We start from the raw sequence: 57,671 nt of genomic DNA on the forward strand, positions 1-57,671 counted from the left end.
ACACCTTGAGGTGCTGGACCGGTATCTGCACCACCTGCCAGCAGCCGCTGCCCAGAAACCGCAGATCAGCACCAACTTAACGGAGTCCTACTAGGGCCTGTCTGACAAATGATTACCCCGTGGACTCGCGGAGCCAGAGGATCAAGGAAGCCAGGACAACTCCGGCACGGTAGCGGTCGCCGAGCTTGTCGAACCGGGTCGCGATCGCGCGGAACTGCTTGAGGCGGGCGAAGCATCGTTCGACGACGTTGCGGTCGCGGTAGGTGACCTTGTCGAAGGTCGGCGGCCGGCCGCCGAGGGCTCCGCGTCGGTGGCGGTTCGCCGCCTGGTCGCGGCGCTCGGGGATCGTGGCAGCGATGCCCCGGCGCCTCAGCAGATGGCGGATGGCCTTGCTGGAATACGCCTTGTCACCCAGCACACGGTCCGGTGTCGTGCGCGGGCGGCCCGTGCCGAGGCGCGGGGTGCGGATGCCGTCGAGGACCTGGCCGAACGCCGTCGCGTCGTTGACGTTGCCGGGCGTGAGCACAATCGACAGGGGCAGGCCCCGGCCATCGACGGCGAGATGACTTTGGTGGTCAGTCCGCCTCGGGAGCGGCCGAGGGCCTGGCGCGCCGGCGAGCGGCCCGGATCTTCCAGTTCGTCCCCGTTCACATCCCCCTTTTGCGGGCGCCGACTGCGTGCTGGTGGGCTCGGTTGATGGTGGAGTCGACGGAGACGGTCCATTCCACCCGGCCCACCGCGTCATCGCGGACCTGAACGTGCTCCAGCAACCGTGCCCAGGTGCCGTCCGCCTCCCAGCGGGCGAACCGCTCGTAGACGGTCTGCCACGGCCCGAACCGGTCGGGAAGATCCCGCCACGGAGCCCCGGTCCGCAGCCGCCACAGCACCCCGTTGACCACCTGCCGGTGATCACGCCACGGACGGACCCGTCCGTCCACCTGAGGCAAAAGGGGCTCTATCCGCCTCCATGCCGCATCCGTCAACTCACCTCGACCTGCCACAAGATCAATTATCAGACCGGCTATAGAGTCCTGCCCGTGGCGAATCATCAGGACGAGACGAGGACGGCCTACGACGGTGTCGTCGAGCTGTACGCATCGCTGTTCGCAAACCGGCTGGAAACACAGCCTTTCTCCCGGGCCATGATCGGCACCTTCGCCGAACTGGTGCGCGCGACGGGCAACCTGCGGACAGCGGACGTCGGGTGCGGGCCCGGACATCTGACAGCCATGCTGCACGAACTCGGCCTGGACGCCTTCGGACTAGACCTTGCCCCCGGCATGGTCGACCACGCCCGGCAGGCCCATCCGGCGCTGCGCTTCCAAGAGGCGCGGATGGAATCCCTGCCGATCGAGGACGCCGCGCTCGGCGGCGTGCTGGCCCACTACTCAATGATTCACACCCCTCCGGGGGAACTACCAAAGCTGCTCGCCGAACAGGTACGCGTCCTGGCACCGAACGGTCTGCTCCTGGTCTCCTTCTTCGGGACCGACGGACAAGTACCGGTCCGGTTCGACCACAAGGTGGCGCCCGCCTACAGCTGGCCGGTGGATCGCCTCGCCGAACTGCTGGGCGATGCTGGGCTCGATCCCTTCGCCCGGCTGCTCCACGATCCATCCTCTGATCGGGGCTTCCTCGACACCCATCTACTGGCCCGCCGTTCGTAGCCACTGCCCAGTCCCTTCAGCCGATCGACGCACCTCCGGATGCTCAGCCGAATCTCGCTGATCAGACCGGAATTGTCAGACACCCCCTAGCCCAGGTGGGGGATTAATGGAGAAGAAACCCCAGGTCAGGCGCCGAATGCGGTCAGCCCGTCCACGCGGACCATACGTCGGTGACTCGATCTCAGCGGCGTTCCCCCGCCACGGATACTGGCCCGAGAACTGCGCCAGCCGCTGTACCAGCCCCAACCGACGGCTCATGGTGTCGCTCTTCAGAACCGAACCCGCTGCTGTCGAGCCCAGCCCTCCAGCATCGCCCCGAACACCCGCGGCTCAGGATCGCGCGGCAATACGTTCTCGACCAGCACCAGATGTGCGGCGCCCGGTGGCGATTCGCTGTGATCTGTACCGGGTGATTACGTTGCTGTCATGTCACGAACGCTGACCCCGGATCAGGTCATGCGCGCGGTCGCCGCGCTGGAAGCAGCGTGGGCCAATGACGACGACGCGCTGAGCGCCCTGGTCCGCGGCGGGCATGACGAGCAGCCGCTGGCCATGCTGATTGCTGAGTTCGGCGCCAGCAGACTGCAGACCATGGTGCTGATCGTCACCGACATCCCCAACCCGGACGGGGCCGGCCGGCAAGGGGCGTTCGCGGAGCTACGGGAGGGCCTCATCTCGCACTTGACCACGGTGGCACTGAGCATGATGTCCGGCTGGGCCCGCTGCGCTGGTGACGACGTCCAGGCGACCGGCGGCCTCGCCCGCCGCGTCCTGCAAGCGCTGCTGGCCTTCACCACGGTCGGTGACGACCCTCAGGAGGTGCGGGCACTCCTCGCCGACCTGCGGGCATACGCCCGGTCTTCGGCGGAACCGTGAAGAAGGACAGCACCAGTCATACTAATTGGCGCTGTGCGGGCGGCTCGTATGATGGCTACCCCGTCTTCTACTAGTCGGCATCGCCGTCGCAGCCTCTGAACGACGTGGCGTGCAGGTCTTGAGCCTGAACCCAGTTGCGTTGGCCTTGCATCGCGCGCAGCGAGCGGCCCCATCCACAGGTTCTGAGACAGTCCACGGGCGCCTCTTGGCACTTTGAGAGCCTGAGCGTCATCCCGATCAGCCCGGCTGACGTCCTCAGCCACACCCCGACCAGCTCAGCCAGAGCTGGTCACGCGTTCGAGTGCCATGTGCAGGGCTGGGTGGTGGTTGTTGTTCGGTCCGGGAAGGCGTCTGGACAACAGGGGCTGGGTGGGTACACCCGCCTGGCCAGATGCCACACGGAGAGGATCGTTATGGGAGACGACGGCGTTCAGCTGGGGGTTCAGAATGTGGTTTCGGCGGCGAAGGACGCGCCGGATGCGGTGCAAGGTCTGAAGTCGAGTGATGACCCCAAGGCGGCGAAGCTTGGTAACGCGCTCGATGACCTCCTCAAGAAGCTTCCGGTAGCCGGGACGGGAGTGAGCGGGCTCTCCCTCGGTTAACCCGGGGGGGCAGAGCACGGATCACGCCCGGTGGTGTGGTGTGTCCACCGGGCCACTGCCCAATGCTGCGCCCCACGCGCAGCATTGGGCGGCGGGACCTGCGCCCCATCGGGTCCAGCCTGTGGCTGCGCTGGCCTGAGTTCGGATTCGGCCTGGCGCCGGCTTCTGATTCGTGAGACTGCTTCTCTCTTCTGCGCTCCCACGACCCGCTCCGCTGTGATGCCGCTGACCGAGGCTGCGGCATTGAAGGCCACGGCGCCGTCACCCAGCGGCCGACGGTCTGGGTTTTGCTGCCGCCGGGCCTGCACCGTAAGCATCGGCTCGACCCGGCCTACAAGTCGCCCGATACCAATCACTGCTGCCTCGCCCCATGCCCGCTTCAACGAGCAGACCTTCTGCTGTCGGCGTGTAATGGAGCTCGGGGAACCGAACTCATCGTGTGTGAGGTGTCGTATGTCCGAAAAGACCGTCGCCTTCCCTCAGGACCGGACCTGCCCCTACCACCCGCCAGCGGCCTACGAGCCTCTGCGGACGGGACCGCCGCTCTCCCGGGTCACCCTCTTCGACGGCCGCTCCGTGTGGGTGGTCTCCGGGCACGCTGAGGCGCGCACCCTGCTCTCCGACGGCCGGCTCTCCGCCGACCGCCACAACCTTTCCTTCCCTGCCCCCAGCAGGCGCTTGCAAGACGCGCGGGGCTACGCCGCCCTGTTCGGCGTCGACGACCCCATCCACCACACGCAGCGGCGGATGTTGATCTCGAGCTTCGCGCTGAAGCGCACGGCAGCCTTGCGCCCCTGGATCCAAGAGACCGCGGGCCGGCTGATCGAGGAGATGATCGCGGCCGGCCCCCGCGCGGAACTGGTCGGCGCCTTCGCTCTGCCACTGGCATCGAGGGTGACCTGCGAGGTGCTCGGCGTCCCGTACGCGGACCACGAGTTCTTCGTGGCCCAGTCCCGGCGGCTCCACAACGGTCCAGAAGCGGCCGACGTGGACGACGCCCGCGCGCAGCTCAACGACTATCTCCACGAGCTCATCGGACACAAACGCCAAAAGCCGGACAGTGGGCTGCTGGACGAACTGATCGTCCAGCGCCTGGACACCGGCGAGATCGACGTCCAGCAGCTCGCCGACCTGGCCTCTGCTCTGCTCGTCGCGGGGCACGAGACCACAGCCCATATGATCTCGCTCGGTGCGTTCACCCTCCTCAACCACCCCGAGCAGCTGGCCGAACTGCGCAACGACCCATCCCTGATGCCGGCGGCGGTGGAGGAGCTGATGCGGTTCCTGTCCGTCGCGGACGGCATGTACCGCGTGGCCACCAAGGACATTGAGATCGGCGGGGTGAGCGTCCGCTCCGGCGACGGAGTGATCTTCTCCACCTCTGTGATCAACCGTGACGAGGCCGTCTTCGACGAGCCCGACACCCTGGACTGGCACCGGCCCTCCCAGCACCACCTGGGATTCGGCTTCGGTGTCCACCAGTGCCTGGGCCAGAACCTGGCCCGTGCCGAGATGGAGATCGCCCTTGGCACCCTCTTCGAGCGACTGCCCGGGCTACGGCTGGCGGCCGAGCCGGGCCGTATCCCGGTCAAACCCGGGGACGACACCATCCAGGGCATGGTCGAACTCCCCGTGGCGTGGTGAGCGGCCAGATGGTCTGCGAACCTGCGCGCACTCCAGTGAGCAGATAGGCCAAGTGCGCTGCGGCCGCTGCCGTGTGCCGCGGCGCCGGGCTCGAGTCCAGCCGCCTGTGGCACGGCACGACGAACTCGCCGTCGAGAACAACGTCCTTGTCCAGTTTTCCCGGATCATCTTGTGGCGGTCTCCGAGCAGGCCCACGACGCCGACTATGGGGTGCGCGCCCGTACTCCCATCCCGGTTCTGGCCGCCGGCGGTATCCGGCATTCGGAAGAGCTGAGGGACGTTGCCGCCCATGCGCCTCATGGCGTCGCGGGCGCCGTCATCGGCCGGGCTCTTTACACAGGCGCCCTGTCCTTTCCCAAGGTGCGCCTTCTGTGCACCCGAAGGCGGTTGGTGTGGCGGCTGGGCGCGCGGTCTGTTCGGTCCCAGCGCGGCCCGATCCACGCCCGCGCTATGCCTGCCATCTGAGGGTTCTTGACTGTGGGGCGGGGACCCTTGAGCCGTGGTGGGGAGGGCTGCTTGTAGGCGTCGGGCACAGGCCCGCAACGTCGGAAGGGCAGTAATCATGAGTGGAGGAGCGGGAGGCGTTGGAGCCGGAAGCCCTGGGGACCCGGTGGGAGTGGTGATCCAGACTCCGGCGGCCCCGGCGAACCAGATTGTGCGAGCTGGCGAGGGGGCCAAGACACCCGACATGGTGAAGTCTGCCCAGAACATCCTGAATGCAAATGACGCTCAGGAGGCCGGGGATTAGTCGCTGAATCTGGTCGCGTGCATCCATCGGGCCTGGTCGACGTTCGTTCCAGGCCCAGTGGACGCGGCCGCTCGGGAGGTCGACTTGGCCGAGGTCATTCCGGACGGGACGCCGTCTCGCGACTGTGGGTGAGCTCGATGATGACGAAGAGGACATGGCGCCCTGTGATCTCGAACCGCAGATATGAACTCGATCGTTCCAATATCCGTGACGCCGATGCGCTCCTGTCGCTCGTGGAGAACTCCTTCAAGGAACCCGCGTTGCGCTGGTTCATCAGCGCGGCCGATCGTGCCCGCATCGTCGTGGAGAGTACCGAGTACGAAGGGCCCCTGCCCGGACCCCCTACACCGCCTGTCCTCTCCCGATCTGGGCTCGATACCGTCGTCAGCCTCATTCCCACCGGGATCGGATGCTCAGTCGGGGGCTACGCCGGGGATGCGGCCCCGGTCACCGCGCTCCTGGCCCGGGCCTGCGACCTGGTGGTCACGAACCCGAACGCACTCAACGCCTCCAACTTCATCAACACCAGCAAGCGGATCCTGTACACCGAGGGATCGTGCATCGACTCCTTCGCCCGCGGGGCCATCAGTCTGCATCGGTCCCAGAGCAACCGAATCGGACTGATCATCGAAACCGCCGCGCCGGGAGCCGTGGAGCACGTCTGGAATGTGACGAACGCGGTGCGTGCAGTGCACGGTATCGACATCGTCGAGTGCGTCGTCACTGAGCGGCCCATCGGTACACGCTGTGTCCGCAACGAGTCCGGCGCCTATGCGGGACAGATCGATGCCCCCGAGGTGCTGCTGGATGCCGCGCGGGTACTGATCGACCGGGGCGCCAACGCCATCGCCGTCACCACAAATGTGCAGGACCTCACCAGCCAGGACTACTCCGCGCACTTCAGTGGCAGCCACGCCAACCCGGTCGGCGGAGCCGAGGCCATCCTCTCCCACCTGATCGTCCGCACTCTGGGGGTCCCTGCCGCCCACGCTCCGATGATGAACTTCAAAGACCTGCAACTCGACCACCCCCTCGTCGATGCCCGCTCCGCAGGAGAGATGGCGTCCACCAGCGGGCTCGCCTGCGTACTCATCGGCCTGGCCAACGCCCCTCAGATCTCGCCCGCCTTCCGCGGCTCCCGGCTGACCGACGAGGTGAACTTCCACGACGTGGTCGCAGTGGTTGCCCCCGCCGACGCGCTCGGCGGCATCCCAGTACTCGAGGCGCTTCGTCAGCGGATCCCTGTGATCGCTGTACGCGGGAACAGCACGATCCTCGACGTCACTGCCGGTGCCCTTGGTCTGCCAGGCGTGACCGAAGTCGCCAACTATGCCGAGGCAGCAGGGCTGATTCTCGCCTTGCGCAGCGGCATCAACCCGGAGTCCATCGCTCGGCCGCTGCGGACACTGGGGCCAACCGCCCCCAACCGCGCAGAGCCTGTCTCGGAGTCTTTGATTCGGAGGTTCCGAGGTGGGCTCTGAAGTACAGCAATGCGTGTCATCACGTGGGCCGCCGCGGTGGACGCCTGCACGCGCAGCCGCCATGGAGCAAAGCGGTCATGTGCGTGTGGCCACGTAGGCGTTCCAGTCACGGGCTGCTCGGCGGGTCCACTGGAGGGCTGCGGTGATGCTGATACCGAGGGTGTCGCTGAGCACTGAGGCGGGCAAGTCCTCGGCCAGGGCAAGGAGTGCGGTGTTGCGGCCGGGGCGGGCGGGCAGGCCGTGTCTTCGAAGTCGGGCGGCGAACGCGGCTGCGGATCGGTGAGTGCCCGCTGCCTGCCCGGGGAAGATCCATCCGGTGCTGTGGGTGGCTCGGCCAACGGCGGAGTCGGGGCGTGCCTGATCGGCTTGCAGGCGCAGGACCAGGTGGGCAGCTGGCCGAATCGGCGCCTGGTGGAGGCCGAGACGCAGTGTGGGCGGGTCGCCGTCGGTGAGGTCTGCGGTGGTGAGTTCGACGATTCGGGTGATCAAGGTGCCGTAGAGCAGCATGACGGCGCCGGCGGCGCGTACGTCGAGGGGAAGGTCGTCTTGGCGGAGGCAGCGGCTACATGGTTCGGAGAGACTGAAGGTGGCAGTACCGGACGTGCTGAGCTCCCCTCGTGTGATGCTGCAGGTCGCCTTGTCCGTCAGGTGACTGCTGCCAGCGTGTACACGCACCAGAGAGAGCGCTGCCTAGACGCGATGCCGCGCTCGGTGAGCCAGTCCGCGCCCGACGCTCGGACCGCGAGCCCGTGCGCGTGTTCGGCTTCAGGCTGGCTCTCGCTTTCACTGCTCGGGACGAGTCCAACTCGTAGGCCTGGAGCGCACCCATCGTAGGGTCGTGGGCGAGGAGCGATGAGGTCGTCTTCCTGTTCGCGATCAGTAAGGGCAGGTAGACGCGTCCTCCCAGTGTGATCTGTCTTAGCTCAAGAGTGCTGCAGACAAGTCGGATTGAAGATTGTGCGCTGGGGATTCGTTCCGAGGCGCTGGCCCGTGATGTGCGAGTGTGATTTGCTCTGAAAGTGAGGTGGGAGAGCCGTATGCGAGTGGAGGTGGGGAGATGTGCCTGTTGTCTTAAGCCGGGTGCAGCGGATCCTCATCGGCGTGGTCGTCGCCGGTGCGGTCGTCATCGCCGGCATCGGTTTCGCGGGGTCGTACGCGGCCGTACGCGAACTGGCCGAGAAGAAGGGCTTTGGCAGCTTCTCGGCGGTCTTCCCGATCGGCATCGACGCGGGCATCTGCGTCCTGCTGGCGCTCGACCTCCTCCTGACGTGGATCCGCATCCCCTTCCCGCTGCTTCGCCAGACGGCGTGGCTCCTGACGGCGGCCACGATCGCCTTCAACGGGGCTGCGGCCTGGCCGGACCCGCTGGGCGTGGGCATGCACGCGGTCATCCCCGTCCTGTTCGTGGTGGCCGTCGAAGCGGCGCGGCACGCGGTGGGCCGGATCGCCGACATCACGGCCGACAAGCACATGGAGGGCGTACGCCTCACGCGCTGGCTCCTGTCCCCCGGACCGACGTTCAAGCTGTGGCGGCGGATGAAGCTGTGGGAGATCCGTTCCTACGAGCAGGTCATCAAGCTGGAGCAGGACCGCCTCATCTACCAGGCCCGCCTCCAGGCCCGCTACGGCCGCAACTGGCGCCGCAAGGCCCCCGTCGAGTCCCTGATGCCCCTGCGCCTGGTGCGCTTCGGCGTACCCCTCTCAGAGACGGGCCCGGCCGGGCTCGCGGCGGCGGGCATCGACACGCCAGGACAGCAGAACGCAACACACGAGACGGTTAGTGTCGAAGTGCAGCAACCGGCGGCACAGCGATTCTTGACCCCGAGGCCGGACGCGGGGGAAGAACGCCTCCCGCTTGGCCCCCCGCAGAAGCCCCATGCCCTGCTTGCCGGACATGACCAGGGCGGAGCAGCCTCGGAACTGACGGAGGATGACGGGTCCTACCCCGAGGCCTACTTCCGGGCGTATCTCGGATTCGCGTCGCAAATCGGCGTGTATCCCACGCCCCACCAGTTCGCCCGCTACCTGATGGATACGCACGGCATCACCCAACCCGGCGGAGCCCCGCTGGACGATGAGCAACTGCTCCCCATGACCCTCGCCTTCGAGCAGCGCGACGCGGGCCGGTCCCTACTGCCAGCCGAGGCAACGAAACCCCGTGAGGACGATCACACGCAGTGGGCGCAGTTCTACCGCGATACCGCCCGCCAGCACGCCGCTGAGAACGGGCAGCTCTCCGACGTGACGGCCTTGGACTCCTTCCTCGCCGAGCGCTTCGGCCTCACCGCAGCGTCCGGCCATGCCCTCGACGCGGAAATGCTGGCCGGACATCTCGACACCAACGCTGCGGAAGCTGCCCCCACCGGGGCTGAGGAACAGCCGGATCATGCAGCTGAACTGACCGCGGACACGTCGATGGCGGAACAAGACGACCGCCGGGCACCGGACCCCGAACAGCGGGTGCGCTCGCGGAGTGTCCACGCGCCGATCCCCGACGACGAGGAACTGCCCGCCTCCGCTGGACCGGCCAACGCGCCACCCCTCACCACCGTGGACCGCTACTACCTGGCCTGGCTCGACTACCAGACCACCCACGGACATGAGCCCTCGGACAAGGAATTGTCGGCGTTCCTGGCCGACCGCGGAGTGACGGGACGCAACCGAGCCCGGGTTGACCCCAGCACACTGCGCCGCTACCTGCCGCAGTTCCGCATCTACGTGGTCTGGGCCGCAGAACGGCAGCACACCGAACAGCCTCGGATCGCGGACGTGGTGCAGCAGCTCGCGAACCAAGGCGTACAGAAGCGTCACATCAAGGACCCCGCGAAGGCAGCCTGGCGAGAGGACGAAGTGCGGGCGATGGTCCGCCAGGCCGACTTCGAGAGGCGCTACCAGGCAGTCATCGCCCACAATGCCAGCTTCACGTCCTGACATCGCCGACCGCGAAGCTGTCCCTTTTCGCCTCATTCGACCGTGCGCCCCGCTGTTCGTCACGTCCGGCGCGATGAGGGCCCGCGATGGTGGATGGATGATCAGCGCATCGAGCGCGGCCCCTCGGTCGATGCCATCGTCCTGCGGCTGCTCAGCGATGACGGATCTACGCCGACGCCCTGCCCAGGTGCGCAGCCCATCAGTGCATGCGGACCACCCGTGGTGTGCGCACCGCGCGCGGGTACTCCCAAGAAGGGCTGACCAGGAAGCAAGCGCGCACTGAACGTCAAAGGCGGGCACGCCAGCCCGCAGCTACTTCCTGCATGGCCCGATCGTCATCACGGGTGCGCACGGCGACGGCGACGCACTGGTGTCACTTCCCGATGGTTTCGCTGTCGCTGCGCAGGTGCACCTCACGTAAGACCCCTGCCCGGTGCGCACCTGCGCACCGCGGTCCCATGGACCCGTCGGCGATGACGTTGGGCGATGGCCTCGGTGCGGCCCTGCGCAGCCGATGATGTCCGTCTCGCGCGGCGGCAGCGATGGTCCCTCGCCCGGATGCGTTGCCGTCACTGCTTCAGCAGGCGGCGACGGCACACCAGGGGCAGCTGTCAGAAGACCCGACGCCCGTGGATTCCAGTTCTCGCGCAGCGGTATACGACTACACGGTGCTGTTGTGGTCGAGGAGCTTGCGCATCAGCTGCTCGGTCTCGATCTCCATGGGCAGTCCCAGCGATCGGTTGACCTGGTCCAAGCGGGAGACGGCGGCGTTGAGGCCACTGCGGTTCCCGGCAGCTGCCTCGATCTGGAACCAGTCGCGGTAGAGGAGTTCAGCGGTGTCGTCCACCTCAAGGCCGGTGGCCACGGCGCGACGGGCCAGGGTGAGGTCATGGTGGGCCCCGGGGGCCAGCCGGTGGGTGGCCACGGCATGCGCCGTGCTCACGATGCGCATCGCCATCTCCTGCTGCAGTGGCTCGCTCCACGGCAGCGGCTGCGCGCCGAAAGGCCGTCCGCGAACCTGGTCCAGTGCCTTTTCCAGCTGGGGCAGCCCGGCGGGCCCGTGCGGCAGGGCGGCTTCGACGGAGTCCTTAAAGCGGTGCCAGTCGCAGCAGATCTTCTCGGACAGCTGGTAGGGGTCGGATTTGATGGCGCGGCGCGGCACGTAGGAGGCGCCGTTTTCGTCCTTGCCCAGGCTGCGGCGCAGCCCACCCATCCGTGCGTTGAGGGTGTCCGTCGACCAGGGGCTGGCCGGGTCCATGTCCGCGCACAGAGTGTCCGCGTCACGGCCCGGCTTGAGGTGCAGCAGCGCGGCCAGTTGCGCCTCGCGGGAGCCGTGCCGAGAGGCCGTGACACCGGAGATGGTGACCGGCCCCAGAACGCGGATGAAGGGTACGCCGGAGTCAGCGTGTGCGGCAGGGACGTGTGGTGCCACGCCAGGGGAGTCGGGCTCTGGCGTCAAGGCCACGTCGCGATGGGGCACCAACCGGGGGAGGGAACCGGGTTCGGCTGCTTCGTCACCACCGCCGGGTGGGGCTGTTTCACCACCACCGCTGGGCGCGGCCCTGGGGGCAGTGGGAGGGCCCGGCAGACTGATGGCAGCGGGTGATGGCGAGGCCGCCAGCAGCGCCGGGAAGACACCCAGGCCCTCAGCGCCCTGCCCGCCGTCGTCTCCAGTCGCCGGGTCGGCGGCTGAGGCGCTGTGGGTGGGCTCGGGGACGGGGACGGGATGGTCGGTCTCGTCCAGATGACGGGAGGCGGCCGCGTCCCGGGCCGCATGCGAGGTCTGGGATTCGGAGGGCACATGCCGCCAGGCACCCTCAGCGGGATGAGCGTCCTGGCCAGATACGTCCAGTGCAGCGGTGATCTCATCGACGGCCTGACGCTGAAGGCGCTGCAGCGTGACGGTGGTTCCCAGGATGTCGATGCGCTGCGGCTGATCGCTCCCTGCGTCGAGCAACTCGGTCTGCTCAAAGAGCAGGTTTGCCGATGAGGCGGGGGCGAGCAGCGCCACCTTCAGCACGCCGGACGCCTTGTCGAGCGTCTCGGCAAGCTGCCAGGCGCTGTCCGCCGTGAGTTCGGACGCGCACAGGAGGAGGTAGGGGGTCCGGGCTTCTTCCGGCTCTTGGTGGGCCTCCAGGAGCCGCTCGGCGAAGTCGCGTGCGGCATGGCCGCTTTCGCGCATGTACGCGAGCCGGGACGTCGGCAGCAGGTGATTCAACCCTGCACCGAAGCCGACCACCACAATCTCCACATCCGTGGCCCAGGGGCTCATGCCCACCTCCATGGCCAGCGAGATGAGGACCTCCTCGACCTGCTCCTGCTCGCCGTCCAAGAGGACGACGCCGGCGCGCAGCAGATTCAGCAGCACCAGGTGCCCCGCCTCGTCCGCACCGATCGTCACCATCCCCGGGTACGGCGCCACGACGTGCGCTGCTTCCTGCTCATCGAGGAGCTCGACGGCGTTCTCACATACCCACCAGCCGCCGACACCCGCAGTGAAGGGGGTGGCCGGGGCGGCGTGCAGGTCCTCGGGCAACACCCGCACGCCGGTGTGGGTGAGGCGCGCGCCGCGCAACGCGGGCAGCGGATACCCCTCGCGGTCGGCGTGATGCGCCAGCGTGCGCAGCGCCCGGTCCAGGCGCAGCGGGCCCGCAGGATCGGCGGCTTGGGCCATCTGGGCCTCGGCCGGGGAGACATCGGCGGGCATGGCGATGAGCTCGCCGGGCTTGGCCCGGCGGCGCTGCAGGATGCGGCGGATGAACAGGGCCAGCGTCACCGCGGCCGCCAGCGACACCAGGACCCCGGCGATGCGGGTGGCCAGCACGCCCGGGGATTCCTCGGCCTTTGCGGGAGCCGGGCCTTGGGTGGAGGGTGCAGAGCTCGACGGCGCACGCGGAGCGGCTGATGAGGTGTCGCCGTCCCGGTCGGACGGTGGCGGGGCCGTGTGGTCGGGAGAGGAGGGGGCGGGTTTGGCCGATTCGGTGGGCTTGTCGGCGCCACCCGCGCCGTTGCCGTGGTCCTTCTCGCTGTCGTCCTTGTGCCCGTCCTGGTTTTGGCTGGTGTCCTCCTGGGGGACGTCCTTCTCGTCATCGGAGGTGTCCTCGGAGGCGTCGGGCCCCTTGTGGTGCGGGTTGGCGGGGGCATGGGCCGCAGGGATGGTGATTCGCTGCCCGGGGAAGATCAGGTTGGGGTCGCGCACCCGGGGCGTGTTGCCCGGCTGATTCGTGTTCTTGCTTGCCTCGTACAGTTGGGGCCAGCGCGCGGCGTCACCGGTCTCGTCCGCGGCGATGCTGGACAGGGAGTCACCGGCCCGCACGGTGTGCGTGCGCTCCTGGCGCGGCCCGCTGTCATCGGTGGTTGTACTGATGGGCTGTCCGCTGGCGGCGAGTTGTACCTGTGGGCCGGTGCTGGCGGCGGGTTCCACCTGGGGGAGGCGGGCGTCGGCGGGCAGCTGCACGGCTGTTCCGGCGGGCAGGAGTGCCGTGTCGGGCAGGTGCGGGTTCAGGGCGCGGATTTCCTGTGCGCGGGGGCCGGAGCCGAGATACTCCACGGCCAGGTCCCACACGGTCTCACCGGTTTCGCCCACCACGTGCACCGGCCCGCGGGCGGAAGCCGCGGCCTGTCCTGCGTCTGCGCCTGGCGCAGGGGTGGCGGTGTCTGCGGCTGGGTGCACGGGTGCCGTGGCGGCGATGGCCGGGGCCGGTGCGGCCATCGCGGTTCCCGCGGGCAAGACCAGCAGCCCGCCCAGGAGGAAACCCGCCAGCCGCTGAGGAGCACCCAGCACCCGCCGCGGCCGCTGCGGCGTGCGCCTGCGTCGGCGCAGCAGGTGGGGGAGCTCGGTGAGGACACCCAACGCGAACCACACCCACAGCGCCCACGCGACCAGGGTCAGCACGGTGAACAGGACGTGGCCGTCGTCGGGGGACATCAGCGCGTCGGTGATGTCCGAACCGCTGGGTACACCGCCCGGCAGCGTGCCGGCCTGGGCCAGCACTCCCGGCACGCCCACCAGGAGCAGCGTGAGGGCGGCGAGGCTGCCTGCCGCACGCACCAGACGCACGGCAAGAGCAGGGTGGCTGGGGGAGTGGGGCATCTCAGGCTCCGGGGTCGGTGCGTTCGAGCGTGACGTCGGCGTGCGCGGTGACCTGCATGCTGGAGTAGCCGAAACCGCCCAACAACAGCGTCTGGTAGGTGTCGTTCACGGTGATGTCGATGCTCTGCCCGTCCTGTGCGACCGTCACCGTGCCCTGGACTCCGGCGTCGGCCAAAAAGGCCTGCGCGGCAGCCACCGCCTTTCGTGGGTCGGCGCGGGTGCCTTCACCGAGGATGGCGTCGGGACCGTTGATTTCCTGCCCGGCGCTGCGGGCCGCCTCGGCGGCGACGTCCTCGGCATCCGCGGACGCCATGAGCAGGCGGCCCCCGTCGACGAGCAGCGCCAGCAGGCCCATCATGAGGATGGCGAAGCCGAGGAAGTACAGCGTCACCGAACCCCGCTCCCTGTCCGCGCGACCGCTAAGGCCCGGCGCACAGGCCAGATGCTCTCTGGGGCTCACGGGCCGCCCCCGTCGCCAGTGCGGTCGACGTACCGGTCCACGGCACTGTGCCGGGTTGCCGTGAGGGTCTTGGTTCCCGGCAGGCCGGGCACCGCGAGCTTGGCCAGTGGGATCGTGCAGTCCACGCGGACCGTGACCGAGCCCGGCTGGCCCGGATCCGCGGGGAAGCCGCTGGTGTCCACCACGATGTCCGAGCTCGCGCAGGCGCGCTGCGCCTGCCCCAAGGAGTCCAACGCGGCCTGGCGGCCGCGAGTTTGCGCCGTGTCGGGGTCATCCGACTCGCTGGCTGCGCGGGCGGCGGCCGCGGCCGCGTTCGCGGCGGTACTGTCCCCCAGTCCGGCTAGCCCGAACGCGGCGATGATGCCCAGGATCGGCACCAGCACGGTCAGGCACACGATGGCTTCCAGCGTGTAGGAGCCCCGGTCGCCGCCCCGGTGCGTGGCCCGGTCCGTGACGACATCCTGGATACGGCGGGCGAGTCCGTGTTGGCCGGGGCTGGCGTGAATCCTTTCCGCAGTCATTGGTTCTTCTCCACGGTGTCCTCGGCGCTGCGCTCGATCTGCCAATCCCACGGCAGGAAGTTCATGACCCGGCCGGTCACGGTCACCCGCACGCGCTCGCCCGTGGAGCCCGCGGTGCTGACCTGGGCCTGCTGCACCACGCCGACCTGGCCGAGCCAGGACTGGGCACGCTCCGCCCCCGCTGCGGGGGAGGACTCGAATGCGGCGCCGGTCTGGGCGCCCTTGCGGGCTGCGGTGTGGGCGGCGGTGCTGGCCAGGAAGAACACCCCCAACTGCAGGACGAGCAGGGAGATGAACAGCAGCATGGGCGCGATGATCAGGAACTCCAGGGTGGCGATCCCGCTGTCACGACGCCCTGAGCGTGCGGCCTGCACCCGCTTCCGCCCCCACCGCTCGATGGCCTGTCTCATGCGCCGACGGCGGCCTTGAAACGGTCGATCAACGTCGTGGAGGTGTCCTTGAAGACGGTGCCGAACGCGACGGCCACGCCCAGCACGACCGCCCCCAGAATGAGCTTTTCCAGGGTCTCCATCCCGGCATCGCGCCGGCGGCCGGACATGTTCTCCACGCGCGTCAGCCACGCGGTGTGTAACCGGATGGCTGCCCGGTCGAGCACCTGTAATCTCATGATCTCTTCTCCTCGTTCCTGTCGCGCGGCCACACGCCACGCGTGGAAATCAGATGTTGGTCAGGGCGCTGAAGGCCGGGTAGGCGAACATCACCAGCACCACGGTGAACAGCACCGTGCCGGGCACCACCAGGCGCTCGGAAGCCGAGTTGGCTTCCGCCTCCCGGTCGGTCAGCAGCCGCTGGCGCAGCAGCAGGGCTTGGGTGGCCAGCGTCTTTTGAATCGAGGCGCCCGCTCCGGCCAGCGAGAAACTCTCGGCGGGCGCTGCCAGTTCGGGGATGTTGAGTTGTTCCCCGAGCTGCTTGAGGGCCTCCCACTGGGGGAGGCCGGCCAGTTCGGCGCGCTTGAGGGCGGCGCTGATCCGGGTCAGGATCCAGTGGTCGCCGACCTCGGCGGTACGCTGCACCGCCGCCTCGGGACCCACGTTCGCGCCTCGCTCCAGCTGCGCGCGCTCGAGGAAGGAAGCGATGGCGTAACGGACCTCCAGGCGCGCCGCCTTCGCCTGGCGGCGCACCGTGGCATCGGCGTCGAACCAGATGTAAGCCGCGAAGACCGCGGACGCCAGGAGCGGCGGCGCCCATGACAGGCCGAGCAGCAGGCCGCCGACTTGCACCATGACCAGGGCCAGCAGCGAGCCGAGGACCTTCGTGCCGACGTGGTGGGCCACCGACTTGTTCAGCAGCTCCAAATCGGCGCGCGGCACGCTCAGCCGCTGTCCGTGGGAGGCCAGGATCTGCTCCCCGGCCCGCTCCCACACCGACCCCTCCGGCCGGCGACGTCGCACACCCCCGGAGGGGGAAGTGGTGCTGGTGGTGCTGGTGGTGCTGCCAGGGGCCGGGGTGGTGTTCTCCAGGCGGTCCAGGACCGCGTCCATGTCGGGGCGCGAGGGCAGGAATTCGCGCACCAGTAGGAAGAGCCCACCTCCGACCACCGCACCGCATGCAAGTGCTCCAGGCGAGATCACAGCACGGCCCCCTTCGCCTTCTGCTTCGCTTCGCGCCCGGCCGCGCCCTCGGCGCTGGGCGTCCTTTCGCCGCCACCGGCGGCCGTCGGCAGTGCGGCCAGCAGCCGCGGCGCCGGCCGCGACCGGGCGAGCCTGCGCATCCCCATCAGCGCGCCGGCGAACATCGCCCCCAACACCAGCATCACCAGTTGTCCCGAGGCGGTGCGGTAGATCTCGCCCCAGGACGGGTTGGTGAGGATGTACGCGGCGATGGCCAGGGAGAGGATGGACACCCAGCGGGTTCCGGTGCGGACTTGGGCGCGCTTGGCGTCCAGGCTGCGCAGCGAGATCGCTTCCTGTTCGGTGAGGGAGGCCATGGACTGCAGGGCCCGGCTCAAACCGGGCCCGTGGTCCTGGGCGTGGGTGAGGAACAGCATGACGGCGTTGTCGACGGCGCCATCGGCAAAGGCGTCAGCGAACTGCCGGTAGGCCAGGCTGGGGTTGGCGCCCACCCGCAGGCGGGCGGCCAGCAGCCGCACCTGCGGACGGATGACGTGCGGGGCGCGGGTGGCGGAGGCGGTGATCGCACTGTCCAAGGTGCCGCCGGACTCGTGCACACCGGCCAGCTGCTGCATCCACTCGGCAAGGGCTTCCAGGCGCACGATCTGCCGACTGCTGGTCCCGGCCGGATTCCAAATCCAGGGAATCCCCAGCACTGCCACGCCCGCCAGCAGTCCATGCACGGGCCGCGCCCAGATCAGCCAGGACCCCACCGTCGCCAGCGCCGCGGCCAGGACGATGAAGCGGTAGCGGCGCGCCCACGCCTCGGGCAGCGCGGCCTGCGCCGCCTGCCACCGCACGACCCAGGCAGAGGGCGGCCGGTCCGCCAAGGCCACGGGCACACGGGTCGCGCCGCGCACACTGACCAGCAGCCCGCCGACGATCAGCGCGCCGCACAGCGCGGCCAGCAGACTCCACTGATCGCTGCTCACGCGGCGCTCCCCTTTCCGCCGATCAGGCCCAGCGGGGTGGGCCAAGCCCCGTACTGGGGCACGGTCAGCCAGCGCCGGTCGAACCCGGCCATAGCCTCCAACTCGCCGATGCAGGACGGCGCCAGCTGCGGCACACCGCGTTGATCTGAGCCGCTGGGGGCAAAGATCTCCTGAATAGCGGGGTGTCCGCCCTCACCGGGCTGAACCTCCAGCACGTGGGAGATGAATCGGTGGCGCCTGCCGCCGATCCGGGTCTGGTTGATCTGCTTCAAATAGACGACGAAGTTGATCGACGTGCCCACCAACTCGTACACGTCGTCGCGGTGCATGCCCCGGCACAGCGTGACCAGACGCGGCAGCACCAGGTTGGGGTAGGCGGCGTGCAGCGTGCACATGGATCCGGCGCCGCCCGCGCTCATCGCCTGCAGCATCGCGATGGCCTCACGGTCACGGACCTCGCCGACGATCACGCGGGTGGAGAGCATGCGCAGCGCGTGCGGGAACATCTGCTCCACGCTGATCTCTCCGACCGGGTGGCCGTCCACGAGTTCGCCGTTGGACTCACGTGATTCCATCGCCAGGAACTGGGCACCGCCTTGGTGCTGGTCCAGGAAAAGTTCGCGGTCGGACTCCAGAGTCACCACGCGTTCCTCCGCGGGGATCTTCTGCGCCAGCGCCCGCAGCAGGGAGGTCTTGCCGGTGCCCATGTCCCCGGCGAACAGCACGTTCTTCTTCGCCAGCACCAGGGCGTGTAGGAAGGCGCCCAGTGCGGGGGAGAGGGTGCCCCATTCCTGCAACTGCTCGAGGCTGGAGGTCAGCACGCGGTGGCGTCGTACGCCCAGGAACGGTACGGGGGTCAGGGTGGTGGCCTCGGCGCGCGAGCCGTCGGGCAGGCGGAAGCTGACCATGGGTGAGGAGGCGGACAGCCTGCGTTCGCGGTGCCCGGAGTTGGAGGCCAGCCGGTTGATCAACGCGATCAGCTCGTCGTCGTTCTGCGCGACCGGCGGCACCTTGGCGGTGGGCCGGTTGTAGTAGTCGACCTGCACGTCATCGCCCAGAACGACAACGTTCTCTACCTCTGGGTCATCTAGGTACTTCTGCAGCGGACCGGCGTGAAACAGCGCGTCGTAGACGGCCTGCGACAGCGTCTCCACCTGCGGGGGTGTCAGCGCCTTGTGGTGGCGGGCCTGATCGACGGCCCACCGGGAAACCCGCGCGGCGACCAGGGCGCGGGCCCGCTCGCGGCGCGCACTCTCATTGGCCAGCGGGTCCTGGTCATCAGCCGCGACGATGTCGTCGCTGACCGCATCGCGCAGACCCGCAACGTCCTGCGGGGAGGCCGGCAACGCCCCCTCCCCGGCGACCCCCACGGCGGCCGGAGCCGCAGAGGTCAGCGCCACAGCCGAGCGCAGAGCGTAGGGGGCCGCACCCTGTGTAGTGGATGCGCCGGGTGCGGTGGGTCGCAGCGCCTGACTCAGAACGTCCTGCAACCGCGGCGGTGTGCCGGTTGTGCCGTGGTGAGCGGGCGGTACGCCATAGCGGTCAACCATTCACGCTCACCCCCAGCCGGGGATCCTGCGGCGGCACCGGCGGGACCGGCCGCGTGGACGAGAGCCGCTGCAGCACCCCGGCCACCACCGGCGAGCTCACCGGCGCCGCAGGCATGTCCAGCGCGCGGCGGCGTGTATGAACCACCACTCCGACCGCAGCGTTGGCCTTACGGGCCTGTTTGATCAATGGCAGCTTCGTCAGCTTCGGTGGGCGGGGCGAGCCGTGGGTGAAAAGGGGGCCCGCCGCCGTGTCCCACGGCAGCATGTCGACCACCGGCACCGCGAAGCGCCGTGCGATCGCATCCGTACGCAACCCGCCCGCGGAAGTAGGAAGTTCCTGGATGACCAGCAGCCGCAGTGCATCCGCTCCGCTGCCATGGCGCTCCAACTCGCCTTGCAGTACGCGCGCCACCGGCAGCGTCTGGGCGACCGAGGTGAGCGAGTTGCGTACCACCAGCAGCACCACGTCGGCCCGCCGCGCCAGCACCGCGGGAAACAGCCCGGCGTGCAGACCACCGCCGTCGACGACCACCTGCCCGGCGTCGACGACCACGTCATATCCAGCGTGCTGGTCCATCGCCTGCAACAGCAGCGACAGCGGCTCCCACGTACCGGCCAGAGCTGCAGCTTGCGTCGGATCCGTCAGCCCCGGCAGCAACAGCCGGTTGCCTTCCGCATCCAACGCCCGCAGATGCGCCTCGAACGCCTCAGCCAGCTGATTTTGCAGGTGGGCCTGCGCCAAATGCCACAGACCCACCTCCCCGCCCCAGGCGCCCTGCCGGTAGCCGGAGCGGATCGATGCCTGCTTGGCAGCAGCCTCCACCAAGAGGGAGGGCCTGGTACTGGAGAGAGCTAGAGAGAGCGCGGATACGGTCACCCCGCACCCGTGCCCGCCCGCCAACACCATCACGGACATTGCTCAGCCCCCGGTCTTGAGCACGATGGCCACCCGGCCCGCGCTGGCATCGGAAGCGACCGCCGCGCTGGCCGCATCAGGCACCGCGGTCTGCACGACCACGTCACCGCTGCTGGAAGGCGCACCGACCTTGACCACCCGACCGGACACCTCGGTTAGCTCGCGCTGGTCCGTACCGGTGACGTCTCCCTCCTGGGGGCGGGTGACCAGGCTGACGATGGCACCGGGCCGCAGCGCATCCACCGGCGCCATGCCCCGCTTCACCTCGACCGCCACCAGCGACTCACCCGGCTTGAGCCCGCCCCGGCCGGTCAGCTGAGCAGACGTCAGCAGCGAACCCTGGGAGAGCGCGGCGGATGCCCGGCGCCCCACAATGGCGCTCTTCTTCGCGGCGGCCATCGGCTTTAGCCCGGGATCCTCCGGGAGCGCCACCACCCGCAGGTCATCAGCCGTGATCTTCTGCCCAGCGGACACGTCACGGGCCAGCGCCAGCACATCGGACCGCTCCCCCGAGGCATTCAACAGCCCGGCGAACCCGACGGCACCGGCCAGCACCATCACCGCACCGATCACCATGAACGAGCGGCGCCGACGGCGCGCCGGCTCAGGATCGATGATGTCGAGGTCTGGGCGCATCACGTCCGCGACCGGCGGAACGGGCACCGACGCCCTGTTCTTCGTACTGCTTCGCAACACGTGCTTGCCTTCCCGCCTAGTCGAGCACTCTCATCTCGCCCACCGACACCTCGAAGTCGCTCTCGCGGATCTCGGTGAACGCGCCTTGCTCGCCTCCGCCGCCGGTGACCTGCCACTCCACCGCCCACGTCGCGGTAGCAGTGCCCTTGAAGCGGCCGCCCGCCTGATCCTTCGACGAAGTGCGGTAGAAGTGGCCGCAGTCAGGCGACTTGGACATGCCGTAGGAGAGCTTGTATTTGGTGCCCGGCCCCTGGCAGGCGACAGTTGTCTCGTCGCCCATCGACCAGCGAATCGAGGACACTTTGGCCGTCGCGGACACCGTCACATTCCCGGCTGTCGCAGTCGCGGTGTTGGGGCCGAAAGTCGTGGGGGAAGGATTTACCCACATCCACATCGGCACCCCGACCGTGTACTTGCCAACCGCACGGGGGCTGGCGATGGCCGGGCCGATCAAGTTCATTTTGTCAACGGCCTCTTGGGCTAGAACCTCAGGATCCACCGGCGGCGGCTCGTCCGCTGCCCAGAACGGCATCGGGATCGCAGGGACGGCGGCGTCTGCCGTGTAGCGGCATGTCCGTTCGTAGACCGCCCCGCCCGTCTGGCCGTCCCACAGATAGCTGCCCTTGGGGGGCTGTGGGTCCATCTTCTTGACGATGCAGGGCGCAAAGAGACCCCTCTTGTCGTTCTTCCCGCCCTTTCCCCCGGCAGTTTGGGCGGACTGACTACCTCCGACAGGCCGGGCGCCCTCCTGCCCCGCCTTGCACATGATCCAGGTGACGGCGCCCTTCACGCAGCGCCCGCTCTCGGGTGCATCCGCCCGGGCGGGGGCGGAAACGGCGAGGGTCAGGCCCGCGACAGACGCTGCAGCGGTGAATGTGGTCAGCAGGCGCGCTGCGTGGGTGTGAGCTCTAAGATCATCCACTTCTTCCCCCACTTCTCGGCTTTGACGTGCGTCACGTACTGGCTCAGGTTCCCCTCGGGGAGGGGAACGGGCTTGCCTGACTTGCGGTAGAAGTACTTCCAACTGGAGGTGTCGACGCAGTCCGTCAGCTCGGCTCTAGGTACCTTGCGCTCTAGGTCGGTGCTGGTCACCTTCATGCGATGCCCAGGCCTGCCCTTGGCGAAGATGCCCTGTTTCTGCAGCCCCTCAACATCAACCTTGGCGCGCGAATACGCACTGGCCGCCGCGTACTTCTTCAGTGCGGTGCCCTTGAGATCAGCCGACGCGTAGGCCTTGACCTGCTCCTCCCACATACGGGTGTAGGACTTGAGGACAGCGGACCTGGCAGCCGTCTCGGGATCAATGCTCGTGGATGGCCTCGGGGCTGTTTTGGGTTCTGATGCCGACGGTGTGGCAGGCGGCTTGGAATTCTTACTCTTCTCGCCGCTGCTGCAGGCGGTGAGGACGCCTGTGGTGCAGAGGCTGAGAAACAGAGCCACGGCCTGCTGTTTTTTCCTGCTGCGAACGCTGGTATATGCCTGCTGACGAGCTGATCGTGTCACTGTGTCTCCCGTACGGCGCGATGCGGAGCCGGTGACCACCCGTGGCTGGAAGCCGAGCGCCCGGAAAGTGCACGGACCGCGGATTGCAGTGATGGGCACAATACGGCGCAGTGGGCCCACAGGTCACGCTGATCTGCACTCCGCGGTGGGGCAGGTGTTCGATATCCAGTCACAACGTGCTTGTATCGCCGCTGTGTTGGGGTGCTTGTGCAGGGCCGCCCAGGTTGCCTGTGGCATGGGGCATCGATGCATTAGCGAACGCAGGAGGGGACGGCGAATGCGGAACCGCATGTGCCGCGTTGATCGGTGCCGGATTGGATGGCGCGGGTGCAGGGAGGCAGCCTCCCTCACCGCTCTGGCCGAGCGGCCGACGGGCCCGCAGGAGGCACGGATGGTGTGTGCTTGCAATCTTCATTGCGTGAAGTGAAGACGGCCTCGCGGGCGGGGGAAGGGGACGGTGTCCTTGAGGCAGACGGGATTGCGCCTGTTCAGGGAGGGGATGCTGCGACGCGTCCACGGGGGCGGTGTGCCGGGGCTCTTGCGGCATTGGTGTCGTGGGCTGCGCTTGATGCTCGTGCCAGCTGGCAGCGGGGCGAGATCGGTGCGCGCAGACCATGGTGGACGGTGCTGTCGGGAAGGGGGTCGAAGCGACAGCCGAGGGCAGGAAGCGGAAGGTTCGTCATGTTCTCTTTCGCGCCCCTGTTAGAGGTAGCCGCGGTCGACTGCGGGCGAGCCGGGGGGCGGCGCCGATCGTCGGGCAGCTCGCCGACTACTGCTGGAAGCGGGTAGGAAAGATGGCGTGAACGTGCTGTCGGCTAGGTGAAGGCCTTTGGCCTAGTGCGAAAGGGAGTTCGGCTGACGAACGGCGCGATGTCCGCCCGGATCGGGTAGGTCTGCGGCGGGCTCAAGGGTCACGCTTGGGCTAGCACGTCTGTGCGTAGCGCAGCGAACACGAAGGCACCCAGGGCTCCTTCCTGATCGACGAGCCTGTCCGAGGCGGAGCCCGCAGCCATGACTCGATTACGCTGGGCTGTCTGATCAATGCGTCCGCGAACGGGTGGACGATGCTCTGCAGTCCGTGCTCTGGAAAATCCAGGAGTGGGCCCATGACGACTGATCGCAGCGGGATATTGGAGCCATAAAGAGGCGGATCGACTTCTCGCGCGAGCGGCAGATGCTTTGCAGGATCTGATGTCCGGGCCGAGCATCCGCGCCCGCTGCTCCTTGTCGGCCATCAGGCCGTCCGTCCGAGCCCCGAGCAGCCGATCCCGCCACACCACGCCGGGCAGTTCGCGCCGGTTCTGCTCGTCCGTCAGGAGGGCCGCGACCCGCAGCTCCCCTTCGCCGAGGACCAGCGACCATGTTGGCCATGCGCGGATCGGCTAGCACGCGCTCCGGCATGGCCTTGGCGTTGTGGCCGCCGACCATCAGCCTGGTCATGGGGCGTGTGAGCCCCAGCTGAGGGTGGAGAGGGTCAGGGTGTGCAGGGCGGTGCTGTCGTCTCCGGCCATGGCGTTCCACATCGGGCCGAAAGCCTTGTCCTTCTTGTTGGGCCAGGCGTGTCCGGGTGCGATCTGCGCGGCCCAGGTGCGTACGGCGAGGTCGTCGTGCGGGTAGATGCTGAAGTCGCCGGTGTAGTCGGCTGCCGCGGCGGCCGCGGTCCACGGGCCGATCCGCGGGACGCTGGTCAGCGCGGCCACCAGATCGCCGGCCGCCATCGGCTGCCAGTGCCACAAGTGCCGCTCGTGATGGGCCGCGGCGGCCTGGAGGACGGAGCGGTGGAATTTGGCGCCCACGTCCGTGAACTGCTGCTCCTCCAGCGCCAGGACGTCCTCTGCGGTGGGGGCGAGGTACAGCTCACCGTGCGGGGTGTCGATGGCGGTGCCGTAGGCCTTGCACCAGGCGCGGTACAGCTTGCGGGCCTGCCCGGCGCGCACGACCTGCCGCAGGATGGCGGTGGTGATCGCGTCCCACAGCCACGGGTTGGCCAGCCGCCGGGTCGGGCCGAGCCCGTCGAGACCGGCTTTGAGCGCGGCGGGGACGGTGCCGGGCAGACGCGCAGGGTCGGTGGTGACGACCTTCGGCTTGTCGTCCTCCATTCCGTGCACGCAGGCCATGTGCAGGCCCGCGCGGTCCCACGACAGGACCCAGAGTCCGGAGGCGGTGCGCACCGCGCGTACGCGGCCTGCGGCCTCGGTGTCGATCCAAGCGGGGTGATCGGTCGTCAAAACGCCGGTCATCGAGTGCTCCTCGTGTGGTGCGGTTGGTGCGCCGTAGCCTCTCGCGTCACGGCGGTGCGGCGAGCGCGGCTACGAAAAGGCGGGCCTGCATCAGTCGATGAGGCCGCGCCGGAAGAGGTAGGTGCGCATCAGTCGGTACTCGCCCACGGTCGCGGGCCGGGACGCGACGGCTGGCCCGCCCGGCTCGGCCGGGGGCGGCCAGGTGTCGCGCGAAGGCATCAGCTCGGCGACGGCGTTGGAGAGGGCTGTGCGGCGGGGGCCGCGGACGACCAGGGTCACGGTGTCCGGCTCCATCACGGCCTGGTGCACCATCGGGTGCCCCAGGGTGTAGGAGTCGCCGGGGCGTTCAATGGTCACGATGCCCGGCTGCAGGTTGTCGCCGGTGAAGGGGCCCTCCCAGCCATCGGTGCGGCGGCTGACGACGTGCACGTAGCCGCCGGTGAGGACGCGCGTGGCGAAGGCGTAGCAGTGATCGTGCGGGACACGCCGATTGCCCGGGCGGGGGTTCATGTTGATGCGGATCTCGAACCCGCGCTCGGGTGCCTGATAGAGGGATAGCCGGTTCAGGAGCAGCGTGACGCGGCTGTTCGCCATCAGGTCGGCGTCGTCGCAGATCTCATCCACCAGCTGCGTCAGCAGCTTGCGGTCGCCTGCCAGGTGGTCCAGGAGTTCGTGACTGATCCGCTGCACATCGCGCAGATCCAAGGTGTGCAGTGAGGGGACCTCGGCGAGCCAGCTCATCGCCCACCCCCAACCCCGGGGCCAACGGCCCGTTCGAGAACCCAGCGAGCACGGTGGGCCAGCACCGCGGCCCCGTCGAAAGGGACCGGCCCGATCGGCCCGGCCTCGGGCTGTGCGGCGGCCAGAACATGCATGGCTCCGGGACTGCTGCGCAGCGCGCACAGGGTGCCAGGGTGCGCTGCGAACACCTGCTCGGGGCCGAAGGTGCGCGCGAACTGAGGGCGGCACGCCTGGACATCGTCGGGACGCTGGTACACCTCCAGGCCGAGGGAGCCCGTGACCGTCAGGATGACGGAGGTGGAGGTGAGTGGCCACGGCGTCCACACGGGTTCGTAGGCAAGGCGGAGATAGATGCTGCGGCCGTCGTGCCGGGTGAGTGGCAGGCAGGCGAAGCCGTGCGCGAGGAAGGCGTTAGAGGCTTGAGGCACGCCCCGTTCCACCAGGCTAAGGAGTCGGCTGGCCAGCGGGGCGAGCCAGCCGGTGACGTCGGCCGCGGGGACCTCCGGGATCTCGCCGGGGTCTTGGCCATGGCCGAGCAGCCGGTTGACGACGGCAGGAAGGAGAGCGTCCACGAGGTGCCCTTCATCAGCGGGAATGGGGAGCGGCCCGGCGCCGGGTCGACGGGGGTGCGAAACCCGACGCCGGGGGTCGTGTGCCGCTCGATGAGCAGTCAGGAGCCATCTGGCTCACCGAGCGGCTGTCTGGGGGCTAGGCGGCCGGGGCGAGGTCGTTCAGGTCCACGACGGTGAAGCTGCGCAGGGTGCGGAGCATCTGGGAGGCCAGGACCCACCGCAGGGCCGGGTCTTCGTAGGCAATGGGGACGTCGTCGGCTGCCAGAGCCTGGATGCCCTTGCTGGTGTATGCATAGGGCGTTCCGATCACGCCGTACATCCGTGCACTCTGCGCCAGCAGCGCGACGTGCCCGTGCTCAGCGAGATAGGGGCACCGTTGCGCGGCCATCCGCGCGTGCCGTCGACACAGTGGTGGCTGGGCGGTTCGGATCGTGGAACTCGGCGTGGGGATGCCCTGTTTCTTGCTCTCCAGGAACAGGATTCCCTCTGGGGTCCGGGCGGGGGCGACGCATACCTGGCACTTGAGCTTGAGCATGCACTCGCGCTGCCGGGACGGGTGGATCAGGCGCCACTTGGGTTCGCCGGCCGGCAGCCGGTCGGCTCCGATCGACTGCGAAACACGGGCCCATAGGACGCCGCGCACATCACGGTCCTCCGGCGTCTCGTCCCAGTAGCCCAGCCGCGTGTTGCCCTTGAGGTCGAAGGCGGTGCGTAGGGAGAGGAAGGAGTCGGCCTCTTCTCCCTCGCGCCCGGTGATGTAGGGGATCACGCCGTGCTGCGTCGTATTCACGCGGCTGCTCCCGTCAGCTCGACGGGGCGGTGCGGGGCGATGACCGAGTCGTCCGCAGTATCCCGCCCCGGTCGTCGAAAACGATCGTGTTGCACAACAGCGTCCAACCGGTCACGTCGTTCGCGCGCCTGAGGCTGGGCGGCCTCGCTATCCGGCTGGTCAGCAGTGGGGAATGGGGGCTTGTGCTGGCACATGTGCGTCGCGGTTCCTCTCGGTCGTGCGGTGGGAAGAAAGACCTCTTCAGCGGCCCTACGGGGCCGCGGGGGAGCGGTGGTTGGGCGCCGAAGTGGGCGTCTTGAGGACGTGCTGGGCGTGGGCGCGGCGGTTCGTGAACGCGGTGATCACGCGTTCGCTGTAGCCGTAGAAGCGGCCGAGGGTGATGTCATCGCAGTCGCGCCAGCGCGCAGGCGATCCCTCTCCCCACTCCACGACGTCGGCGGTGTCTGGGTAGGGGGTTGGCCGCAGGTATAGGTCGGGGGAGCCGGGCCGATCGCGGAGGGCGTCGCAGGCCTTCTGCCCGACGCATGGGCACGCCACTGAGAGATACCCGCCTTGCCGTGTACCGCCGAGGGGCACAGCGAGGAAGGGCATGCGCAAGCTCCGTACGGCCACGCTCTCTTCAAGGAGTCGAGGCTTCGCAAGGCGATTCGCGTAGAGGTCGTGGTCGTACGCCTCTTGCGGGGGCATGAGGGTGACGGTCGCCGGCGGATGCGCAAGGGCGTGCATCACTCGGCTCCCCTGATGCAGCGGGCCTCGATCAGCCCTTCGACGAGGTGTGAGACCACGAATGCCAGTCGCCGGGTAAGGCCGAGTCGGCCAAGGCTCGCCCCGCATGGTGCGCCCGAGTTTGATGAGCAGGCCCATCTCTTGGATATGCGGGTACGCGGGGTCAGCGATGGCGATGTTGCTGAGTTGCTTGAGGTGTTGACGAAGGCGCCGGACCAGCGCCACAGTCTCGGTGGCGGGCGGGGCCTGGCTGCCGATCGCTGCATAGAGATCGTCGGAGATCGCCTCGATGTTGAGGGGCTCGCAGGAGGTGATCTGCTCCAGGACGATCCGCGGTTCGCCCCCGGTGAGCGGAGGTTGCCACTGCGGGAGGCTCGATGCGGTGGGTTTCGGAGCGGTCGCGGCGGCGCTCACTGGCTTCTCTCCGCGCGCAGGTTCAGTTCGGCCCATGTGGTCTTGCCCCAGGTGTGCTGGTCGTAGCCCCAGCGGCAGCTCAGTCCTGCTACCAGGCGGAGGCCTCGGCCGCATTCGGCGCCACTGCTGAGGTCGGCCATGCGCGGCAGGGCGGGGGAGGTGTCGGGGACCTCGATGCGTACGCAGGAAGGGCTGGCGCGCTCAATACTGACCGTGGTGATGACCGTAGAGGTGTGCTGGACCACGTTCGCCAGGAGTTCTGAGACGACGATTTCTCCGTCATCGGCTATGGCGCTTTGCATTCCCCACGTGCTCAGTGCGGAGGAGACCAGGGTGCGGGCGTGTTGCACGGACTCAGGTACGCATGGCAACTGCAGGGCGAAGCCGGGGGCGGCACTTGCATGTGGTTCAGCTGTGGTCATAGTCGCGCCTGCCGTTTCGGTGTAGTAGCCGTCGTCGCACACGCTCCGGCAACTCCCCACCATGAGTCGTCGAAGAGGCCTGCAAGCTGTGTCGACTCGGGCCGGGGAGCACTATCCGGTGAAGTGGTGATTCTCTCGGCGGGGGCCATCGCGATCCCGACCCTCCCTTTGTCCTCTGTGTTCGTTTCCTGCACTCTCAGCGAGGAATGGCGGTCATCGTTCACCCGCTCTGCGTGACCTCGCCATGACCTGATAGGTGGCCTCTTCGTCTCTTCCGGGTGACGTTCGTGGCCCCGGGGTAGCCTCGAAGTGGCTTTTGTTCGGAGGGCGTTGCGTGAAGACGCGAGGGCAGGTTCCCCTTCAACCGAAGGGATCGATCCGCAGGCCGTGGAACGCGGCACCGCAGAGTTGGGGGGCGGAATGAGAAGCGAACCGAGGACACTGCTCGCGAAGCTTTGCGACCGGGACAACCTCAGCTACCGCCGGTTCGAGGAGAGGTTCATCAGGACCGGTGTCCGCCTCTTCGGGAACAGCCCTAACAATCCGACGTGCGGCGAGACGCAGTTCCGGCGCTGGACCGGCGGCAAACTCACGGGACTACCGGGTCCGGAGACCTGTCAGATCCTCGAGGCCATGTGGCCGGGGCACACGGCGGAGCAGATCTTCGCTGCGCCGCCCGCGGATGATCCCCAGGTATCCGCGTTAGACCTGGAAGAGCGAGTTTTGATGACTGCACGCGAAGCCCATGACGGCGCCGACGCGACCGCCGCGGCGTCCATTTCCGACAACACCATCGACGAACTGCGCGACCAGGTGGTGAGCCTGGCGCGGCGGTATCACGCCCTGCCGGCAGCCAAGTCGTATGAGACGGCTGAAACGCTCCGCCAAGAGATCGAGCGCCACCGAGACCGCACACAAGTCCCAATCCAGCAGCAGACCCTGATGATCCTCAACGGGCAGACAGCCGCACTTCTCGCGGTCGCAGCCTTCGACCTGGGCTATTTCCCCAGCGCTCGCACCCTGGCCCGCGCTGCCGCCGTCTACGGGGAGAGCACACGCTTCGCGCCCCTGCAGGCCTACGCTGATGGCACCCTGGCGTACATCGCCTATCACTCGGACGAGGCGAGCGAGGCCCTGGCGAAGGCACAGCGGGCACTGTCGTATGGTGGCATCGGCGACATTGCACGGCGCCGCCTCCACGCCGTCGCGGCCCGCGCCCACGCTCACCTCGGCGACATCGCCTCGGCGCATCGGGCGATCCAGATGTCCATGGAAACCGGGAAAGCGCGGGACGAACTCCACGACGAGGTGGGCGGCGAGTTCGGTTTCTCGGAAGAACGGCTGGCCATGTCCAACAGCACGACAGCCCTGCTCATGGGGGACGCAGGTCAGGCCGAAGTAGAGGCAAACCGGGCCATGCTCCTTCTCGGGATGCGGGCGCAGGACGATCAGTCCACCCACGTACGGGCCGGAGCAGCAGCAGACCTGGCATACGCGCGGCTGCTAACCAACGACGTCGACGGGGCGGCGGACGCGCTCACGCCGATTTGGGAAGTACCTGCTGAACAGCGCAAAACCGGCATCGTCGTGCGTGCCGCTCGAGTCGGCAGGTACTTGGCGCGGCCGCAGTATCACGGCGCACGGCTTCCGGGAGACCTGCGTGAACAGATCGAGGAGTTCACCCGGGTGTCCCCGCCGTACCGGCTCGGCCCGTCCCTGGCTTTCCTGGCGATCGAGTCCTGATCACAGGGAGGCCAGGACCCGAGCTTCCTTATCCGCAGCGATCCCGTGCTCTGCCCGCCGTGGGTGGTCCACGGGACGCCCATGTCCCGCCCACCATTCCCATGTGTCCCGGATGGTTTCGGGGATCGGACGGCAGCGAAGGCCGGCATCGATCGCGCGCTGAGCGTCGACGGCCCATACCCCGGCGTGGGTACGCCACAGGGGCAGCTCCGTCCACTGCTTCACTCCGTGCTGCACCAGCACGGCCGGGTCCGTCCACGCGGGCGTGCCTCTGCCCTTGGTGGTGAGCAAGCACGCGTCGATGAAGTCGGCGAACGAGATGCCGTCGGGATGTGCCACGTTGAAGCCGCCGCTGCCTGTGCCGGAAGCCTGACGAAGGGCGAACGCCGCGACGTCGCGGACGTCTACCGGCTGAATGCGTTGCTCGGCCGGTGCGGGCGCGAGAATGCGGCCGCCGCGCTGTGCGCGCTTTAGCCACCATGGCAGCCGCCCGACATACTCGCCGGGCCCGAGGATCACACCCGGCCGGAGAAAGACAGCCTCGTCGCCGAAGGCCTCGGCGACAGCGCGTTCCCCACCCGCCTTCTGAAATCCGTACTTCGTGGGGCTGCCGTCCTCGCCGGTGTAGCCGAAGGCCTCGTCGGCGTCCGCAGGGCACGCCAGCAGAGGCGACTCTTCCGTCAGAGGCTCGTGCGGCCACCCCTCGTACACGGAGACCGTGGAGATATGCACCCAGCGCCGTGCCCGGTTCCGCAACATGGCGGTCGCCAGGCGAACGTCACGCGGCGCAAGCTCGGAGCTCGATGTGTCGACGACGGCGTCCCACGGGCCGTTCCTCGCCAGCTTCTGCAGATCCTCGCGGACCGTTCGGTCACCGTGCACGGCTTCTACTTCCGGCATGTCGGGCCCCGACCGGCCGCGGTTGAAGGTGGCGACGTTCCAACCCTTCGCCAGGGCGCCTTCAACGATGGCTTCGCCCAAGAACCACGTCCCGCCCAGTACAAGGAGCCTCATATCGGCGATCCTGCCGTATAGAGTCCGCGACCGGAAGTTTTCACTTCATAGCCCGCTCGTCGCTCGCGTTCACGACATCCGTCCAGCAGGGCCGCCGAGCCAGATCTGGGGGGAGCGAGCGGGGGTCGTCGCCCTCGCGGACGGTGCGAGGTCGCCGGAGCGGGAAGGCGCGGTGGCTGCGACCCGGGCACGTGGCACAACGACCGACCGCATCAAAGACTGCCTCCTCGTCTGCTCCGGCGCCCACTCATCGCGCGGCCCGGTTGGACCAGGTTCAGATCATTCAGACGCCGCTGACGGGCGGCGATCCTGGGACGGACTACTGTCTTACCTACACCGGCGCCGCGTCCGGTCCGGTGCGTGACGCCGTGCTGCTGTCTGGCGTCCCGGCCTACCAGTGCACGGACTTGCTGCCGTTCGACCCGAGCGGGCAGTCGTCCCCGTTCATGACGCAGGCGCCGGAGTGTGTGGCGCCCTCTCGGCCGGCGGTGCTGACGTCCGCGGAGACCGGGGGCTGGGACGCAGACGTGCTCTACACCTGTTTGACCGAGCACAACGGGGCGTAGCACGGCCGGGTTCCAGGGACCGCCCCTTTGGCCGGATGGTTGGTGCGATGCAGTGCCGCGCATCGGTTGCAGGGCGGCGTGCGGTCGGCCGGTTGGTCTGCCGGGTCACAGTTGGGTCCATGACCGCGGGGGGCCGGTAACGGCGAGGGGTGTCCATACCGGACCTGATGGTCCGGTGGCTTCGAGTTCCTCCAGGACGGCCGCGCCGAGCGGCACGGCGCGGGCGAGGCCGGCGACTGCGGGGTGTTCGGTGGCCATGGCCTGAAGGTCTTCGATTCGGTTGGTCAGGGCGCGGGGGCCTGCCCCGGTGAGGACGAACAGGATGCGGGGGAAGACGGGGTACCAGCGCTGCCACCCGGGTGCGGGGTTGTTCTGCGCTCCGCGTCGTCCTGGGGTGAGGGGCGTGTAGGTGTGCAGGCGGGCGTAGCCGATGAGTTTGGTGGCCAGGCGTTCTGGGCTCATGGTGGCCCGGTCGACCTCGATGAGCGCCCGCAGCTTGGTGCGTGTGCCGTCTTCCTGGTGCAGGACGTAGTGCATGAGGGCGTCTGCGATGACGCGTTCCCCGTCGCCGAGTGGGTGGGAGACCTCGGGTGTCCAGTCCAGGTGGCTGTGCTCGTCACCGCGGCGGCGGGCGTCGGAAACAAAGGCGAGGTGGGTGCGCAGCACGGTCAGGGTGTGGGGGGTTTTCATCGAGGCTGCCGAGGCCGAGGTGATCGGGTAGGGCGGCCGGCCACGCTGGTGTGGCCAGTCCCGGACAATACGGGCTCCTTCGGCGGTGAGGTACCAGGCGCGGGTTCTGTTCGAGCTGGGCAGCACGGTGTAGTCGACCAGTTGGCCGTTGCGCAGTCGGTTCAGCGGCCTGGACAGGGTCTGGCGGCAGGCGTGCGGGCGCAGCAGGGCGCGCAGTTGTGCGGTGGTTGCCATCCGGTGCTGGGCGAGGGCCGCCAGCAGCTGGTGGGGCAGCGGTTCGAGCGGGCTGGGAGTGAAGGGGCAGGAAGGTTTCTGCGCGGCTGGAGGGAGGGTCACTGGTAGTCCCTGGTCTTGGAGAGGACGATGTTTCCGGCGGTAGCCGGGGCCTGGTCACGGAGGAAGGCGCGGACGCGTTGAAGCTGGGCTGCGGCGGTTGCGGTGAGCTGGTTCAGGGGGAGGGCGTGGGCGTTGCGGTCGGCGGCATCCTCGAGTGCGTCGATGCGGCCGGGCCGGTAGTGCTCGGCGAAGACCTCATTCAGGTGCGGCCCGTGGATGCGGACGGGACCGATGGTTCGGCCGTCGATGGTGAAGGTGGAGTAGTGGTCGTACTGGTCGAGGGCGGCGACCTGTGCGGCGTTGGGCTTGTCGTCCCATTCCTCCGTGATGGGGGTGAGCGCAGCCCGGGACCCGCGGGTGGTGGAGAGCGTAGAGGCGTTCTGCACCAGTGATTGCCTGACCCCGACGGGCAGTCGGGCCAGGAGCTGGGTCAGCGCATGCAGCTGGACCCGGTACTTGCGGAAGTCCTCGAACATGCTGGCGATGGAGTCGCCGCCTGCGCTGGCCAGCGTGATGAGTTCGTCGAAGTAGCCGCGAAAGGGAACCCGTTGTTCCTCGGGGATGTCGACGCGGGAGCGGCCTGCGCGCAGCAGGTCGCGGTTGAGGAGGGCGACCAGGAGGCGGTCGGTGGGGCCGTTGCCTCCGGTGCTCACCCACACGATCATGCGGTGGTCCATGGCGGCGCGGATGTTGTAGGCGCCGAGTGGTTGTCCCAGGAAGGCCCGGATGACGGGGTTGGCCGCCAGCCGGGTCAGGGGATTGAGCAGGATGTTGAAGGCGTCGGGCGGGAAGGTGGGGAAGGTGGTGTGCCACCAGGCGCGGGACTCCTCGTCCAGGGTCTGCTCCACGGCAGCAAGGGCGCTGGCGCGAAAGTCGGTGTCGGTCAGCAGGGACCGCACGTGGAAGAGGGTGGCCTGGTCGCTGCCCCGCCCGGCGCGGCAGGCCAGATCGTTGACGGCCGTGAGCACGGTCAGGGCCTGGGTGAAGAGGGCGATGGCGCGTGGGGCGTTGGCGTCGTCCCAGCCGAAGGCGGTGGCGAAGGAGTCCACGACGTCTTCGACGACCTCGTAGGCAGCCCGGCCGCGGTGGTGCATGCCGATCGGGTTCCATGCGGCGAGCAGCGGGTTGGGGCCGCGGCCGGTGGCCCGCAGGTCGATCCGCGCGATCCGGTCCATGATCGGCTGATGTGCCAGGAAGGGCGCCACGCGGCGCCAGGAGTCGTGGTGGGGGTCGATGAACAGCAGCCCGCCCCCGGCGTGCGCGTAGCCGATGGCCTGGGCTGCGGCCCGTTCGGTCTTGCCGCCGCCGGCCTTGCCCACCGCGATCTCGAACAGCGTCTGCTCGGCGTGGGTGGCCACCAGGCGCCGGCGTCCGTCGGGTGCTTGGTACCAGCCCTGGAGCAGCAGCTGCGGGTTGCCGTGCGCGAAGGTGGGCAGGTCCACGTGCAGCAGTGGTATCCGGCACCAGGTGGTGGGCGGTTTCAGGAGGCCCAGCAGTTCCTCCAGCTCGACCCAGTTCGGTGTGGGTGGCAGGCATTGCCCGGTGCGCCAGCGGAGTTCGAAGCGGGTGCGGTGGGGCCAGCGGTCGGCTCCCAGCCGCCACGGGCCGAGCCTCAGCCCCCTCATCGCCCATCGGGCCGAGCCGCCGAAGACATCGAGCCCGGCCTGCACGCGTGCCAGGCGGGCGTGGGCGCGGCCTTGGATGTGCGAGGCGCAGCGCACCAGGATCTGCACCCGGACCAGATGAGAGTCCTCGGCGAGCTTGCCCAGCGCCTTCTCCCGGTCGACGCGTACCGCAGGGGCTGCCATGACCATGCCGCGGCCCGGGAGACGTGGGCGGCCGCCGCGGCCCGGGGAGAGCAGATCCTGGAGCTGGCCGATGAGCGAGTCGTTCAGCTGGGCGCCGTCGCGGTGCATCCACCGCGCGGCACGGCTCGCTTCGCGCTGCTCGCGACGCCGCGCATCGTGCATCAGCTTCAAGTGCCGGGCTCGCAGCGCCCACTTGGGGGCGCGCTGCAGGTCGATGCAGATCTCGGCGACATCCCCCAGGTCGGCGCGCAGGTCGGCGACGGCGTCGACCAGCGGCTGCAGCGGATCGGGCTGCAAGGGCACCTCACGCAGGGACGCGACGGGGTTGCCGCGCAGGATGAACTCCGCGCGCACCTCATGGGCCCGTGGCTTGTCGTTGACCGCTTTGGCCTTGGTCACCCGCACGCCCGGTCCGAAGGGTGTGGTGGTCAGCAGACGCTCGGCGCCTGCGGGGCCTTCGAGCCGGTAGGTGAAGGGGGAGCGGCCATCGGAGCGCAGCCTGATCCGCACGCTCTTTGCGCGTCGCGGGGCCCACCAGGGCAGCGACGTGCTGGCGCGGGTCAGCTCCACACCTCGGCGGAAGATCTCCTCACGGCCGGGGTCGAAGTGCGGTGCAGGGGTGCACTCCAGAGCCATCCGCTCCTGGGAGGCCTTCGCGGCCAGGTGGCGCACCAGGTGCTTTCCTCCTATGCCGGCGGCCGCCAGGACCACGGCGAGCAGGTACCGCTGGTCGCTCAGCCAGAGCAGCGCGGCCGCCAGGTCCCGGGCGACGGACGGGACGAAGGAAGCGGCGGCGGCGCTCACGATGGGTTCAGGGGCAGAGCTGTCCACGGTGCGCCTTCTTTCGCTTGGTGGAAGGACAGGTCGCTGATGCGGCCTTCGATGTAGGTGCCTCCGCGGTCGGCTGCGGCCCACACCAGATGCACCACCGCCCGGCCGCTGGTCGAGGAGTCCGGGTCCTGTCGGGCGATGGCGGCCTGGACGCGGAAGCGGCTGAACGCGGGCGTCACCTGCCGGGACGTATGCCTGCCGAAGACGTCGGGGAACCTGTCACGTCCGACGCCCGTGGCATCCGCGTACAACAGCCGGGCCCCCTTCTCGCGCAGCTGACGCTCCTGCGCGGTGGGCAGGTCAGCGGGCCAGGCGTTTTCCAGGAGGTGCTGGACCTGGCGGTCCGCTGCGCGTCCCTCGCCACGCGGCGGCGGGGGCGGCGCCGTCGGCGGGGGAGTGGAAAAGACGGACGGGTGGGGCGTCGGGGTGCCGGGGGACAACTGCTGGGGAGGTTGCGGCTGCGGTGACTCCTGTGGGCGCGGTGCCGAGTTGGCGGGCGCGTCGGACAAAGTGGTGATCTTGCCGCCGTCCAGGAGGAGATATCCGCAGACGGCCAGGGCCAGGGCGCAGGCCAGCAGCAGCCACGGGCCACGCGCAGCGGGAGGTGCACCGCTCATTTTGGGTGTCATAGGACCCTGGCCCCTCCTGCGAACCCGGACAGCGCATCTACCGGGTCGAGACGGACCTTGGTCCCGGGCCCGGCCGCATTGACCATCTGGCCGTTTCCCACATAGATGCCGACGTGATGGATCGTTGATCTCGCGCCGGGCGCATAGGCGAAGAAGACCAAGTCCCCCGGCTTGAGTGCGGCCTTGGAGGTGATGCGCTGGCCCTTGGCGGCCTGCGCGGAGGCGAGGTGGGGCAGCGTGATGCCCACTTGCGCGAACGCGTACTGGGTCAGTCCCGAGCAGTCGAATCCGGTGATGCCGGCGCCGCTCTTGCCGCTGGGCGAGCAGCACACCCCCGTGCTGGGCCCCGTGGCGTTGCCGCCGCCCCACGAGTAGGGAAGGCCGCGCTGGGAGAGCGCCGCCTGTACGGCCTTTCTGGCCTTGCCCGAGACACCGCTCAGATCCACGTCCTTGCTCGGGCCGGTCGCGGCGGCCCGGTACTGAGTGATCCAATTGCTGACGTTGGCGACGTACTGACGCGAGTGGTTGTACTGGAAGATCGCCGCCTCCAGCTGGCTGGTCCTGGTCAGGTCGCGGCCCTTGCCGCACAGATAGACGGCCGCGCCCAGGGCCGCGTCGAACGCGTTGTGCGGGTCGCGGTCCTTGTCGCCGTTGCCGTCCCGCCCGGAGCTCTGCCAGGTGGAGGGCAGGAACTGAAAGGGCCCCACCGCCCGCTCGCCCTGAGCGGTGCCGTCCCACGTGCCGTCGTCGGTGTCGGGGAACGTGGTGGTGTTGCCGCCTGCCCCAGAGCCGTTGAGCAGCACGCCCATGATGCGGGGGGTGATGTCGCCGTTCTTGGTGATGGTGCGTCCCACGGCGTGGTTGGACTCCACCTTCGCGATGCCCGCCAGGATCGGCCACGACATGCCCCTGCACTTGGGCACGTGACGGCCGATCAGCTGAGAGGCCTCCTTGTAGGCGGCAAGCATCGTGGGGGGAATACCGGCGGCGCTGCCGCCCAGCTCCCCGCCCAGGTCGGCCTCCTCGTCCTGGTTTGCGAGTTGCGCAGAGGCGGACAGGACGCTCGCGAAGGGCAGGGCGCAAAGAAGCCCCCCGAGCAGCACGATCAGCAGGCACCCCCATTTCCTTCGCCGGCGTGGCCGTGGCCTGACGCGAGGGGGCCTCATCGATCCTCCTCGTGGGGATTGGCCCTGTCGCGGCGCTCGGACTCTTCGCGCGCCCGGCGCTCTTCGGCGAAGCGGCGGCGCAGCTCCTCAGGGCGCACCCGCTGCCGGTCGGCGAGGCGGCGGCGCAGCTCATCAGGGTCGGTCGGTGCACTGCGCCGCATCTCGGCCGGATCGATCCGCGGCCTCCACCGCATGGATTCGTCCGGGTCGGGTGCCGCCTGCGGCGGCGTGGGTGCTGGTGAACGGCCGCCGCTGGTGGTGCTGTCCGTCGTGGTCGCTGGCGTACGGCCGCCGCGGGTGGCGCTGTCCGGCGTGGCAGTCGAGCGGATCCGGGGGGTTGCCACGCGGGCGGGCCAGTCGGGTTCGGCGGGCCCTGAGGGCATGGGGGGCATAGGCGGCAGGCCGTGGCCGGAAGGCGCCGGGCCGGGGCCGCCGCCGTCAGTGCGGCCCGGACGCGCAGCTGGCGACGCGCCCCGAGGCCGCCAGGAGCGGAGGTCCTCGCGCACGGTGTTGCTCCACACCCGGACCTGCTGTTTGGCGTCCTTGGTGTGTTCGGAGGCGGCCTGACGGGCCCGCCGGGTGGTCGTGGGCAATCCGTCGGAGACACCGTAGGCCACGCGGCCCGTGCGGTGCAGGATGCGGTAACCGCGCAGGCGGACCAGGCGGTTGTGGGCGCGGGTGGACAGCAGGGTGCGATCCACGTTCTGGTCGTGAAGCGGCTCGCCCGACGTTTGGTCGGGGATGATGCCGTGCTCGTTGCGGTAACGGTCCGCCGGCCCCTGTCGCAGTGAGTCCGCCTGCGGTCCTTTGGGGCCACGGCCGCGCTCGTTGTCGTCCTGCGGGCCACTGCCCGGAGGGTCGCCCGCAGCGGTGGGCTTGCGCATCTTCTCCAGCGCCATGGCTCCGGGATGCCTGCCGACCAACAGCCCCCAAGCGCCGCGGGCACCCAGTCCGACGCCGGTGGCGGCCAGGGAGAGGGGAGCAAGCCCGCGCGAGGCCTCGGCGCCCGCGTCCGACAGGAGCCGGCCGGGATCCACGGGCATGCCCGTCCCGTCGGTCATCGCCGCCAGGGACCTCATGAGGCGCTGTCGCGTGCCGAGCCGCCCATACCCGCTGCCGCCCCAGGCCCGCAGACCCATCCCGCCCCGCAGGGCGGCGTTTCCGTGGACGGCCAGGGCGGCGCCGATCTCGGAGGTGTCGCCGGGCAGATGGGTGCCGCCGATCTTCGCGTAGCGCATGCGCAGGGACAGCCGCTGCCCGGCCGAGGTGATGCCGGCCAGGAGCCTGCGGTGGAAGGCGAGAGCGGCCAGCGCCAGGGCGTTGAGCGCCAACAGGCGTTCGGCAGGGACGTCGGGGCCGTCGGTGAGGACCACATCAATGCCGATGGCGTAGGAGGGCAGGAAGGTACAGATGGCGAACATGCCCGCGACCGAGATCCCCAGCAGGGCCAGCCACTTGAAGGCGGCTTGCCGGTTGGGTCCCGGCAGCATCGCCCACACCAAGGTGACGGCGCCGACTGCTGCTGCGGCGGCGTCGGCGGCCTGCAGGCCCAGCAGCACGAACGCCGCCGACAGCGGGATCGCGGAGATGAGCAGCGCAGCCGCGAACAGCAGCAGCACGCCCGCGGTCCGCCAGCCCGTAGGCTCCTTGGCGTACTCTGCGGCGGCTTTGCCGACCGGCCCGGCCTTCTCCATCTCCGTGAGGAACGCAGCGAACTGCTGATCTTGGGAGTTCAGGACCGGGGTGGCAGCGTCCAGCAGCGCATCGCCGGGTGTGAGCGCGGGCCCCTCCTTGAGCGGGGGCTGGTCGGGCGCGGGGTTCTTGAGTTTGCCCTTCACGCAGTACTTGTGCGCCGGCCCCTTGATCTTGTCGCAGACGTCCTCGGCGTGCTGACGGTCTGCCTTGCTGGCCGCAGAGGTCGGCTTGTAGCCGCCGGAAACCCATTTGAGGTGCAGGGCGTAGGCCTTGCGGTCCGACGCCTTGGCGGGGTCCAGGATCCGCCCGTACTGCACGAGCATGTAGCCCTTGACGACCGTGACGTTGGTCAGCGCGTCCTGAATCGGCTGGGCCACCCGGGAGGCGGAGCCCTGCTTCTTCTTCTGCTCCTGGTAGCACTTCTCCAGCGCCGGTCCGGACAGGCCTCCGCCACAGGGCCCCGCATCCCCGCTGGCGATTTTGCCGCCCCAGTCGTAGGAGTCCACGGTCATCTGGGCGACCTCAAAGGCGGAGCGCTCGCTCTGGGCCAGCGGCCCGTCCTGTCCCAGCAGGTAGTCGGGGCGCACGAACGCCGAGGCCGCAAACGCGGCGATCACCAGCGTGAGGATGATCTCGCCGAGGCCTTTGCCGGCCTTGCCGCGCACGAGCAGGATCCCGCCGAAGATGAACGCCCAGGCCAGCAACAGGCCCTTGATTCCCAGGGTGTCGACGACGATGTCGTCGTAGATGGTGGAGAGTTTCTGCGCCGGGTCGGCCAGCATCTTGATCAGCGGGAAGCGCAGCGCGAAGGCGATGGCCCAGCAGGACAGGCCCACCACCAGGCGCAGCAGCGTGAACAGCCCGTTCATCAGGAACGCATAGGCGTTGGTGCGCACCGAGAAGATGGACCCGCCCTGGGCGGACAGCTCGTAGCCGTTGATCGGCACGCCTTCGGAACTGTCCACGTTCAGCGGGCCCATCATGTCCTGGCCGCCATCGGCGGCGTAGGCGACCTGGGCATTGACGATGAGGAACACCACGGCCAGACCCAGGGCGTGCAGGACGGTGCGCAGCCGACCGCCTGCACGACGCGAACTGATCACGCTGATCACGACGGTTCCGGCCTTCCCCGACGCCGCATGGCCACCAGGGCGAGCAGGGCAGCGGCCGCTGGAGCCAGCACCCAGCAAGGCACGTCCTGCCCCGCGCTCGCCGCCCGCGGGCCCGCAACGGTGCGCATCGTGCGCCGGCAGTGCTCCTGCACCGGCCCCGTGAGCGCGGCACACACCTCCGGTGCGCCGTGCACGGGAGCGCGGCCGTCCCGGGCCCCGGGCGCTGCGGCGGGCACTGGCCGTGCAGGAGGGACTGCCGGCGCGAGTGCAGTGGCGATGACGGCGAGCAGGAGACAGGCCAGACAGAGCAGGATGCCCGCGCGGCGCACGGTGGTGCGGCGCCGGGCGGGCCGCCGCCAGTCGTGGGTGCTCATCGGGCCTCCTGTGCGGTGGCTGGCGGTGACTTGGCCAGGTCCGCTCCAGCACCGGGCGCCTGGGCAGGCGGCTGTTGGCCCGGGGTGGTGGTGATGCGGGAGGTGAGGCGAGGGATGTGCGGGATGAGGACCTTGATGCGGCCGGTGTTCTGCCGGGGCCCGGTCAGCAGGATTTCGCCGGCGCGGTCCTTGTGCCCGACGGGGGAGAGCCCTGAGGTGATCATCCGTAGGAGGTCGGCGTCGGCCGGGTCGAGGCCGATGAACTCCAGTCCGCGGCGCGCCCGTTCGCGTTCGGTGGTCCGTGCCAGGGCCCGGTAGGCCATCAGGCCGCGATCGGGGCCCAGTTCCTTGGCGTCGTGGGCGCCGGCGAACAATCCGGCGCCATGCTTGCGGCCGTCGTGGAGGATCTCGTGGACCAGCGCGGTGCCCTCGGCCGAGGAGGTCAGCCAGTACAGCTCGTCGGTGACGACCGCGCAAAAGCGCTCCGGCAGGGAGAAGGCGGCCTGACGGGCTATCGCCGCAATCAGGTAGAGCACCGCGCGGCCGATCAGCGCCTCCAGGGGCTGCTGGTGCAGGATCTCTGCCTGTTCAAAGGCCTGCTTGGGCGGCAGCGTCAACCCCGTCGTGGTGATGACGATCATGTCAGCGGCGTCGGTGCCGTCCAGGCGCACCGGCGGCAGCACCGGGTCGAACACCATGCGCGCCAGGGGGTTTTGCTCCACCAGGCGCAGCAGCCCGGCCAGGGTGGCCGCCGCGTCCTGGCGCTTGCCGCTTGGGGAGCCGGCCATCTGACGCAGCACGTCGATGACGCCGCTCATCGAGGGCGCAGCCGACGTGGTGGCCTGTTCGATGGCGTGGTGCAGGACCTCGCCGGTGGTGGTCATGGGGCCGATACCCAGCTGCAGGGTGAGGTAGCTCAGCGCGTAGTGGCGGCCCTGCGCGCCGGGGAACAGCCGCAGCGGATCGATGGACAGCGCGGCCTTGGCGGCGTCGATGATCTGGCAGCGGCCCGGTGCGGCGGCTTCGGCGAAGGCGGCCCACTCGCGGACCGGGGTGCGGTCGATGCAGATGGCGCGACCGCCCCGGTCCACGACCGACTGGCTGATCAGTTTCAGCATGACGCTCTTGCCGGCGCCCAGATCACCCACCACGCCCAGGGAGGCCGAGGCGTCCTGTTTAGGGGCGTCGGCGGGATTGATCAAAACGGGGCGAGTGGTGCCGCAGTCCAGGTCCAGGCCGAGCAGCATCCCGGTGGGATCACCGACCTCGCTGCGGGTGAAGGCACCCGACCGCGCCCAGTCCTCGCTGACTTGATGCTGGGTGAACTCCTTCAGCCGGTGCGTGCGCACCGCTCCGGGCAGCCCCAGGGTGAACAGGTCGGCCTGCAGCCCGGCCGGGCGCAGGGCCCGGTAGTCCGCGCCCGCCAGCAGCTTCTCCAGGGCGCGGGCCCGCGCGTCACACAGCCGAGCCGTCGGCCCCCACACGGTCAGCGCGGTGACGGCCTGGATTTCCACCTCCACCGAGGTGCGCGAGAGCCGCGCATCCAGCTCGCCCAGATCACGGGCGGCCTCGGGCAGCGAGGCGGGCATGCCGGTGGGCCGCGCGTCGTACTGATCGGCCTGGTCGACCAGCTCGGTCTTCTTGCGCTGCACCTGCGCCCGGGCCTTCTCCGCGGGCACCAAGGTCAGATCGATGGTGAAGTCGACGGGAAAGTCCAGCACTTCGAGCTGCGCGAACAGGTCGGCGGCCTCCAAAGAGACGGCCGACGGGCACTCGGCCAGCGCCAGGTGCGCCTGATAGCCGATGCCACTGTCGCTTTCGACCTGCAGCCACCGCCGCCGCAGCGGCGAAGGGGAACGGTCCTTCCACCACCGCGCCCGGCCTGTGCCGCGACGCGCCCCGCCGGTGTCCTCCACGTTCTCCTGGGGGGCGGGCTGGGTGCCGCCCTCCTCGAGGCGGACCAGGCCAAGGTCGGCATAACTGGGGGAGCGCAGCCACCCGTTATGGACCTGCCCTCCGTAGTGCTCGCTGAGCGCCGCCTCACCGAGCAGCGGTTCGGCCAGGCCGCGGTGCACCGCATGCTGGATCATCCAGACGATTTCCGTGGGCCGGGCCGGGCGGAAGGAGGCCCCGCCGGCCAGTTGTGCCTCCACCTGGCTGGCCTGCTCACGGCAGGACGTCACCTCGGCGAGGGGGACCGGGGCGGCCCGCATCCCGAAGGTGTCGGCGACCTCCGCCCACAGGGCGCTCGCCGCCTTCAGTCCCTGGTGCTCCGCCTCCAGCGGGACCGCCAGCCACCAGGTGCGCTGATGCATCTCCTGGCCCTCCAGCAGACTGAGGGCGGCATCCAGCTGCTCCTCCCACGGCCTGGCCGCGGGCATCAGCCCCTGGCCTGTGTCGTTGTCCTGCAGGCCCTCGGCCATCTGCCAGACGACCTCGGCCGGGTCGAGTTGCGCGCACAGGCCGAACAGCCTCGGCGCACCCGCAAGCGAGCGCACCAAGTGCGTGATCTTTGCCAGGAGTTCGTCGCGGACGGCCGGGGGCACATAGGTGCCCGGAACGGTCTCCTGGCTGCGGCCCTGGGCATCGGGCCCGGGGTGCAGCCGGTAGAGGGCCCATACGTGGCCCTGGGCGGACCACAGCAGATGCCCGGCGATGTGCCGGATGGGAACGCGCATCAGCGGCCCCCTTGTTGTGCGCGGAGTTGGGCGAGTGCCAGCAGCGCTGCCGCCCGGGCCTGTGGGGCGGGGGCGACAACTGCTGGGGCGGATGTGGGCGGGTGTGGGCGTGCCGGCGGCACGGCCGGTGTGCGCCGCGCCGCCTGCGACGGCGGCACGGGCGCCGCGCCGACGCCGGTGTCAGCGGCGGGGGCGGGGGTGAGGATTTCGAGGGCGAAGCCGCCGCCCAGACGGCGGGCGCGCCCATCGCGCGCGGCATGCTGTCCGATGCGGCCGCCGGCCGGCTGCACCGCCAGGGCCACCGCGCCCATCGCGGCCGACACCGGGTGACGGCCGCCGATCTTGGGTCTGCGCAGCAGCCAGATCCCCACCAGCCATGCCGCGACCGGGAGGGGACCCAGCACGCTCCACACGGAGATCGTTTTGACCAGGAGGAAACCGCCCACGGTGGCCAGCGCGATCTGTGCCGCGTTGTAGGGGCCCAGCGGCAGACGCCAGTCGGCGAGCTTGCCCATCACCCAGGGGTGGCGCCGCGCTGCGGTGTAGTAGCGCACCGTACGGGGCGCGGCGGCCGCGCTCACCAGCGCTCCGTGGGGCCAGGCGCGGGACGGTCGAAGGCCGGTGCGCCGTTGGCCGGGTTCTTCACCTCGTCCTCGAACATCTTCGCCAGGTCGTTGCGCGAGCCATACAGGCCCAGCGCGATCACCATGAGGATCAGGGCGCCGATCCCCGCCTTCAGCGAGAACCGCTGCACCATGATCACGACGACGATGACGATGAGCGCGGCCTGCAGGCCCGTGGTGCCCCAGTCCTTGGCGGTCCCGATCCAGGAGTCGCCCAGATCGGCCAGCTCCCCGGCCATCACCACGTGATCAAGCGTGTTCATCGGGCCGCACCGCCACTCGAGCCCGATGCCAGTGCAGCGATTTCCCAGCGGCCATCCCGCGCCGACACGGTGAGCTCGTAGGCCAAAGGCCACCGGCCCGCAGCGTCGCGCGCCTCGACCTGGGCCAGCACATGGACCGTGGTCCCATCGCCAGGCACCTGCTCGGCGACGGCCTGCTGCTCGCGCGCGGTGACCTCCTGCACCTCGACCGAATCGGCCGCCGCCGGGGAGATGGCCGTCAGCTGGGCACCGGGCGCCAGGTAGCGGTTCACCTCGCCGCGCCCGGCCAGATACGCGGCCAAGAACTGCTCGGCCGTGGTCGCCAGCGGGCCCTCGGGCACCGTGACGTCGTAGGGCGAGTCAGGGATCTTGTGCAGGGTGGGGGCGGCGACGAGCGCCGGCGCCGCAGTGACGGCGAACGAGGACCCGCCGGCCGAGGCGATCGCGGGCACGGCGAAGTAGCGCACCGCGTCCGCGTACTGCGCAGCCACCGTCACCGACCACCGTCCGTCCTGGCCCGGCGTGCTGCGCACCGCAGTCACCCGCCGCGGCACGGGCGCCTTCGTGTCGGGGGAGGGAAGAAGGATCCCGGGGGCCATCGCCTGCACACGCCGCGCGGCCGCGCTGCGGGCGTCGTCGCTGCTGCGCAGCCACGCATCGACGAACAGCGCGACGTAGCCCGCAGGGTCGGCGACCGAAGCGGTCTGCGTGGCGCGCGGCTTGGGCACAGGCGTCGCCGCTTCCGTGGCGGAGGGCTGGCCCACCGCCACGACCAACGCGAGCGGCCCGGCCGCCAGCGCGGTCCACACCCCGGCGCGGCCCAGCTGCACACGCCGGCGCATCTGGGTCAGGGCGACTTGGGCCGCAACCGGCTGCCGCCCGGCGGCGGCGCCTGGTGGTGATGCTGTGGAACGAAACACGGGGGATCTCCCGGAGAGGTTCGAAAGGGCTGATGCCTTGAGACAACCCACCGGCCTCGACCGGCTTGCCGACCACACCGGCCCGACCACGGTGAAGAACAGGTCACGAAGGAGTGGTCGGGGTGCGGTAGCCGCTACCGCACCCCGACCACAGAGAGCCGGCCGCCACGAGCGGAGCGATGGTGAGGGATGCGCACCGTGCACGGGGGAGGCGATCAGTGGTCCATCAACCGTGGGCGGCGGGCCTATTGCCGTCCTGCGCACCGGCAGATACAGCTCATCGCCGGGAGTGCGCAATCGCGTCGTAAGAGCTCGGCGCTGGCCGGGAACGGATGGCTGTCGTACGGCTTACCGGCGAAGCGCAGCCCGCGAGCATCGCAGGACAGAACGGGTCCGTGCCCGGCAGCCGGGCCACCGAGGTCGGCTGCGCAATGCTGTGACCTGCGATGGTCGGGCCTGACGGAGAGTGGTCGGGGCGGTGACGGCGCCCTGTGGTCGCCCTCTACCACCGCCCCTTCACAGGGCGAGCCCCCGCGGGTGGCCACTGCGCATCGACGCTCCAACTGCCCCCGGTGTGCGGGCAGCTTGGCGGTGATGCCTGCGCACTGCGCAGCGCATCGCGGTGCGCAGCGGAGCCATCCATGAGGCCCGCCGCAGGATGCGCAGCCAGACGATGACACCGATGGCGATGGCGATGACGGGGCGATGGTATGGCGCCGCAATCGCCGCCCGCCGCTGCCGTTCGTCTCTTGCGATGCAGGCGGCAAGCATCGCTTGGAGGAGACCCGGGAGCGGATGGTCGGGAGGACCACCCGCTCCAGGTCGGTTGTGACTCCTTCGTAATGGTGGTCGGGGCTGGGTGGTTGAGGGCCCGGTCGGGGAGGCCGGGTTCTCTCCGTCTATGACCCACACCAACTGCTCTCGTGAGCCCTCGTGGCCGGGCAGCGCGGCCCGACCATGTCGCCGACGGCTCGACGCCCTCACGCCCGAAGCCGTGGCGGAGCCGCGACGATGACCGGCTACGGAGCCAGGGTCCGGCGCGGAGAGATGGCCGGGGACCGTTTCACACAGATCGCCAACGCCTTCTTCAGGGACCCGCGGATCTCCTTCAAGGCGAAGGGAATCTTCGGTCTGATCTCGACGCACCGTGACGGCTGGCGCGTGAGCGTGGCCGAACTCGCCCGCTGCGGACCCGAGGGCCCCAGCGCCGTGCGCACGGGCCTGCAGGAGCTGGAGAGCTTCGGCTACCTCACGCGGACACGGCAGCGGCACCCGGACGGCACCCTGGGCGATGTCACGTACTCCATCACCGATGTTCCCGCCCATCTCTACGACCTGTTGGGCGACACCGCGTCCAGCGCCGACCTTATGCAACACAGCAGGTCGCAACCTGAATCAGGTTTTCCCACGCTGGATCACCCACCGCTGGGGGATCACCCCACTAAGAACACCAAGAACAAGAAGACCAGAGACCAGAACCCCAACTCCGTCCCTCCGTCCGTCCCAAACGCGTGCGCGCGCGAGAGCGACGCGCCGCACGCGGAGCAGGCCGGACAGAGCCCACAACACCACAAGGCCCCCGCCCGCAGAGACAGCGTGCCTCCCTCGCCCGGCGAGCGCCTGCTCCTGACGATTGGCGCCGAGCACCCCGAGCTGCTGCTGACCGGGCAGGTACTCACGGACCAGGGCGCCGTTGTCCAGGACTTGCTGAGCACCGGCTGGACGGCCGAGCAACTGCGTCACATCATCACCTCCCGGCCGCTGCCCGACCCGCTGCGCCACACCGTCGGGGCGATCATCGCTGCCCGGCTGCGCACGGCGCAGGCCACCACCCCACCCGACCGCGCGGCCACCGAACCACCGACGGATCCGCACACCCCACCGGATGACACGGCCACCCGCACGGTGAACGCCGCGCTGACCCACCGCGTCCTCGTCGAATGCTGCGGCTGTGGCAGCCCCAGCCGCGCGCCCGGCCAGGACCTGTGCCCGGCCTGCCTCAACTGGCCCGCCTGCACCGCCTGCACCGGACCCACCCCACGCCGTGCCGACCCCGCAGGCGACGGCCTGTGCACCCTCTGCGCCACCTGACCTGCAACAGGACCCATCCCGTACACGTCCCAGATTCCCGCCGCCGTCCACCGGATCGAGGCACCGATGACTCTCCCCCCGCCACGCCCCGCAGCGACCACACACCGCCCGCCCGGCCAAAGGAGGCTGTCTGGCAGTGAACGCACGGCGTGGGGCTGGCTGCGCTGGAGCCCGGCCACCGACGACGGGGCACCGCAGCGCCTGGCGCAGATCGGCATCGTCACGCCCGGCCACTCGCTGCGCGCACGGTGCGCGCAGCGCTGGCTCACCCGTCGCCCACCCTTACGCCTCTACCTCGACCACGGCGGATCGGTCACCGCCGCAACCCTGTTGACCGCGGTGGGCGCCCTGCTCGGCATGAGCTGGGCAATCGATGACGGTCTTGCCGTCGCCATCGGCTTGCCGCTGGCGATCCTGCTGCCGCTGCTCGTCGACCACCTGCCCGCCCGCCTGGACGTCCGCGCCCGCGCCTACGTGTGCATCATCGACGCCGGACCTGGGCTGGAGTACCTGCAGCGGCTGACCGCCCAGCACGCCCGCATCACCCGCGCCGCCGCATCCCACCCCTGCTGCGCCGAGCTCGCGTATGCGGCTCAGCTCGGCCACCGCGTGCTGTGGTCGATCGCCACGATCATCACGGCCCCCGACCGCAGCCCCGATACCACCTGCAGGTGGCTCGCCCTGGAGAGCCTGCTGGACCACCTCGCCCGCCAGGCCGGCGACGCCGACCGCGCACACGGCGACCTCGCCGCGCCGAGCGGATCGGCCACCGCCAGCACCCCGCCGACGCCTCGCGCCCGCGGCCACCGCTGAACCCACGGCCGACAGCGCACGACCCCTGCGACACCACCTATCGAAGGAGACGCCATGCCTGAGGAGCTCTACTTCCTGTTCGCCCACGAGCCGTACTACCCGCCGCACGGCCTGCACGAGGTCAACACCACCATCGTCGCGGCCGACACGCTGCTGCACCCTCACGTACGCCAGCCCGACGGCGCCCGCATGCACCACTACCTCCACCAAGGGCAGCGTACGAAGGGGGAGATCGTGCCGCTGGCGACCCTCACCCACGAACTCGACGGCGGTGCCGGATGGGAGCAGACCGCCCACTGGGAGAAGGTGGTGGACGATCTCCTCGCCCTGGCCCGCTTCGGCTCGTGTGACTCGCTCGGCCTGGGACTGCCCGCCCTGGAACGGGCCCTGATGTGCAGCGCCCCGCACACCCGCGTGATCAACTGCAACCCGGACACCGGACAGCGCGAAACCCACGGCCCCGATCAGCGCGCAGCCGTCCTGGCGACGCTTACGGAGAATCTGCAAACGACACAGGCAGGTCGTGCACTCTGGCCCGGAGCGGGTCTCCTGCCAGCCATTCGGTAGGCGCGCAGCGAGTCATCTCATGGGCGGCAAACGACGAATGGGCGGCTGTGTGCCAGGGATGGAAGTCCACCGGTAGAGCCCTCCTTATCTTTAATCGAGCCGGGCTAAGAGTGTGGCCGATGGCAGAGGAGCAGCCGTTCCAGAGGGGGGGAGCGCGTTGAGGACGCGGTGGTGCGCGCACGCGGCCATCGCGTCCTCGCCCGGGCCGGGGAAGGCGCGTGCGAGGCTGCTGTGGGCGGGCGGGGTGCAGGACTCCGCCATGGTCGAGAAGCGGTGCAGGTGTCATGGACGCGGGGCGGGTGGTAGCCCCGCTCGCTCCAGCGGTGTTCGCTCCTCGTAAGTGCTGTGGCGCGCCGCACGAAGTTTTTCGCACGGGCGCGTTCTCGTTCCGTCGCACTCAGTCGAACTCCGCCAGGTCGAACCCGACGGCACCGCCCCATGCTGTTGTGGTCCTGCAGGGTCAGCAGCGTCGCGAAGAGTCCCGGTTCTCGGAGGAACGATCGGACACGGTGAGCAGCAGCACGACGCTGAGCACCGCGGTGGCCCCGGTGGACAGGTCCAGGTCGTGCCGGCCGCCGGAGAAGATGTTGCTCACCGACCTATCATGCGATCCCGGCCCTCCACCTGCTTGGAGAAGACGCGTGATGGATACGAACACCGGCAATGTGGTCGTGAACCGGGTGATGTCCCTCGACGGATTCATCGCCGGTCCCGGCCACACGATGGACTGGATCTTCGAGCACATGACGTCGGCGACGTTCCCGGAGGTCATGGCCGCCACGGGAGCCATGCTCATCGGCCGGCGCACGTACGAGGTCGGCAAGCGCATGTCCGACGAGAACACCGGCTACGACGGCGGGGCGCAGTTCGTCCTCACCCACCGCCCGCCCGATGAACCGGACCCCCACGTCACCTTCCTCACCTGCGACATCGAGGAAGCCGTGGCCACGGCACGCCGCGCCGCCGGCGACAAGAACCTGGAGATCCTCGGCGCCGACGTGGCCGCTCAGTGCCTGCAGCGCGGCCTCGTCGACGAGATCCTGGTGTACGTGCTGCCGGTGCTGCTCGGCGACGGGGTCCGCTTCGCCCCGCCCGGCCTCGACCGGATCGACCTGGAACCGTTCAGCAACGTCCAGTCGGGCGGGGTCACCATGCTGCGCTTCCACGTGCAGGCGAACGAAGCATCATCATCCCGGGTGTGAACAGTCGGCAGTGTGATCAAGTGGTGGGAAGGTGCCGGAGAGCGAGGGCATCATCCAGGTGATCGTCGATCACCGTGTCGAGGTGGCGGGCGAGCTCGTGGTTGCCGCGCGCGGTTTCCTCGACCTGCAGGGTGCGTGCGACCCCGGCATCCGCCAAAGCAGCGGCCGCCAGCCCCTCCACAGTGGCCGTCGGACTGGCGGTGTCACAGGCCGCGCACGAGTCCCGGCCGGTGTTGGGTGTGCTGCAGGCTCCGCACGTGAAGCCACTCACGTCGTCGATCCCTTCCCTGGGCGGGGCGTGGTGGCGCCGCTCAGAGCTCGTTCCAGGCACGCTGTTCGGTGTCTCCGGTGAGCGGCGTCCAGAGGGCAGAGGCGGGCCCGTGTTGCTCCAGGTCCTCCTGGACGGCGGCTCCGAGGGGGGGGCATGGCGGGCGAGTTCGGCGACCGCGGGGGTGGATGTCGGCCATGGACCCAGGTCGGCCGTCCGGTTCGCCGGCGTGCGGCGGCTGGCATGGGTGAGGACGAACAGCACACGCGGGAAGACGGGGTACCAGCGCTGCCACACCGGGCCTCCAGCGCCGGTGCGGGTTTGCGGTGTCCGACGGGAGTGGGCTGGTAGAGGAACAGGCGGGCGTACTCGATGCTTTGCTGGCCAGACGCCCGCTGCTCACGGTGGTGCGATCGACCTCCCCGAACGCACGCAGCTTCAGTCGTGGTGCGCCGGCGACGAGGGTGTAGTGCATGACAGCGTCGGTCACGACCCCTTCCCCCTCACCGATGGAGTGAGACACCGCAGGGGTCCAGTCCCACCGGCCGTGCTCGTGGCCGAGGCGACGGGCATCTGCCGCGAACGGCAGGCGGGTTCGTACGACGGTGAGTGCGTGCGGTGTCTTCAGTGAGGCGGCCGTCGCGGAGCTGATCGGATACGGAGGGCGGCCCCGCAGCGCGCCGAAGCCCCGGGCCAGGCGGGCACCCTCACCCGTGAGGTACCAGACGCGGGAACGGTTGGACTGGGGCAGCATCGTGTAGCCGACGAGCCCCTTGTGCAGCAGCGTGTTCAAAGGAGCGGAGACGGTCTGGCGGGTGGCCTTCGGCCGAAGCAGATCGTGCAGCTGGCTGGTGGTGGCCATCCGGTGCTGGCCCAGCGCGGACAGAAGCTGATGGGGCAGCGGCTCGGCGAGCCTGGGAGTGTACGAAGCGGCGGTCTCGGTAGCGGGCGTGGTCACTGGCACCCCTACGTGGCGTAAGGCATGGCTCAACGGCCTGCTCAGAACGGGTTGTTGCTCAACATCAAGGAAAACCCCCTGCCCCGACCGGGCCACCGACCACGAAGCCCCAACCATGGTCACGACGGGGACACAAAGGCCGTGGTCGGCCCGACCACGGCCCGGAATGAGGCGGGCCGGGTCTCACCCGGCTGGAAGCGACCCGCCGCCCCGAGCTGCGCGCGGTGTTGACCGAGAAGGTCCGTTCAGACATCGACGCCAACGTGGCCCCACTTGGCCTCTGGCCTGCCCGGCGACGCGACCGCCGTTCGCCTGCTCTACCTGGCCTGCAACTGGCTCGTCGTGGAACAGCTCACCCTGCCGGAGGGCTTCTCCCAAGCCGAACAGGACGAGCTTGTCGCCGCCGCGGTCGAGCGCATCGTCGCGCTGTAAACCCGCACGAAAGACCGCCTTTGCTTGCTGACATCCGAGCACGTGCCAAGGCAAGGAGTGGCGAAAACGACGGCAACAAGCGTGATCCCCCCGAGGAAGGGCCTTCGGCCTGCCCGTACCCTCCTGGTGTGGTGACAGGTCGCAGCGCAGGCCGCAAGGTGACCTCCGGCCGCGCAGACCCTCAGCGCCACACCTCGGGCCCGCCGCCCGCACGGCGCGCTCTTCCCACGCGCATCCAGGCCCAGGCCCGGCACCGCCATGCTGGATCGCGTGAACGCTGAGGGGAGCTCAAGGTGTTTCAGCCCGGCAAACCACGACGGCGGGCAGGTTGCTCATTCGTCTCGTAGCCAACTCTGAAGGAGAGCCTCTCGGCGCCGCGAGGGCAGTAGAGCGGAGGGGCGGCGCTCTGTGTCCCACCAAGCGGACATGACGGCGGGGGAGCAGGCGCCGCTGACGACGCGTGCCAGCAGCCCGAGGGAGAGATCAACCTCGCGCTGGGTGTCGGCGCTGGGGCAAGAGGCCCGTTGGGTCACTGCCTGCGGGGTGGTGCACTGCGGTCGGTGGCGCCCGGAGCCGCCTAGGCGGGGGGCGTCGGTCAGATAGATCGCGTTCGCTGGGTGGAGTCGAGTACGGAGGTGAGGAATCGGCGCACCGTCTCCAGCTCGCCTGCCTCGAAGTCTTCTGCCGTTGCGACGATTTCGTCGATGACTGGCCCGAAGAAGGCCCACCCCAGTTCGGTGGCCTTCTGCTCTACCTCCAGCAGCACGCGTCGCCGATCAGCGGTGTCCCGGCTGCGCCGGACCAGTCCGAGTCGCTCCAGCCGGTCGACCAGTGCGGTGGTCCCGGCCGAGTTCAGCCGCAGTTGACGCCCGAGCGCCCCGGGCGTCGCGGGGGTACCGTTCCGTGCCGCGTCCAGTAGGTGGATCAGGGCGCGGACATCGGTGGGGTGCAGGCCGTTGCGGTCAGCGAACTCGGCGCCGAGCAGGTCGAAGTTCACCGTCACTGCGCGCAGCAGGTGGACCAGCCTCATCATCGGGTTCTGCTCGTCCATGCACGCTCCTGAAAACTCCGGCATATTATCTCGCTGAACGAGAGTATCGCCCAACGAGAGGAATGCCCAGTGGCCCGGACCGCGTTCGACCTCGCCTACGACGAACTCCGCGCCCGCTGGCCGAAGTCCACCGAAGAACACGACATCGGCACGCCCTACGGGCCCACCCGTGTCCACGTGTACGGGCCGGCAGAGGGCCAGCCGCTGGTGCTGCTGCCCGGCGGTATGGCCACCGGTCTGGTCTGGTTCGCCAACGCGGCAGCCCTGGGTCGGCGGTGCCGGATTTACGCCGTCGACCTCGTGGGGGACGCCGGCGGTACCGAGCGCCGCGGCATGCCGCTGAGGAACGCTGATGACCTGAACAGATGGCTGGACGCCCTGCTGGACGGGATCGGAGCTGCCAGCGCGCATCTGTGTGGCCACTCCTACGGCGCCTGGATCGCCGCCAGGTACGGCCTGCACGCACCGGCAAGGGTCTCCCGCCTCGCACTGCTCGATCCCACGCAGGTTTTCGCCGGCTTCAGCCCCGGCTATCTGCTGCGAGCACTGCCCACGCTCATCCGTCCCACCGAGAGGCGGGCACGCGCCTTCCTGTCCTGGGAGACCGGTCCTGCCCGCCCGGACGCGGCCTGGCAGCGTCTCTACGCCCTGGCCGCGACGATGCCCGGCCGCAAGCTCATCACCGGCGGTCGCCCTCGCGCGGCCGACCTCGCCATGCCCGTACTCGTCCTCCTCGCCGAACACAGCCGTGCCCACCACACCCGCCGGGTGGCCGACCGCGCCCGCCGAACTCTCCCCCAGGCCGGGGTGGAGGTGCTCCCCGGGGCCACCCACCATTCCCTGCCCCTCACCACACCGGAACACCTCAACAACCGACTCGCCGCTTTCCTCGACTGACCTAGCCGCCGCAGCCGTCTTGATGGTTAGCGCGTCGTCAGGGGGCCCAAGTCCCTTGCCAGTGACGAGATCAGTGCTTGTTCCGGTGAGCGGGTTGCTCGGCTCGAAGCGGGAAGCCGCCCGAGGCTTCAAGCCGACGGATCCGACGACGCTGGCTGGGCGAGCTCCTCCCGGCAGCTCGGGCGATCCCGGTCAGGAATAGCTTGCGCTGACCATACTTGTCGCCCAGGCGCCCGCCCACGACCAACAAGACAGGCTGCCCGCTAGGGACTCCAGAGCCTCCGCCCAGCCCTCCTGCATGTCACAGATCGCTGACCGAGCATCGTCCCACGCCGTCAGGAACTGCAGGTAGGCCTCCTGACGCTGGCCCCGGAGCCACTGTTCGTGCTCGACCCGGGCCTGATCACGGACTTGCCGCCGGCCGATCAACACGCCCACGATGGCGAATGTGCCAGCCACCGCTGCAGCCGCGACGGCCCCCCATTGCTCACCCATCCCGGCATCACGCCCGGCCCGGTGGCGTGGCGTAGGCGGTCATCTGGACTGCTGCTCCCTCCTCGCCGGGGAGCCGGTGCGGCGCGGAGGGCCCGGTGGCGTTCAGATGCGCGGCGATCTCGTACGCCAGCGCGGTGGCGGTGGCGCCGTCAGCGGCATGGATCGTGATCTGGGCGCAGCCGGGGTGCTTCAGGTGAACATCACAGGAGCTCATGTCAGCCTCGACGGCGAGGCGGGGAACGGCGGTTCGGAGAGTCGGCCGCGTTCACCCGGACCAGCGACGTCCGTTGCCTCGCGCGGCGCCTGGAGGAGGGCGAAATGGGGCCTGGAGGTTTCACGGCGCCTGGTGGGGTATCGCGGCAGTCCCCACATCGCGGGACTGGTGCGCAAGGCCGCGGAGCACCGTGGGCAGGGGCCGTCCGAGAAGAACATCGTGGTCCTGCTGGCCCCCGGCGGGGCTCCTCACCAATCGGACACCGCGTGATTCAGCCCGGGGGCCGAGCGAAAGTGAAAGGTAGCTGCTGAACGGCTAGCACACGGGGAAGAATTGATGCGTATCAGCGGATGAGGAGCGGTATTCGTGATCGCGGGCAGCGGTACAGACTCGGCGCTCAAGCGGGCGCGAGGAGCGCGGAACATGACGCTGGAGGAGGCCGCCGATGAGCTGAACGCGATCACCGGCGGGGCGACGGACGCCAGTTTGATGAGCGCGTGGGAGTCGGGGCGGCGACGCACGGGAAAGCGGAACCGTGCGGGTCTGTGCCAGCTGTACCGCGAACGCTCGGAGGTCCTGTTCGCGCACCAGGACGGCGCAGCCACCAGCGTGCTGGAGACCTCCGGCACCGCGGTGGTCGTCAAAGTCCTCACCCGCTGGACGGACTTGGTCGAGGCGATGGTCGATGTCGTCGCGGGAGCACGTGAACAACTCGTGGTCACCGGGAGCCGGTCGCGGGAGAAGGCGTACCTGGCGGCGATCGAGACCGCCGTGGCCCAGTACCCCGACCTCGTGCACTACCGCGTGCTCTACGGTCCGCCGCGGCACCGGGCGCTCGCCGACCACCTGGTCCAGCTGCTGGAGCTGCGCGATCCGGCGGCGCGCCGCAACGGCATCAAGACGCTGCACATCGGGGTGGTGGAACCCGCCCAGGCCCTGGAACGCTTCTTCGTCGCCTCGGAAACGGCCGCAGTGGTGCCGTTGCCGTCGTTTCATGGTGCGGAAGGATTCGACTGTGGCGCACTACTCAGTCGCGACGCGGCGGTGGGTCTGGTCCACCATGGGCGGGAGGCGTGCGCATCCGCACGGCCGGTGGAGACGATCGAGGCCGTCCGCGCGCTGCCGGTCCGGCACAACTGACATGTGGGGAGAACCGTGAGCGAGGACCTTCAGCAGCAGGCCGAGGCCCGTATGGCATCTGTGGTGGAACTCGCCCGGGAGCTGGTCAAGCATCCGAGCAGGGGCGGGGTCGACAACTACGGGCCGGTCCTGGGGGTGCTGGAGGACTGGCTCACCCTGCGCGGCCTGCCGCACCGTCATCTACGCGACGGCGCCGGTGAGCTGGTCGGGCTGCTGGTGGAAATCCCCGGCGGACATCCGGGCCCCTGGTGGACGCTGGATGCGTGCCTGGACACCGCTTCGTACGGGGACGAGAGTGCCTGGTCCTTCCCGCCTGCCTGCGGTGACGTCGTCGACGGCTGGCTGCGGGGGCGAGGTGCCGCGGACTCCAAGCTCGCCGCGGCGATGTTCTGCCACATCGCCGCCGACCTCGCGCCCCGCGCCGAAAGCCTGCACGGCGGACTCGCCGTGCTCCTGGACGTCGATGAGCACACCGGCGGCTTCGGCGGTGCCCGCCGATACCTGGCCGACGCGCAGGCGCCCCGCCCCGCCGGCGTGATGATCGGCTACCCCGGCATAGAAGAGGTCGTGGTCGGCGGCCGGGGCCTATGGCGGGCTTCGATCACCGTGCATGCCCCCTCCGGGCACTCCGGCTCCAGCAAGAACGTGATGGGACGCAGGCGGTCGGAGACCGCTCTGGGGGTGTCGCCCATCGGGCCACTGGGGACCGGGATAGCCAGCGAGGAGGAGAGCGATCAGCGGGCGGGAAAGCGTGGAGGTGTCGCTGTGCAGGGTGATCATCCAGTAGGTGGTCGAGAACCCCAAAGCGCCGAGGACCAATCGGTGCTCCGGTGGATGTGGTGGTGGGCTGTTTCCTGTGCGCGGGGGGCTTCCTGATCGGGGTAGTGATCGGCGTGTTCCTGTATGAGTGGATGGCTTGGGGGAGGGGGCGGGTTTGTCGGAGTCGGTGAAAGTGCTGAGCTTCGTGGTTGGTGGCGGCAGAATGCCTGGTGGAAGAGCCTGCTCCCCGCGCCTGCGGGGATGGTCCCCACCCGGCCTCAACAGCGACCGAGGACAGCAGCTGCTCCCCGAGCCTGCGGGGATGGTCCCGATCGTGCCTGCGCGCTTGGACGTGTCGACGACTGCTCGCGCGCGTGCGGGGACGGTGTCGGTGTGAGGTCTCAGGAGTTGCTTGATTGTTTGTGCTCAGGACATGGGTGACACGTTCGCTCGAACGTCCGCCGTCTCCCGTTCCTTGGTGGGTGGAGGTGTTTTGGTCGGTGGTTGTGGATGTACAGCAGCTGGCCGAGTACCGCTCGGGCCGTCCGGGAGGTGCTCGGCGGGTCTCCGATCGGTGAGGTCGCCGCCCGTCCTGGCGGAGGTTCGACGGGAAGGCATGCCCGGTCTGCCGGGCCGCTCGCCGCTCCCCTTGCCCCTGGGTCTGGGGCAGGCCCGCACCACCAACCCGCCAACTACGGCACCGGTATACGTACACCGTTTGAGGAATCCAGCACTAGGCTGGCTCCCACGGCCCGCCGCCGATCCGGGTTCCTGATCGGCCCACAACTCATCAGCCCGTTGCTCATCGGCTCAGTGGGCTCGTTCCGACTTCGCCGACACGACGCACAGGAAAGCGACACACGATGATGTACGACCAGGCACGTGCTCAGCAGCCGCCGGACAAGGTTGGGGGGTCCACTGAACGCCGCGCTCCGGGCCCGGAGTCGCTGCTGCCGGCGGACGAACGGGACCGGCTCGCCCTGCGACTCCAGGAGGCCCTCAACAACTTCGCCGGCAGCCCGCTCGAGGCGCTGGAAGAGGCTGAGGGCATCTTCGATGCAGCCGCCGCCCATCTCGCGAACTCTCTCGCGGAACGACGGCGCGCTCTCCACGAGGGCTGGCAGGGCCATGACGCCGAGACACAGTCGGATGAACTCCGGCATGCGATGAGGCAGTACCGAGAGATCACACAGCGGCTGCTGCGCATCTGAGCACGGGGCGCGCTTCGTCGCCGAGCTGTCAAGCGGTCAAGTGGCCCTGTGGATGGGGCTATCCGTCGGCATCGGTGTATCAGCGCCCCCTTGCCCGGGGCTGCTGTGCTGTGAGGCGAGGCCCCTGTCCCGGCAGCGATGATCCATTCCGCCCGGGAGGTGCCACCCCGTGATCGTCTTACTCGGCCGTCCTTGTTGTTGCTCTGTTCGGCCTCGGCTTCCTCAATGCCATGTGGTGGGTGGCCGCAGCTGTGCTGATCTTTGAAGTTGTCCACTACGGCTGTGGCGGTCTGGGGGGCACGAGGCCGAGGCGGTAATTCCGAGTGCCGCGACTATCGGGACCGCCGGGACCAGCAGGACCGCGGCTACCGGCGTCGGCGCCGGGGGAGCTGGATGCGCCAGGGCCGCCGCAACCGCGAACATCGCAGGTGATTTTAGGGCGGGGCTTGTCGTCGCCGCTCCTTACGTGATGTGAACACGACGATGGGTACTCTGAATGCAGGATGCCCTAGCCCTTGGCTGCTCTTCCTGGAGTCCCGGAAGACGTACTGGCTCCGCACTCGGTCGCGATGACGGCGCGTACAAGCAATGCGCCACGACTATGCGGGCCCGATCTCTACGACACGTCGCCACCGCTGCGTGACAGATCACACCACTACCGCCTGCCCCAGATCCTCGTGTGATGGTCTTGTCTGACGTCCACTCGCAGCGATCGGGCACCTGGCGGGAAAAGAGGCATCATGCCGGTCACCCTCCGCTCTTCGTCGACGCAACAACGGGCCCGCCGATGAGCACGCAGACACCGCTGCGGGCGGGCACCGCCGTGGACACACCGGTACGACGTCAGGGCAGTGACTACGCCCGGCTGTCGAAGGAGATCAAGCACGCCGGACTGATGCGGCGCCGTCCCTTCTACTACGGCGTGCGGATGGCCTTGGCGGCCTCAGCCTTCGCGGGGGGCTGGCTGGC

At 69.3% G+C, this 57,671-nt stretch carries 51 protein-coding genes and 4 pseudogenes (1 of these 55 running past the window's edge); 18 read left to right on the plus strand and 37 right to left on the minus strand.

From position 1 onward, the window contains the following. Positions 1 to 90: 90 nt before the first annotated feature. Positions 91 to 1,001, minus strand: a pseudogene (locus tag AB0M70_RS38675) (IS5 family transposase). A 36-nt stretch (positions 1,002 to 1,037) separates the two neighbouring features. Here AB0M70_RS38675 and AB0M70_RS38680 point away from each other — a divergent pair. The 6 genes from AB0M70_RS38680 to AB0M70_RS38705 all read left to right on the plus strand — a co-directional run bounded on the left by AB0M70_RS38680 (position 1,038) and on the right by AB0M70_RS38705 (position 7,018). Beyond that, entirely contained in the window at positions 1,038 to 1,667 is a 630-nt protein-coding gene (locus AB0M70_RS38680) for a class I SAM-dependent methyltransferase (protein WP_365827912.1), read from the plus strand. A 426-nt stretch (positions 1,668 to 2,093) separates the two neighbouring features. Continuing rightward, positions 2,094 to 2,543 carry a hypothetical protein gene (locus AB0M70_RS38685; protein ID WP_365827914.1) on the plus strand — a complete coding sequence of 150 codons (450 nt, stop codon included), beginning with the start codon at positions 2,094 to 2,096 and terminating at the stop codon, positions 2,541 to 2,543. Between the two features lie 413 nt (positions 2,544 to 2,956). Then, on the plus strand, positions 2,957 to 3,145 hold the full coding sequence (locus AB0M70_RS38690) for a hypothetical protein (RefSeq protein ID WP_365827916.1): 189 nt from the start codon (positions 2,957 to 2,959) through the stop codon (positions 3,143 to 3,145). 453 nt (positions 3,146 to 3,598) lie between these two features. Next, a complete protein-coding gene (locus AB0M70_RS38695) occupies positions 3,599 to 4,789 on the plus strand; it encodes a cytochrome P450 (RefSeq protein WP_365827918.1) in 1,191 nt (396 codons plus the stop codon). A 210-nt stretch (positions 4,790 to 4,999) separates the two neighbouring features. After that, the gene (locus tag AB0M70_RS38700; RefSeq protein ID WP_365828101.1) at positions 5,000 to 5,254 is read left to right on the plus strand and encodes a HisA/HisF-related TIM barrel protein; all 255 of its coding nucleotides are present in this window, start codon (positions 5,000 to 5,002) and stop codon (positions 5,252 to 5,254) included. Positions 5,255 to 5,701: 447 nt separating this feature from the next. Next, positions 5,702 to 7,018 carry a DUF3326 domain-containing protein gene (locus AB0M70_RS38705; RefSeq protein WP_365827920.1) on the plus strand — a complete coding sequence of 439 codons (1,317 nt, stop codon included), beginning with the start codon at positions 5,702 to 5,704 and terminating at the stop codon, positions 7,016 to 7,018. A gap of 75 nt (positions 7,019 to 7,093) precedes the next feature. On the opposite strand, the gene AB0M70_RS38710 is transcribed toward AB0M70_RS38705, so the two are convergent. Beyond that, entirely contained in the window at positions 7,094 to 7,525 is a 432-nt protein-coding gene (locus AB0M70_RS38710; RefSeq protein ID WP_365827922.1) for a hypothetical protein, read from the minus strand. A 552-nt stretch (positions 7,526 to 8,077) separates the two neighbouring features. Between AB0M70_RS38710 and AB0M70_RS38715 the strand changes: the two genes are divergently transcribed. Then, positions 8,078 to 9,949 (plus strand): DUF2637 domain-containing protein, encoded by a 1,872-nt coding sequence (locus AB0M70_RS38715; RefSeq protein WP_365827924.1) that lies wholly within the window; start codon positions 8,078 to 8,080, stop codon positions 9,947 to 9,949. 661 nt (positions 9,950 to 10,610) lie between these two features. Here the strand turns inward: AB0M70_RS38715 and AB0M70_RS38720 are convergent. The 19 genes and pseudogenes from AB0M70_RS38720 to AB0M70_RS38810 form a co-directional block, all read right to left on the minus strand. After that, positions 10,611 to 14,042 (minus strand): LysM peptidoglycan-binding domain-containing protein, encoded by a 3,432-nt coding sequence (locus tag AB0M70_RS38720; protein WP_365827926.1) that lies wholly within the window; start codon positions 14,040 to 14,042, stop codon positions 10,611 to 10,613. 1 nt (position 14,043) lies between these two features. Further along, a complete protein-coding gene (locus tag AB0M70_RS38725; RefSeq protein ID WP_365827928.1) occupies positions 14,044 to 14,433 on the minus strand; it encodes a hypothetical protein in 390 nt (129 codons plus the stop codon). Between the two features lie 65 nt (positions 14,434 to 14,498). Then, the gene (locus AB0M70_RS38730) at positions 14,499 to 15,023 is read right to left on the minus strand and encodes a hypothetical protein (protein WP_365827930.1); all 525 of its coding nucleotides are present in this window, start codon (positions 15,021 to 15,023) and stop codon (positions 14,499 to 14,501) included. Further along, positions 15,020 to 15,433: a TadE family protein gene (locus tag AB0M70_RS38735; protein WP_365827932.1), complete on the minus strand. Its 414-nt coding sequence runs from the start codon at positions 15,431 to 15,433 to the stop codon at positions 15,020 to 15,022. Before AB0M70_RS38735 ends, AB0M70_RS38730 begins: the two co-directional genes overlap by 4 nt. Further along, entirely contained in the window at positions 15,430 to 15,651 is a 222-nt protein-coding gene (locus AB0M70_RS38740) for a hypothetical protein (protein WP_365827934.1), read from the minus strand. Before AB0M70_RS38740 ends, AB0M70_RS38735 begins: the two co-directional genes overlap by 4 nt. A gap of 49 nt (positions 15,652 to 15,700) precedes the next feature. Next, a complete protein-coding gene (locus AB0M70_RS38745) occupies positions 15,701 to 16,555 on the minus strand; it encodes a hypothetical protein (protein ID WP_365827936.1) in 855 nt (284 codons plus the stop codon). 56 nt (positions 16,556 to 16,611) lie between these two features. After that, on the minus strand, positions 16,612 to 17,586 hold the full coding sequence (locus AB0M70_RS38750; RefSeq protein ID WP_365827938.1) for a type II secretion system F family protein: 975 nt from the start codon (positions 17,584 to 17,586) through the stop codon (positions 16,612 to 16,614). Next, entirely contained in the window at positions 17,583 to 18,986 is a 1,404-nt protein-coding gene (locus AB0M70_RS38755) for an ATPase, T2SS/T4P/T4SS family (protein WP_365827940.1), read from the minus strand. Before AB0M70_RS38755 ends, AB0M70_RS38750 begins: the two co-directional genes overlap by 4 nt. Before the next feature lie 142 nt (positions 18,987 to 19,128). After that, entirely contained in the window at positions 19,129 to 19,959 is an 831-nt protein-coding gene (locus AB0M70_RS38760) for a hypothetical protein (protein WP_365828103.1), read from the minus strand. 96 nt (positions 19,960 to 20,055) lie between these two features. Beyond that, positions 20,056 to 20,715 (minus strand): SAF domain-containing protein, encoded by a 660-nt coding sequence (locus tag AB0M70_RS38765; protein ID WP_365827942.1) that lies wholly within the window; start codon positions 20,713 to 20,715, stop codon positions 20,056 to 20,058. A gap of 49 nt (positions 20,716 to 20,764) precedes the next feature. After that, positions 20,765 to 21,391, minus strand: coding sequence for an ATP/GTP-binding protein (locus AB0M70_RS38770; protein ID WP_365827944.1), 627 nt, complete (start codon positions 21,389 to 21,391; stop codon positions 20,765 to 20,767). A gap of 236 nt (positions 21,392 to 21,627) precedes the next feature. Next, positions 21,628 to 22,188, minus strand: coding sequence for a hypothetical protein (locus AB0M70_RS38775; RefSeq protein WP_365827946.1), 561 nt, complete (start codon positions 22,186 to 22,188; stop codon positions 21,628 to 21,630). A gap of 1,499 nt (positions 22,189 to 23,687) precedes the next feature. Next, entirely contained in the window at positions 23,688 to 24,491 is an 804-nt protein-coding gene (locus AB0M70_RS38780) for a hypothetical protein (RefSeq protein WP_365827948.1), read from the minus strand. A 90-nt stretch (positions 24,492 to 24,581) separates the two neighbouring features. Then, the gene (locus tag AB0M70_RS38785) at positions 24,582 to 25,232 is read right to left on the minus strand and encodes a hypothetical protein (RefSeq protein WP_365827950.1); all 651 of its coding nucleotides are present in this window, start codon (positions 25,230 to 25,232) and stop codon (positions 24,582 to 24,584) included. Beyond that, a complete protein-coding gene (locus tag AB0M70_RS38790; protein WP_365827952.1) occupies positions 25,229 to 25,804 on the minus strand; it encodes a hypothetical protein in 576 nt (191 codons plus the stop codon). Before AB0M70_RS38790 ends, AB0M70_RS38785 begins: the two co-directional genes overlap by 4 nt. Before the next feature lie 136 nt (positions 25,805 to 25,940). Next, complete coding sequence (locus AB0M70_RS38795; protein WP_365827954.1) at positions 25,941 to 26,594, minus strand: hypothetical protein; 654 nt, start codon at positions 26,592 to 26,594, stop codon at positions 25,941 to 25,943. Continuing rightward, positions 26,591 to 26,788, minus strand: a pseudogene (locus AB0M70_RS38800) (DUF5999 family protein). Before AB0M70_RS38800 ends, AB0M70_RS38795 begins: the two are co-directional and overlap by 4 nt. Before the next feature lie 55 nt (positions 26,789 to 26,843). After that, the gene (locus AB0M70_RS38805; protein WP_365827956.1) at positions 26,844 to 27,734 is read right to left on the minus strand and encodes a DUF6302 family protein; all 891 of its coding nucleotides are present in this window, start codon (positions 27,732 to 27,734) and stop codon (positions 26,844 to 26,846) included. Further along, complete coding sequence (locus AB0M70_RS38810) at positions 27,731 to 28,219, minus strand: ATP-binding protein (RefSeq protein WP_365827958.1); 489 nt, start codon at positions 28,217 to 28,219, stop codon at positions 27,731 to 27,733. Before AB0M70_RS38810 ends, AB0M70_RS38805 begins: the two co-directional genes overlap by 4 nt. Before the next feature lie 324 nt (positions 28,220 to 28,543). On the opposite strand from AB0M70_RS38810, the gene AB0M70_RS38815 reads away from it, so the two are divergent. Beyond that, the gene (locus AB0M70_RS38815; RefSeq protein WP_365827960.1) at positions 28,544 to 29,899 is read left to right on the plus strand and encodes a DNA-binding protein; all 1,356 of its coding nucleotides are present in this window, start codon (positions 28,544 to 28,546) and stop codon (positions 29,897 to 29,899) included. Here AB0M70_RS38815 and AB0M70_RS38820 read toward each other — a convergent pair whose 3' ends face one another. The 11 genes from AB0M70_RS38820 to AB0M70_RS38870 form a co-directional block, all read right to left on the minus strand. Then, positions 29,900 to 30,913, minus strand: coding sequence for an NAD-dependent epimerase/dehydratase family protein (locus tag AB0M70_RS38820; protein ID WP_365827962.1), 1,014 nt, complete (start codon positions 30,911 to 30,913; stop codon positions 29,900 to 29,902). 671 nt (positions 30,914 to 31,584) lie between these two features. Continuing rightward, positions 31,585 to 32,505 carry a replication-relaxation family protein gene (locus AB0M70_RS38825; protein ID WP_365827964.1) on the minus strand — a complete coding sequence of 307 codons (921 nt, stop codon included), beginning with the start codon at positions 32,503 to 32,505 and terminating at the stop codon, positions 31,585 to 31,587. Beyond that, entirely contained in the window at positions 32,502 to 34,949 is a 2,448-nt protein-coding gene (locus AB0M70_RS38830) for an ATP/GTP-binding protein (RefSeq protein WP_365828105.1), read from the minus strand. Before AB0M70_RS38830 ends, AB0M70_RS38825 begins: the two co-directional genes overlap by 4 nt. Positions 34,950 to 35,113: 164 nt before the next feature. Further along, on the minus strand, positions 35,114 to 35,761 hold the full coding sequence (locus tag AB0M70_RS38835) for a hypothetical protein (RefSeq protein WP_365827966.1): 648 nt from the start codon (positions 35,759 to 35,761) through the stop codon (positions 35,114 to 35,116). An 8-nt stretch (positions 35,762 to 35,769) separates the two neighbouring features. Continuing rightward, entirely contained in the window at positions 35,770 to 36,876 is a 1,107-nt protein-coding gene (locus tag AB0M70_RS38840; protein WP_365827968.1) for a bifunctional lytic transglycosylase/C40 family peptidase, read from the minus strand. Between the two features lie 59 nt (positions 36,877 to 36,935). Beyond that, positions 36,936 to 39,737, minus strand: coding sequence for a hypothetical protein (locus AB0M70_RS38845; protein WP_365827970.1), 2,802 nt, complete (start codon positions 39,735 to 39,737; stop codon positions 36,936 to 36,938). Between the two features lie 5 nt (positions 39,738 to 39,742). Beyond that, positions 39,743 to 40,120, minus strand: a complete 378-nt coding sequence (locus tag AB0M70_RS38850) for a hypothetical protein (RefSeq protein ID WP_365827972.1) — start codon at positions 40,118 to 40,120, stop codon at positions 39,743 to 39,745. After that, on the minus strand, positions 40,117 to 42,798 hold the full coding sequence (locus AB0M70_RS38855) for an ATP-binding protein (RefSeq protein WP_365827974.1): 2,682 nt from the start codon (positions 42,796 to 42,798) through the stop codon (positions 40,117 to 40,119). Before AB0M70_RS38855 ends, AB0M70_RS38850 begins: the two co-directional genes overlap by 4 nt. After that, positions 42,798 to 43,379, minus strand: a complete 582-nt coding sequence (locus AB0M70_RS38860) for a hypothetical protein (protein ID WP_365827976.1) — start codon at positions 43,377 to 43,379, stop codon at positions 42,798 to 42,800. Before AB0M70_RS38860 ends, AB0M70_RS38855 begins: the two co-directional genes overlap by 1 nt. Further along, positions 43,376 to 43,684, minus strand: coding sequence for a hypothetical protein (locus tag AB0M70_RS38865; RefSeq protein ID WP_365827978.1), 309 nt, complete (start codon positions 43,682 to 43,684; stop codon positions 43,376 to 43,378). Before AB0M70_RS38865 ends, AB0M70_RS38860 begins: the two co-directional genes overlap by 4 nt. Further along, positions 43,681 to 44,514 (minus strand): conjugal transfer protein, encoded by an 834-nt coding sequence (locus AB0M70_RS38870; RefSeq protein ID WP_365827980.1) that lies wholly within the window; start codon positions 44,512 to 44,514, stop codon positions 43,681 to 43,683. Before AB0M70_RS38870 ends, AB0M70_RS38865 begins: the two co-directional genes overlap by 4 nt. Before the next feature lie 1,101 nt (positions 44,515 to 45,615). On the opposite strand from AB0M70_RS38870, the gene AB0M70_RS38875 reads away from it, so the two are divergent. From AB0M70_RS38875 to AB0M70_RS38885, 3 genes are all read left to right on the plus strand, one after another. Beyond that, complete coding sequence (locus AB0M70_RS38875; protein WP_365827982.1) at positions 45,616 to 46,695, plus strand: hypothetical protein; 1,080 nt, start codon at positions 45,616 to 45,618, stop codon at positions 46,693 to 46,695. 66 nt (positions 46,696 to 46,761) lie between these two features. Then, positions 46,762 to 47,508, plus strand: a complete 747-nt coding sequence (locus AB0M70_RS38880) for a hypothetical protein (protein ID WP_365827984.1) — start codon at positions 46,762 to 46,764, stop codon at positions 47,506 to 47,508. A 54-nt stretch (positions 47,509 to 47,562) separates the two neighbouring features. After that, positions 47,563 to 48,075 carry a hypothetical protein gene (locus AB0M70_RS38885; RefSeq protein ID WP_365827986.1) on the plus strand — a complete coding sequence of 171 codons (513 nt, stop codon included), beginning with the start codon at positions 47,563 to 47,565 and terminating at the stop codon, positions 48,073 to 48,075. Between the two features lie 460 nt (positions 48,076 to 48,535). Here AB0M70_RS38885 and AB0M70_RS38890 read toward each other — a convergent pair whose 3' ends face one another. After that, complete coding sequence (locus AB0M70_RS38890) at positions 48,536 to 48,670, minus strand: hypothetical protein (RefSeq protein ID WP_365827988.1); 135 nt, start codon at positions 48,668 to 48,670, stop codon at positions 48,536 to 48,538. A 49-nt stretch (positions 48,671 to 48,719) separates the two neighbouring features. Here AB0M70_RS38890 and AB0M70_RS38895 point away from each other — a divergent pair, with 49 nt between their 5' ends. Continuing rightward, positions 48,720 to 49,277 carry a dihydrofolate reductase family protein gene (locus tag AB0M70_RS38895; RefSeq protein ID WP_365827990.1) on the plus strand — a complete coding sequence of 186 codons (558 nt, stop codon included), beginning with the start codon at positions 48,720 to 48,722 and terminating at the stop codon, positions 49,275 to 49,277. Positions 49,278 to 49,293: 16 nt separating this feature from the next. On the opposite strand, the gene AB0M70_RS38900 is transcribed toward AB0M70_RS38895, so the two are convergent. Together AB0M70_RS38900 and AB0M70_RS38905 are read right to left on the minus strand one after the other, a co-directional pair. Beyond that, the gene (locus AB0M70_RS38900; protein WP_365827992.1) at positions 49,294 to 49,548 is read right to left on the minus strand and encodes a hypothetical protein; all 255 of its coding nucleotides are present in this window, start codon (positions 49,546 to 49,548) and stop codon (positions 49,294 to 49,296) included. Positions 49,549 to 49,588: 40 nt separating this feature from the next. After that, positions 49,589 to 50,620: a replication-relaxation family protein gene (locus AB0M70_RS38905; RefSeq protein ID WP_365828107.1), complete on the minus strand. Its 1,032-nt coding sequence runs from the start codon at positions 50,618 to 50,620 to the stop codon at positions 49,589 to 49,591. 71 nt (positions 50,621 to 50,691) lie between these two features. Between AB0M70_RS38905 and AB0M70_RS38910 the strand changes: the two are divergent. After that, positions 50,692 to 50,935 (plus strand): annotated as a pseudogene (locus AB0M70_RS38910) (TetR/AcrR family transcriptional regulator); the annotation flags it as partial. A gap of 595 nt (positions 50,936 to 51,530) precedes the next feature. On the opposite strand, the gene AB0M70_RS38915 reads toward AB0M70_RS38910, so the two are convergent. Continuing rightward, complete coding sequence (locus AB0M70_RS38915; protein WP_365827994.1) at positions 51,531 to 51,986, minus strand: MarR family transcriptional regulator; 456 nt, start codon at positions 51,984 to 51,986, stop codon at positions 51,531 to 51,533. A 69-nt stretch (positions 51,987 to 52,055) separates the two neighbouring features. On the opposite strand from AB0M70_RS38915, the gene AB0M70_RS38920 reads away from it, so the two are divergent. Then, on the plus strand, positions 52,056 to 52,883 hold the full coding sequence (locus AB0M70_RS38920) for an alpha/beta fold hydrolase (RefSeq protein WP_365827996.1): 828 nt from the start codon (positions 52,056 to 52,058) through the stop codon (positions 52,881 to 52,883). Between the two features lie 502 nt (positions 52,884 to 53,385). Here AB0M70_RS38920 and AB0M70_RS38925 read toward each other — a convergent pair. Next, entirely contained in the window at positions 53,386 to 53,592 is a 207-nt protein-coding gene (locus tag AB0M70_RS38925) for a DUF6207 family protein (RefSeq protein ID WP_365827998.1), read from the minus strand. A gap of 423 nt (positions 53,593 to 54,015) precedes the next feature. On the opposite strand from AB0M70_RS38925, the gene AB0M70_RS38930 reads away from it, so the two are divergent. The 4 genes and pseudogenes from AB0M70_RS38930 to AB0M70_RS38945 form a co-directional block, all read left to right on the plus strand. Then, the gene (locus AB0M70_RS38930; RefSeq protein WP_365828000.1) at positions 54,016 to 54,732 is read left to right on the plus strand and encodes an XRE family transcriptional regulator; all 717 of its coding nucleotides are present in this window, start codon (positions 54,016 to 54,018) and stop codon (positions 54,730 to 54,732) included. A 15-nt stretch (positions 54,733 to 54,747) separates the two neighbouring features. Then, positions 54,748 to 55,386 (plus strand): annotated as a pseudogene (locus AB0M70_RS38935) (M20/M25/M40 family metallo-hydrolase); the annotation flags it as partial. Positions 55,387 to 56,357: 971 nt separating this feature from the next. Next, on the plus strand, positions 56,358 to 56,702 hold the full coding sequence (locus AB0M70_RS38940) for a hypothetical protein (protein ID WP_365828109.1): 345 nt from the start codon (positions 56,358 to 56,360) through the stop codon (positions 56,700 to 56,702). A gap of 787 nt (positions 56,703 to 57,489) precedes the next feature. Next, on the plus strand, positions 57,490 to 57,671 hold the 5' end (the start) of the coding sequence (locus tag AB0M70_RS38945; protein WP_365828002.1) for an acyl-CoA desaturase. Its footprint extends 880 nt past the window's final position; 182 of the gene's 1,062 nt are visible here — the first part of the coding sequence; the start codon lies at positions 57,490 to 57,492; the stop codon falls past the right edge of the window.

The organism is Streptomyces sp. NPDC051214 (assembly GCF_040682375.1).
Classification (GTDB): Bacteria; Actinomycetota; Actinomycetes; order Streptomycetales; family Streptomycetaceae; genus Streptomyces.

Excerpts from the sequence above, each read along its gene's own strand:
- AB0M70_RS38785 (WP_365827950.1), bottom strand. The coding sequence starts at position 25,232 with ATGAGCTGGCTCGCCGAGGTCCCCTCACTGCACACCTTGGATCTGCGC.
- AB0M70_RS38875 (WP_365827982.1), top strand. The coding sequence starts at position 45,616 with ATGACCGGCTACGGAGCCAGGGTCCGGCGCGGAGAGATGGCCGGGGAC.
- AB0M70_RS38730 (WP_365827930.1), bottom strand. The coding sequence starts at position 15,023 with ATGACTGCGGAAAGGATTCACGCCAGCCCCGGCCAACACGGACTCGCC.
- AB0M70_RS38770 (WP_365827944.1), bottom strand. The coding sequence starts at position 21,391 with ATGGACCCACAGCCCCCCAAGGGCAGCTATCTGTGGGACGGCCAGACG.
- AB0M70_RS38780 (WP_365827948.1), bottom strand. The coding sequence starts at position 24,491 with ATGACCGGCGTTTTGACGACCGATCACCCCGCTTGGATCGACACCGAG.
- AB0M70_RS38835 (WP_365827966.1), bottom strand. The coding sequence starts at position 35,761 with ATGAGCGGTGCACCTCCCGCTGCGCGTGGCCCGTGGCTGCTGCTGGCC.
- AB0M70_RS38735 (WP_365827932.1), bottom strand. The coding sequence starts at position 15,433 with ATGAGACAGGCCATCGAGCGGTGGGGGCGGAAGCGGGTGCAGGCCGCA.
- AB0M70_RS38880 (WP_365827984.1), top strand. The coding sequence starts at position 46,762 with ATGACTCTCCCCCCGCCACGCCCCGCAGCGACCACACACCGCCCGCCC.
- AB0M70_RS38940 (WP_365828109.1), top strand. The coding sequence starts at position 56,358 with ATGTACGACCAGGCACGTGCTCAGCAGCCGCCGGACAAGGTTGGGGGG.
- AB0M70_RS38885 (WP_365827986.1), top strand. The coding sequence starts at position 47,563 with ATGCCTGAGGAGCTCTACTTCCTGTTCGCCCACGAGCCGTACTACCCG.
- AB0M70_RS38690 (WP_365827916.1), top strand. The coding sequence starts at position 2,957 with ATGGGAGACGACGGCGTTCAGCTGGGGGTTCAGAATGTGGTTTCGGCG.
- AB0M70_RS38685 (WP_365827914.1), top strand. The coding sequence starts at position 2,094 with ATGTCACGAACGCTGACCCCGGATCAGGTCATGCGCGCGGTCGCCGCG.
- AB0M70_RS38915 (WP_365827994.1), bottom strand. The coding sequence starts at position 51,986 with ATGGACGAGCAGAACCCGATGATGAGGCTGGTCCACCTGCTGCGCGCA.
- AB0M70_RS38830 (WP_365828105.1), bottom strand. The coding sequence starts at position 34,949 with ATGGCTCTGGAGTGCACCCCTGCACCGCACTTCGACCCCGGCCGTGAG.
- AB0M70_RS38865 (WP_365827978.1), bottom strand. The coding sequence starts at position 43,684 with ATGAACACGCTTGATCACGTGGTGATGGCCGGGGAGCTGGCCGATCTG.
- AB0M70_RS38820 (WP_365827962.1), bottom strand. The coding sequence starts at position 30,913 with ATGAGGCTCCTTGTACTGGGCGGGACGTGGTTCTTGGGCGAAGCCATC.
- AB0M70_RS38925 (WP_365827998.1), bottom strand. The coding sequence starts at position 53,592 with ATGAGCTCCTGTGATGTTCACCTGAAGCACCCCGGCTGCGCCCAGATC.
- AB0M70_RS38850 (WP_365827972.1), bottom strand. The coding sequence starts at position 40,120 with ATGAGCACCCACGACTGGCGGCGGCCCGCCCGGCGCCGCACCACCGTG.
- AB0M70_RS38930 (WP_365828000.1), top strand. The coding sequence starts at position 54,016 with ATGACGCTGGAGGAGGCCGCCGATGAGCTGAACGCGATCACCGGCGGG.
- AB0M70_RS38905 (WP_365828107.1), bottom strand. The coding sequence starts at position 50,620 with ATGGTTGGGGCTTCGTGGTCGGTGGCCCGGTCGGGGCAGGGGGTTTTC.
- AB0M70_RS38855 (WP_365827974.1), bottom strand. The coding sequence starts at position 42,798 with ATGCGCGTTCCCATCCGGCACATCGCCGGGCATCTGCTGTGGTCCGCC.
- AB0M70_RS38710 (WP_365827922.1), bottom strand. The coding sequence starts at position 7,525 with ATGCTGCTCTACGGCACCTTGATCACCCGAATCGTCGAACTCACCACC.
- AB0M70_RS38895 (WP_365827990.1), top strand. The coding sequence starts at position 48,720 with ATGGATACGAACACCGGCAATGTGGTCGTGAACCGGGTGATGTCCCTC.
- AB0M70_RS38740 (WP_365827934.1), bottom strand. The coding sequence starts at position 15,651 with ATGAGATTACAGGTGCTCGACCGGGCAGCCATCCGGTTACACACCGCG.
- AB0M70_RS38810 (WP_365827958.1), bottom strand. The coding sequence starts at position 28,219 with ATGGTGGGGAGTTGCCGGAGCGTGTGCGACGACGGCTACTACACCGAA.
- AB0M70_RS38720 (WP_365827926.1), bottom strand. The coding sequence starts at position 14,042 with ATGCCCCACTCCCCCAGCCACCCTGCTCTTGCCGTGCGTCTGGTGCGT.
- AB0M70_RS38695 (WP_365827918.1), top strand. The coding sequence starts at position 3,599 with ATGTCCGAAAAGACCGTCGCCTTCCCTCAGGACCGGACCTGCCCCTAC.